We start from the raw sequence: 47,827 nt of genomic DNA on the forward strand, positions 1-47,827 counted from the left end.
GATCGGGTGAACTGCGGCCAGTGATAGGTATGCTCCAATATGGAGTGCGGCAGTTTCATTGCCGCACCCTGTCATCGCGAGAGCGCCCAGCACCCGCAGCAATCTCCTACTCAAGCGCGAGCCTCCTTGAGATTCGGATAATATAAGCATGCACAACTGGTTCCATTCCGTATCGCAAAGGAGTGCCAATGCGTGACCTGCTTGCCAACCCAGTGCTGACCCGTGAACTGTTTGGCCGGATTCGCGGGCGCAATGCGTGGCTGATTTTGACTAGCTATTTGACCATCATCGGCGCGATCACGCTGCTGATCTACGCCGTTTTCGCCAATTCAGCCAGTATGAATGACCCGAATACTGCGCGTTCGATCGGCAAAGCGATCTTCTTTACCGTGATGACGGCAGCCCTTGTGCAAGTTTGCTTTCTCTCGCCGTCGCTCACCGCCGGCGCCATCGTCGGCGAGAAAGAGCGGCAGACCTACGATCTCTTGCTAGCGTCGCTCTTGTCGCCAGTACAGATTGTGACTGGCAAGCTGGTGTCGGCGATTGCCTTTGCCCTGCTGTTGATCATGGCCTCGCTGCCGATCGCTGGGCTAGCCCTGATCTTCGGCGGTGTTACCGCCCAAGAGGTACTGATCGGGGTGGTGGGGCTGTTGGTGACAGCGGTGAGTTACGCGGCGATCGGGTTGTTTTGGTCAACCGTCATGCGCTCAACGTTGGGGGCAACGGTGATGGCGCAGGGGACGGTGATCGCAATTCTGTTGCTGGTGCCGTTTCTGTTTTTCGTGATTTCGTTGCTGATTGATGCCTTTAACGGCCAACCCACCCCACTTTACGTTTACACCATGGGCGCTTTTCTCTGCCTGCACCCGTTCATTGCGCTCGGCATCACCGCCGGCGCGCTTGAGACGGGCAGCAGCCCGTGGTTGTGGGAAGTGCCGTCATCAGCCGGCAATTTAACGGTGCCATCACCATGGCTCGTCTACGCCTCGATTGCGGTGATCATTGCGGCAGTGTGTTTGTGGTTGGCGATTCGCGGGGTGCAGCCCGACGAAACGGCAGGGTAATCCCCATCATTCGATCCCCTGCATCCAGTGCGCGATGATTGCGGCCACCTCATCCGGCTTTTCCATCGGCAGCATGTGGCCGGCCTCGACCTCAGCCAAGGTAACATGGGGCGCGACCCGGCGGAAACGGCGCCAGACCGAATCGGTGATCAGCTCGGAGCACGTACCGCGAATAATCAAGAGGGGTCGGCGCAAGCGGCGAAGATCGCGCCATGCATCGAGCGGCGATGAGGCAAAGATGTGCGACTCCCACAGTTTCGGCCATGCCAGCGTGTAGCCGTTACCGTGCGGCTTCAGGCCGCCGCTGAGATAACCTTCGAGCGCGGCAGAGGTAAAGTCGGCGAATACGCCGCGCCCTTGCCAACGCTGGCGGGCCTCGTCGATACTAGCGAAATGGTCGCGGCGGCGCAGCGCACCTTGAGCCAGTGGGAAGCGGTAGCCCTGACCGGCTTGGCGCAGCAGCCAAATCAACACCTGTAGGCGCCGGCGAAAGAAGACCGGATCAATCAGCGCCACCGCGCGAAACAACTCAGGCCGTTCAACCGCAGCGTAGAGGGTTAAAATCCCGCCGAGCGAATGGCCGATCCCGATCACCGGCTCGTGAGCGACTACCTGTAGATCGGCGATCAGATCTGCCGCCAGATCGCGCCATGTCCCCCTCGGTTGCGTATCGCCATCGACACGCAACGGACGTGGCCGGTAGCCGAGGATGCGCCCAAACGGCGCCAAACCGGCGGCGAGGGGGACATACGCCTCTGGCGGAAAGCCATTGGCTGGCGCGATATGGATGAGACGGGGGCCGTGGCCCCCGAGCTCGCGATGAGTGGCAGCGGTGTTAAGCGCGATCATCGATGTTAGCAATGCTGGTCAGCGCGATATCCTCAGTGCCGCTTAGTCATCACGCCGCCGCGGGCGCGGGCGATCGGCATCGCGGCGCGGCCCGCGCAATTCTTCGCGCAAACTGCGCGGCTCTTCCCGCTCGCCGCGCGGCTCCTCCCGACCACCACGCGATTCTTCGCGGGGACGGGGGCGGGACGCAGAGCCGGCGGCCTTCCGCTCTTCCGGCGTCTCACCGGTGAGCACCGCCCGCCGGCTGAGACTAATCTTGCCGGTGGTGCGGTCAATGTCGATCACCATCACATTAATCTCGTCACCGAGCGAGACCACATCTTCGACGTTCTCGACCCGCTTGTCGTCAAGCTCTGACACATGCACCATGCCGTCTTTGCCGGGCAAGATATTGACGAACGCACCGAACGGCTTGATGCTCACCACTTTGCCAAGGAAGATATCGCCCACCTTGGCCTCGCGGGTCAGGCCCTCGATCATACTGATCGCCCTCTTGGCCGCCTCGCCGTCGGGCGTGGTGATAAAGACGCGACCGTCGTCTTCGATATCGATCTGGGCACCAGTGGTATCGCAGATGTTGCGGATCGTCTTGCCGCCGGGGCCGATCAGCGCGCCGATCTTCTCGACCGGGATCTGGATGGTCATAATCCGCGGCGCGTAGATCGACAACTCAGGCCGCGGCGCGCTAATCACCGCACTCATCTTATCGAGAATAAAGAGCCGCCCGGCGCGGGCCTGCGCAAACGCCTGCCGCATAATCTCGTAGGTGATCCCGGTGGTCTTGATATCCATCTGCAACCCGGTGACACCCTTCGCGGTACCAGCCACCTTAAAGTCCATATCACCGAGAGCGTCTTCGAGGCCCTGAATATCGGTCAACACACGCCAGCGCCCATCTTCATCGGTAATCAAGCCCATCGCCACACCGGCCACGGGAGCCTTAATCGGCACGCCGGCTTCCATCAGGCTGAGCGACGAACCGCAGACCGACGCCATTGACGACGAACCATTCGACGAGAGCACCTCAGAGACGAGCCGGATCGTGTAGGGAAACTCCTCTTCGCTCGGCAGCACTGCGTACAGCGATCGCTCGGCGAGCGCGCCGTGGCCGATATCGCGGCGGCGCGGCGTACCGAGCCGGCGCACCTCGCCAGTGCTAAACGGCGGGAAGTTATAGTGGTGAATGTAGCGTTTGGTCGTTTCGATGCCGAGATCATCCACCTTCTGCTCATCGCCGGGCGAACCGAGCGTGGTAATCGTGAGCACCTGCGTCTGGCCGCGGGTAAAGACGGCTGACCCGTGGACGCGCGGCACTACGCCGACCTCGATGCTAATCGGGCGGATCTCATCGAGGGCGCGGCCATCAACGCGGATCCCTTCATCGAGGATCGCGTTGCGCACCTCATCCTTAAGCAGCCTCTCGAACGCCTTGCTGACCTCTTTGGTGCGGTTCGGAATCTCTTCCTCCGGCTCATCGGCGGTAAAGTGCGCGATCACCTCAGCCTTCAGCGCCTCAGTCTGCGCCTCGCGCTCCTGCTTAATCGGGCTGCGCACCGCTTGGCGCAAGCGATCACCCATCCACGCGCTAATCGCTTCTTCAAGCGAGGTGTCAACGACCGGCGGGGTGAAGGGGCGCTTAGGCTTGCCGCAAAGCTGCACCAACTGCTCTTGCAGATCGCAAATCTGCTTGCAAACGGTGTGGCCATCGATCACCGCCTGCAACATCTCATCTTCGGTCAACTCATGCGCGCCAGCCTCGACCATCAGCACCGCATCTTTGGTGCCGGCAACGACCAGATCGAGCCGGCTCTGCTCCATCTCGCCCATCTTGGGGTTAACGACCAACTGGCCGTTGAGATGAGCCATCTGCACCGCGCCGACCGGGCCAGCGAAAGGAATATCGCTGATCGACAACGCTGCCGAGGCGGCGATAATCGCCAGCGGGCCGGGGTCGTTCTCCATATCGATCGAGAAGGTGGTGATAATCACCTGCACTTCGTTATAGAACCCCTTGGGGAAGAGGGGGCGCAGCGGGCGGTCGGTCAACCGCGAGATGAGAATCGCAGTGGTAGTGGGGCGGCCTTCGCGTTTGAAGAAATTGCCGGGAATCTTACCTACGGCGTACATCTTCTCTTCGTAATCAACGGTGAGAGGGAAGAAATCGGTGCCTTCCCGCGCCTCTTTGGCGCACACAACGGTGGCCAGCAGCATCGTATCGCCATACCGCGCCACCACCGCGCCATCGGCCTGTTCGGCGAAACGACCGGCTTCAAGGGTCAAGGTACGGCCGGCGATCTCCGCGCTCACGGTGTAAATCTTCCGTTCTGTCATACTTCCTTACAACTCCTGCTTAACCGGGGCGCCGGTGCGCCCCTCTGAAACCATGGTGGCCGCACGACCGCGGCCGGGACGCGGAGTTCGGCACTGGCGTATACACGCGAGCGGCTCACGCGCATGCGCCAATCCCGAACCACCGCGCCAGACGACTGCAAGCAAAGAGCGCCGGGCGGCGAATGCCGCTGGCGCTCTCGTTGACCTTAGCTTACACTGACGGTTGCCCTATCATACTAGCGGCGCAGACCGAGGCGATTGATAACATTGCGGTAGCGTTCGCGATCCTTGGACTGCAGATAGTTGAGCAGCCGCCGCCGCCGCCCGACAAGCTTGAGCAGACCGCGCCGCGAGTGATGGTCATGGATATGGACGCGCAAATGCTCGATCAACTGGTTGATCCGCTCGGTCAAGAGCGCGACCTGAACTTCGGGCGAACCGGTATCAGTCTCGTGGATCTGATAGCCGTTGATAATTTGCGACTTTTCTTCTTTTTCAAGCGCCACGAGCAGTTCCTCCTCGTGTAATCGCGCGCGGGCTGGCGCAGCCCGGCGTTCCTGATATAAGCGTCGCCATTATAGCATAGATCGTTGCGTTTTGCCAACTTATGTCGCGCACACGAGAGCATCTACCTAGCAGATGATGGTAACCGCCCGCCACGCTGATTGCGCAACGGTATGATGGTATCCGCGCTCAGGAACCGGCCACGGGAAAATTTTTACCGCCGAGGGCGCAGGGGGGAAGCGCACGTCGCGGCGTTCCCGGCAGTGAGATGTGCGCTGGCTAAACGCCCGCCACGCCGGTTGCGTGGTGGCGGCGCTGGGCTATTAGCTGCTGAGCCAAAATCACTGAGACCGTTCGCAAGTCGCGGATCATGTCAGGCGACAGGTGGTGTTCATCCAAGAGCATACGTTCCATAAGTACTGTTCTCAGGGACGATCCTACCGCACCATAGCCGTAGGATCATTGTAGCGATAGCCGGTGCAACATGCAATAGGTCAGGTATTGTAAGCCATTGCTGCGACACTAACTCTTCAGAGTTACCCACCCCATCGCCGCAGTACTGGACTGAAAGTGCGGCTACGTTGCTAAGCATAGATTCGGTGCCTGTACGCTGGGTTATTGATTGTGGGAGCCACAACCAGACGGAAAATCATTGAGATGGAAGCTCACCGGGAGTCATCTCATCAAACCTTGACGCCAGTTGTATCTTGTTGTGGCTGTGTTCATACCTTCATCGCCGCGCTCGGCTCGTGAGTCAGCTCCTGCGCGCCGGGGACGATGGTATCCACGCTGAAGAACCGGCCAATGGCGAGATCCGTTCAGGTCTACCAGCACCTGCAACTGGCCCGCCCAATATTAGCGGTAGAATAACTCTTTACAGTAGAACCGTACACACCAGCAATCGGTATGTCACCCAGCCTGCAACACCACCGTTTCCACTTGCGGCGGTAAATGCACCAACACGAAATAGTTGGCCGGATAGAGATAATCCTCTCCTGATTCGTCAATCACCGGCAGCAATTGATGCGCCTCAGCAATCGGATCGGGCAGCACTTGGTACAACTTACGGCGCTCAAGCGCGGCTGGATAATCGGTATTTTCGATGCAGATCGCAAACGTGACCGGTTGGTTCATCATCCATGCACCTCTTCAATCCAGCAAGCACTTGATGTTAATCTCCTTGCGCCCGATCTCCGTCGCTTCATACTAGGGCAATTCAGCACGATGCACTGAACCGTCGGCTAACACAATCGTGGCGATCCTCTTGCGTTTACGCCAGCACGCAGCGCCATAGCGCTTCTGCAACCGCTCGCGTTCGCGAATGCCGGTGTTGCTCGCAATAGGTTCAATGTCATGAATGTCGCTGAGCAAGGTAAAGTGCCTGCGATGATTGGGTCAGGCGCAAGAGATCAACTCAAGCACGTCATCGGCGCTGCCGGCTACAGATAATGATACTGTATCAGGAAGGATCATGTCGAGCATGACCGCAATACAACACGGTGCACCGTACCCGCCGCCCGCCACGCCGGTTGCACGCCGGGGACAATGGTATAAGCTGCTGAACCGACCAAGAGTAGGGTTGTCACACCGGGTATGATAGTACAACAGACCGGTGACATCAAGGCGTTCTTGTGGTTTGGTTTACCGCAGAGGGCACGGAGGAGGCAGAAGAAATAGGCCTCCCTCCGCAGGATATGAACGGCTGCAGGAATAGCCACAAAAAGACGCAAAATACACAAATAAAACACCATACATGTTTGTGCCTTTTGCGTTTCTTTGGAGCTATTTCTGTACCGTATGGAGTGCGACAGTTTGACTGCCGCACTCCATATCTTTCCATACCGCTAAATCTCACGCGGCACACGCGGCAAGATGCCGGTCAACACTTCGTAACTGATTGTGCCCAGCCAGCCAGCGATTTCATCCACCCATATCGCATCATCACCCTGCCCCCCGATGATCGTCACCGTATCGCCGCGCTGTACTCCCGGAATATCAGTGACATCAACCATGATGTAGTCCATGCAGATGCGCCCGACGATGGGGGCGCGACGCCCGCTAATCAGCACCTCGCGCCACGGCGGCGACCGGCGGAGGCCGTCGGCGTAGCCAACCGGGATGGTGGCGATGCGCGCTAGGCGCGGGGTGACGTAGACGCCGCCGTACGAGATCGGTGTTCCGGCGGGGTGGGTGCGCACTTGGGCGACTTCGCTGTAGAAGCTGAGGGCCGGGCGCATGCCGGGCAAGAGCGGCGCATCCGGGCTGGGGGCGAGGCCGTAGCAGGCGAGACCGGGTCGCACCATGTCAAAGCGCGCGGCTGGGAAACGTAACGTGGCGGCGCTGTTGGCAGCATGGACGATTGGCGGACGTAAGCCAGCGCTGGTGATCTCGGTTAGGATGGCTTGAAAGCGGGCCAGTTGTTGGGCGGTTGGCGCAGGATCGGCTTCGTCGGCGCGGGCAAAGTGGGTGTAGAGACCAACCGGCTCGATGCCGGGGCGATCGTGGAGCCGGTGGAGAAACGGGCCTACTTCGGCAGGCGGTAGTCCCAGGCGGGCCATGCCGGTATCGGCTTTGATGTGAACCCGCGCAGGCCGGCCTAGTTCCGCCGCCGCGGCGCTGAGCGTCTGTGCGGTGTCATCGTCAAAGAGCGTGATCATCAGATCAAGCCGGATCGCGTCAGCAGCCTGCCACGGCGGGGTATAGCCTAACACCAGAATCGGCGCGTTGATGCCTTGGGCGCGTAACGTGCGCCCTTCGCCAAGCGTTGCGACAGCCAGCGCTTCCGCTCCGGCAGCTAACGCCGCCCGCGCTACCCGCGCAGCACCGTGACCATACCCATCGCCTTTGAGCACGACCATCAGCGGCACGCCGGCGTGAGCGCGGAGGGCGCGGACGTTATCGGCAATGGCCGATAAGTCGAGATGCACCCACGTCGGGCGGCCCGGATCGCCGATCCGCACGCTGCGCCATGCCGGTTCTTGCCGCACCAGCGAGCGTTCAGGCGGATGATCGGCGGCGAGCAGCGGCGCGATCACCTGTTCGAGCCGTTCACTGGCACCGCCCGACACCAGCACTAGATCGTCATTGCCCCGCTCGGCGGGAAGCACCGCCCGCGCCGCGTCATTGGTGTCCACGACGTGGATGCTCGCCGCTGGATTGGCAAGGCGCGCGGCGTGGGCCATTGTCGCCGCGCCGATTCCCTTAAGCACGAGGTAATCGGCGCTCTGCGCCGCCTGCGCGCCGATTTCGGTCAAGATCGGGGTCGGGTCAATAGCCGGCAGTTCAGTAGGCGTACCCAATACTGCAATCCGTCGCCGCGCCGGCAAAGCGGCCAGTGTTTGCAACGCGGCGCGCATCGCCAACGGCGTGGCATTGAAACTATCGTCGAGGATCGTCTCTCCTTGCGCCCCCGCCAAAGGCCGCAGGCGTCCTGCCGGCGCTTCGAGCTGGGCCAACGCCTGCTGAATCGCCTCCGGCGCCACACCACACACCCGGCCCATTGCTACCGCCGCCAGCGCCGCCGCCACACCGGGAGGGCCAAGCAGCGGGGTGGTGATCGCGAGTTCGCCTTCGCTGCTCTGGGCAATGAACGAGACGCCATCGCGCCGGTAATCAATCGCTGTCGCGCGCAGATCAATCCCGTTCGCGCCGGTGTAGCGGAACGGCTCGGCGGCAATGAGCAGTTGTGCGCCTTGCTCAGCTACCCATGCCGCCATTGCGGGATCGGCAGCTGGCGTGATCACGGCAAGACGGGGCGGAAAAGCAGCCGCAAGCGGGGCAAGATGCTCGCCGGCGAATTCGAGCACCGCATAGCGATCACCGTCGCGCAGGCGGGCGAGCGCAATCGGCAACCCCAACAGCGAATTGAAATTACGCCGGCTTTGAAAAGTAGCGGCCTGCCGGCTCAGCACAGCGGCAATCGCGCGCCGGGCAAGGGTCTTGCCGATCCCGCCGGTCACAGCAATCACAGTGGGCTGCAGCGCGCGCAAGCGGGCACTGGCCCAGCGCAGCAACAACGCCTGCGGATCGGGACAGACGATCACCGTCGCAGCGCCAGCATCGTGGGGAGGGCGGCTGCACAACACCCCCCGCGCACCGGCAGCAATCGCCGCCGGAATATAGTCGTGGCCATCGGCCCGCGCCGTGCGGAGAGCGATAAAACACTCGCCGGCATTGGTCAAACGCGAGTCGTAACTCCAATCGGTGAAGGTATCGGTACACGCCGGGCCGGCTAGCGCGCCGCCGGCGGCAATTAGATCGGCGAGATCAATGGGCATAGCGATGCTCCTGAGGCCAACGAATGCATGTGCCAATATTATTACAAGCCGCTCGCCCGTTTGCCCTTGCGAGCCGCCGCAGCGCAGCAATCCCCCCCCGAGCACGGGAAGGATACCCTGAGCGGTTGGTTCCGCTGAAGCGGGAGATTGCGAGGGCGCGTCTCCGCTTCGTTTATGGCTCAATCAACCTTTGCTATAATACCCGCTATGAGTAATTCATCCGCTACTGCAACTGCAACCCGCACCGGAGTCTCGTGGCTCTGGTTGGTGGTTGCCCTCTTTGCCCACACCGGCTGGGGCGCCTATCCGGTGTTAGCCCGCTATCTCCAGACAATAAGCCACTTGCCGAGTATGGCGATTCTCAGCCTCGGCAACGCGATCGCGCTGCTTGTCTACCTCCCTTTTGCCTACCGCCACGTTGATCGCAAGGTCTGGGTGACGCCGATCATTTGGCTGTTTGCGCTAGTGGTAAGCGTGCGCGCGATGACGAACCTGACTTCGGCGCGCTTTACGCTGGCGATCTATGTGCAACTGATCACGCTGCTCACGCCGTTGATCGTCGCTCTGATGAGCAAGCTCTTCTTCCGTGAGCGGCTGCCGCCATTTACGTTGCCCGCCATCGCGCTCTCGATCGTTGGCTCATTATTGATGATGAGCGGCGATGTCGCCAGCGGTACGGTCTTGCGCTTGACAGCAAGCGATCTGCTTGGCATTGCAATCGCCTTTGTCTCGGCGTGCGCACTGGCGCTCTATATGATACTGGTGCCGCGCGCAACCGGGGTGGGCAAGGTGCGGGCTGAAGCGATGTTGTTGATTCAACTGCTCACGCTGACGGTCACTTGCGGCGCGATGAGTGTGCTCTTGGGCGAGCCATGGCAGCGGTTTGGCGAGATTGGCCCGTACGATTGGGCGGTGTTTGCCGCGTTCGTTGTCTGTGTGTTGTTGGGCGCGAACCTCGGCCAGATTGTGGCCCTGCGCCAACTCGGTGCGCCGCTGGTGAGCAGCACGATGAGTTGGCGGCTGGTGAGTGCGCTGGCGTTGGCTGCCCTGCTGCTTGGCGAGCAGTTGCAGAGTATCTGGCAGGTGCTGGGGGCAGTGATTGTGTTGGTGACGATTACGGTCTATCTGCGCCGGCAGTATCGGGTGTGAGCGGGAAATAGGCCACGGATGTACACGTAGTTTTGGTATAGCAGAGAGCCGCTTATGACGACCACCATCCGCACTTTGTCGGTGACGCCGCTCGATATTCCGCTGCACAGTCCGTTCGGCATTGCCGGCGGCGCGCAAGAGGTGGCCCGCAATCTGTTGGTGATGGTCGAACTAGCGAACGGCATCCGCGGTTATGGGGAAGCGGCCCCCTTCCCGGCATTCAACGGCGAGACGCAGGCCGGCGCGCAGGCGGCGATTGAGTCGGTGCGTTCGGCAGTAGAGGGTGCTGACGTGCGCGAATGGCGGGCCCTTGCGTGCCGGTTGCGCGAGCAGATCGGCAGCTATGGCTCGGCCCGTTGCGCAATCGAGACGGCGGTACTCGATGCGCTCACTCGCCATTACGGGTTGCCGCTGTACGTCTTCTTTGGCGGCACCGGCCATACGCTCGAAACCGATATGACCATCACCACCGGCACGGTCGAAGCGGCGGCGCTGGCTACGCTCGATATTCTTGATCGAGGCATTCGCCAAATCAAGGTCAAGATTGGCGGCAGCGATTTGAGCCACGACTTAGCCCGCATCACGGCTATCCGCGCGATTGCTCCTGACGCACCGTTGATCCTCGATGGCAACGGCGGCTTGACTGCTGAGGCGATGCTCGAATTGCTCGGCGCGTTGCGCTTGCAGCAGATCGTGCCGGCTTTGGTTGAGCAGCCGGTGCCTGCCGATGATTGGGCCGGTATGCGCCAACTGGTGCAGTGGGGCGGCGTTCCCATCGCCGCCGATGAAACGGCTGCCAGCGCGCTGAATGTGTTGCGCATCGCTCACGAGCGAGCGGCGCATGTGATTAACATTAAACTGATGAAGACTGGTGTAGTCGAGGCGCTCGAAATTGCCGCCATTGCCCGCGCTGCCGGGTTAGGGCTGATGATCGGCGGCATGGTTGAGTCGATCCTCACCATGACCATGTCGGCCCACTTCGCCGCCGGTCTAGGCGGCTTCCGCTTCGTCGATCTTGACACGCCCTTCTTCCTTGCCGAGAATCCCTTTGAGGGCGGTTTTAGGCTGTGGGGTGGAACGATTGACCTCAGTCACATCACTGCCGGCCACGGCGTCGAACCGGCGAACCCGTAACGGGTACGTCTCTACAAATTTCCCCTATCTTTCATTGTGCAATTCTGCCATAGCGTTCACCACTGCCAAAGCGTATGCTTGATGTTACATTGACACATCGCATTGATGCCACCTGCGCGTCGCACCGTTGCGGCGGCGGGTGCTTATTGTTTCGGGAGCACGCATGGCAGCACGACTCTTGATTGCTGATGATGAATCGTTGATCCGGATGCACCTGCGTGAGACGTTGCTCGCGCTCGGTTATTTGATCGTTGGTGAAGCGGCGGACGGGCAGCAAGCGGTGGCAATGGCGCGCCAGATGCGGCCTGACTTGGTATTTCTCGATTACAAAATGCCGCATCTTGATGGCTTAGAAGCGGCAACCATCTTGTGCCACGAAGGGTTGGCGCCGGTGATCCTGCTCACAGCCTCGGCGTCGCGGGAATTGGCTGAACGAGCGCGGATGGCCGGCGTCTTTGGCTATTTGACAAAACCCTTCCGCGATGCTGAGTTGATGCCGTTGATTGAGGTGACGCTCGCACGCTGGCAGGTATATCAAGCGCGCCGCAATGAGGTCATCGCATTGCGCGACCGGCTCGAAACCCGCAAGGAGATTGAGCAGGCTAAGGGTGTGCTGATGGATCTGCACGGTCTCAGTGAAGCGGAAGCTTTCCGCCGCATTCAGCAACTGGCGATGCGCAATCGCAAGACGATGCGCGAAGTGGCGCAGGCGATTTTGCTGACCCGCCAGTTGGCAGGTGGATAGGGGCATTTACCGCAGAGAGCGCAGAAGACGCAGAGGAGGGTGGGGGCACAAGCGCGCTTGTATCCCTCCCCACCAAACCCTCTGCGGCTTTGCGTTTCCCAACCTCTGCGCCTTTGCTTCCTCTGCGCCTTCACCTCAATTGCGGTTTGGCAACAAATCCACAGGTCATGGTATCCTGAAGCCGGATCGATCCATTCAGGGAGGAGACCATGCCTGCTGCCTGCCACGCAGTCATTCTGGTTGCCGGCGCCTCTACCCGCACGCGGCCACTGACCGAACATCGTCCTAAGCCATTGATCCCGCTGCTCGGCCAGCCGCTGCTAGCCCATATCCTCGATGAACTGGTTGGGTTGGTGGAACGGGTGACGCTGGTGGTCGGCTATCGAGCCGATCAGATCATCGCCGCATTTGGCGATTCGTATCGCGGGATGGCGCTGCGCTACGTGCATCAAACCGTGATTAACGGTACGGCTGGCGCCTTGCTGGCCGCCGAACCGATTGAAGAACCGTTTTTGTTGCTTTATGGCGATAATTTGATTGACCGCACCGATGTCATTGGCGTGAGCCAGCACCGCTATGCTGTTGCCGGGTTGCGTGTCGCCGATCCGCGTTCGTTTGGCGTGCTCGATGTGCAAGATGGATTGGTGTACCGGATTATCGAGAAGCCGGCCAACCCGCCGGCAGATGCGCTCGCAAACCCCGGCATCTACCATCTTGACGAAGCAGTATTTCCGTTGTTACGCCAAATCATCCCTTCGCCACGCGGCGAACTCGAATTGACCGATTTGATCGCGTTGCTGGCCAATCAGCACCCAGTCGTCTGCCACATCTGCACCGGCCATTGGATTCCAGTCGGCACACCGTGGGAAGCCTTGCTAGCGGCGCGGTTTTTGCTGGCGCGGCTGGCGCAATCGCAGATTGCCCGCACGGCGCGGCTTGATCCGGAGGCGGATATCGAGGGGGTGGTGGTGATTGGCGAGGGCGCGGTGATCGGCCCGCAAGCGAAGATCGTCGGGCCAGCCGTGATCGGCCCGCGGGTGGTGGTCGGGCCGGGGGCATTGATCATCGCGTCGGCGATCGAAGCCGGAGCAACGATTGGCAGTGGGGCAATGATTGGCGGATCGGTGATCGGCAGCGAGGTGATGATTGGCGCTGGCGCGATGATCAGCCATTCGTGGATCGACGACCGGGCGCAAATTGGGCCGCATGCTGTGCTTGCCGCTCGTGAAGATACCAGTGTCCAACCAGTAGCAGTGGTCAACGGCGTGTTGACATTGACCGACATGCGCACCCGCGGCGCGATTGTCGCCGCCGGGGAGGTGGTTACGGCGGGGTAGACGACGCAGGCATCGTCCCCTACACCGGCTAGCCGAACATCTCACCGCCGTGCGGCGCTACCGGGTCGTGTCCGATCACGCCCCGCACGGGGTGCCCCCAAGTGGCCCGGAGCCGCTTGTCCGTGGGATTACGTCGTGTCCGATCACGCCCCGCACGGGGTACCCCTACACTGGTTGGCCGAAGACCTCACCGATAATCTCCTCGATCGGCGGCTCGGCGATGTTGACATCGGCCACCGGTAACTCGGCCAGCAGGCGAGCGCCGATTCGGGTGGTTTCGTGGCGGGCAACCTTCAATTCGACCTCAAGCCCATCGGCGCGTTGCACCTCGCCATAGCGGGCCAACGTCTCGACCGGCACCGGCTCGCTCAACACCAGATGAATGATCTTATGCGGCGCGACCTGCTCGACCATGCTCTGCAAGTTGCCATCGTAGAGCAAGCGTCCGTGATTAATCACAATCACCCGCCGGCAGAGGGCGGTGACGTCGGCCATATAGTGGCTGGTCAGCAACACCGTCGCGCCGTAGCGCCGGTTGTATTCGACGACAAACTCGCGCACGCGGGCCTGCATCGTCACATCGAGGCCGATGGTCGGCTCGTCGAGGAAGAGTACCTTGGGGCGGTGAAGCAAGGCTGCCGCCAATTCGCACTTCATCCGCTCACCTAAACTCAATTTGCGCACCTGCTTATTGAGCAAGTCACCGAGTTCAAGTAGGTCGATCAGCTCATTAAGGGTGCGCCGATACTCGTCAGCGGGCACCTCGAAGATCACCCGATTGACTTCAAAGGTCTCGATCGCCGGCAGATCCCACAGCAGTTGCTGCTTTTGGCCCATCACCAGCGTAATCTGCTTGAGAAACGCGGTCTGACGGTCAAAGGGCGTAAACCCCAGTACCCGCACCTCGCCGGCGGTCGGATGGAGCAGACCAGCCAGCACCTTCAGCGTCGTGGTCTTGCCGGCGCCATTGGGGCCAAGAAACCCGACCATCTCGCCAGAAGCGATCGTGAAGTCAAGCCCGTCCACCGCCTTTACCGTCTCGTACCGCCGGCGCACGAACGCGCGCAGCGAGCCGGCGAGACCAGCCTCTTTGCGATGGACTTGGTAGTATTTGCGCAGGCCGCGCACTTCTATCGACATAGGATACTTTACTTGCTAAACGCAGGGCGACTACAGCTTGCTTTGCTGGTAAGATTGTACTACTCTTTGCGAGCGCAGCAATCTCCTGCCCCCAGCTGTCATTGCGAGCCGCCGCAGGCGGCGAAGCCATCCCCCACGAGCACGGCAGGGATGCCCTGAGCGGTTGCTACCGCTGAAGGAGGAGATTGCTTCGTCGCGCGCCACCCAGCAGAGCTGGGCGCCGCCGCTCCCTCGCAATGACACCGGAACCTGTCATTGCGAGCGCAGCAAAGCCGCTCACCACCCCCGCGTCACGGCCAAAAACCGTTCCGCCACCCGCATCCAGTCGAAGCGGGCAACGTATTCGCGGCCAAACGCGCCATATCGCTGGCGCAGAGCCGGATCGGCCAGTAAGGTAGTTAATGCTGTAGTCAAGGCCGGCACATCACTGGGCGGCACCAAAAGACCCACCTCGCCGTGGGGCACTACTTCGGGGATAGCGGCGGCAGTGGTGGCGACGACTGGCAAGCCGGCGGCCATCGCTTCGAGAAAGACGATACCGAATCCCTCTTGTACGCTGGGCAAACAGAAGAGATCAGCGCGGTAGTACCACGCCTTCACTTTATCATCGTCGGGTACCGCGCCAAGCAAGCGGCAGGCCGATCCCAAGTTCAGTTCGGCGGCCAGCGCGCGCAGGGTATTGTGTTCCGGCCCATCGCCAATGATTACCAGTTCGGCGGCGGGCAAATGCTGCCGCACCTGCGCAAAAGCGCGGATCAGGTCGGCGATGTGCTTGCGCGGATATTGGCGAGCTACGCAGAGAATGGTCTGGCCGGCGCCACGAGGCGGCGGCAGCGGCCATGTCGCCAGATCGATCCCTTCCGGCACCAGCCGGATGCGCTCGGCTGGCACGCCGTAGTGGTGCTGGATGCTGCGCCGGCAATAGTCGCTGGTGGTGATGACCAATGGCGCGCGACGGGCATTGATCCGCTCTAGCCGCGAGAGCAGCCAGAGCAAGCGGCGCACATTGCCGCGCTCGTGTTGCAGCTCTTCGGCAATGACCCCCTTCACACTGCACACATACGGCGTGGTGACGCGCCCCGCCACCAATACGCCGTCGATATCTACACCAACAATCAAGTCGTAGGGCAAGGCGCGCAGGAGTGCAGGAACGTACAGATTAAACAATAGCCGGCGCAGGGTGAGGTTTGGCGGCCATGCCACCGGCGGGGCAATGCGGGCAATGTGATGGCCATGAGCGCGGAGGGCGCGGCCCAAGCCGCCGATGGCAGCGGCGGTGCCGCTGCCTTCAGCTACCTGCTGGAGCCACGAGTCGAGAAACGCGATGCGCATGGAGTCTCCGAATGCAAGAAAGATACCGTTTCTATCATAATCCAAAGTGGGGAAATTGTCTGATACAATACGGCCACTGTACGCGTTCGCCCCTCTCAACATCCCCTGCTAGAGTTGAGGAGCGGACAGAATGTATGAACTAAAATAGCCCGCTTATCGCTGGCCCTTCAGGGCTGGGCTAGGCTGACGAAGCCCGCTGCGCGGGCTGCTGGCCCTCACCTCCTCCCGCCTCACGGCAAGAGAGGGAGAGCCACTGGATAACGGGCAAGGTATTGCGGAAGCGGAATGCAGCAGCGTCCCACTCCCGCGTTCGTAGGAAAGGGGCTAGGGGTGAGGGGACACCGGCGAAGGACTGGCAGCCAGCAATGGTATGTTTGCCTTTGCACGCTGTTCGCGCCCTGTCCTCATGATGTGTACCCTCATGTCATTGCGAGGGCGCGCAGCGCCCGAAGCAATCTCCCGCTTTTGCGGGAAGAATGCCTGTACGGACTACATAGGACTCCCCTCTCCCACGTTAGTAGGAGAGGGGCTGGGGTTGAGAGGACACCGGCAATACAATCGCCCTTACATTGACAGAAACCATCCTATGCCAGCCAAATTCGCCGTCTTAATGCGCGCGGCATGGGCCGATGCGCTCGCCTACCGCGCCCAACTCTTCATCTGGGTTATCACCGGTATGCTACCGCTGATCATGCTGGCCGTCTGGCGCACGCTAGCCGGTGATGGCGTGATCGGCGGCTACGCCAGCGATGATTTCGTCGCCTATTTTGTCGGTGCGCTCTGCATTCGCCAACTGACCGGGGTCTGGATCATCTGGGATATGGAGCGCGACATCCGCTTGGGTGAACTATCGCCGCACCTCTTGCGCCCGGTGCATCCGCTCTGGCGCTATCTGGCAATGGCGCTGGCCGACAAACCGCTACGCCTGATCATGGTGGCACCGATCGCGCTGATCGCCGCTATGATCGCTCCCGGTGCCATCCCCCGGCCCGATCCGCTCAGTTTGGCCTTCTTGCCGCTCGCGATCGCACTGGCGTTTACGGTCTACTTCCTCAACCAGTGCTGCATCGGCGTACTCAGTTTTTGGTGGACACAGGTGCTGGCGTTGCAAGATTTTTGGTTTGGGGTGTACACCTTCAGCAGCGGCTACCTAATTCCGCTCGACCTGTTGCCGCCGCCGGTAACGGCAGTGTTGGCATGGCTGCCGTTCCGCGCCATGCTGGCCTTCCCGCTAGAGCTGCTGTTGGGCCGGCTCGAACCGGCGGCAATTGCGTGGGGGTTTGCGCACCAGATCGGGTGGACAGTGCTGTTGGGGTTGTTGCTGCGCTGGTTGTGGCGCGAAGGGGTGTCACGCTACAGTGCGGTAGGGGCGTAATTCACTTGAGTGAATAGCCTCGAAAAGACACAAAACACTCAAACTCCTCTTTGTTTTTGCGGCGTTTGCGGCTTTGCGCGGCTATTCCTTCTTGTACATTGGTGATGGGTGAAATAGCCACGAAGCGACACAAAACGCTCAAACTTCTCCTTGTTTTTGCGGCGTTTGCGGCTGTTCGTGGCTATTCCGCCTTGACGCGCCGCCCGCTTCGCGCTACCATGTCAACCGGTTAGATAGCCAAAGCGCCGACGAGGACGAGTAACCCGGTTCCGGCCACAGGGAGGGCACGCCGCGACTGAGAGCGTGTCTGGCGATGGGCCCGGTGAAAACCCCCTCCGAGCGGCTCCCGGAACACTATACGCTAGTATGGGAGCACGGGATTCGCCCGTTATCGCGACTAATGAGGCGTAACGCCATTGTTTGGCGTTGCGTAAACACAGGGTGGAACCACGAAGCAGCTCTTCGTCCCCGTGCGGACGGAGAGCTGTTTGAGTTATGACGCCTGCAAGGAGGAGTTGATATGCGTTCTTCCGCGCGCCGGCAACCGGCGCGACGCCGTGAGGCGAGCGGGTGCGCCGGCCAGTTGGCCCGGCTTGGGGTGGGGTTGGTGGTGATTGCCGCACTCTACTTGCTGCTGGCCCGTCCCCAACTCAGCACTGCACTCGGTCGCAGCATCGCCGACCTGCTCGCACCACCTGCTGCAACGGCCAACGCGCCGTTGCCCGACTTGATCGCTGCGTTGCCAGCTGGCGAAGTGACGGTCAGTGAAGCAGAGATCAACGGCTACCTCGCCGGGATCGACGCAGTGTTGCCGGTTGAAACCGCCAGTGTGCAGTTGGTCGCCGATCGCGCCATTGTAACGGTGCATGCTTATGGAATGACCAGTGTAGTCAGCACGAGCCTGACGGTGCGCGATGGCCGGGTGGCGGCAGTCGATCCGCAGATCGAGGGGCCGCTGGCGGCGCTGGTTTCGGTCAATGATCTGACCACTGCCCTCAACGAACGGCTCAATGCCGAGTTGCTCCGGCAGGGCCGCCAAATTGTCGCGGCGCGGATTGATAATGGTATGCTAACGATTGTGTTGAGGTAAAGGAGTTCAACCATGCCGGTCGATCCCAAGAGCGATCCGTACTACCGTCTGCGCCATTCGTTGGCCCACGTCATGGCGCAGGCTGTGCTTGAAATCTTTCCTGACGGTAAAGTGGCTATCGGGCCGCCGATTGAGAATGGCTTTTACTACGATTTTGACCTGCCCCGCCCGTTGACGCCGGAAGATCTGACCGAGATCGAACAGCGGATGAAGCGGATTATTGCCGGGAATCATCCGTTTATCTACCGCGAGGTCAGCGCCGAAGAGGCCCGCCAGCTCTTTGCCAATCAGCCCTACAAGCTCGAATTAATCGAGGGGCTGGCGAAGGGGTTGGACGAATATGGCGAGACCCATCACGGCGATACGGTCATCTCGACCTACCGCCAAGATACGTTCGAGGATCTCTGCCGCGGGCCGCACCTCAACCATACCGGCGAGATCAATCCCGAAGCGTTTAAGCTGATGAGCATCGCTGGCGCGTATTGGCGCGGCGATGAGAAGAATCGCCAGTTGCAGCGCATTTACGGCACTGGCTGGAACACCAAAGAAGAGCTGGAAGCCTATCTGCACCAGTTGGAAGAGGCGCGCAAGCGCGACCATCGCCGTCTGGGCAAGGAATTGGGCCTGTTCTTCTTCTCTGACGACATTGGCCCCGGTTTGCCCATCTTTACCCCCAAAGGCGAGATCATCCGGCACGAGATGGAAAAGTTCGTGCGCGAGGTGCAGACCCGCTACGGCTACCAGCACGTCTGGACGGGCAATGTGGTGAAGGAGCAGCTTTACCGCAAGTCGGGCCACTACGACAACTATCGCGACAGCATGTTCCCGCCGATGGTTGAAAGCGAGGATCTGGTCTTCCGGCTGAAGCCGATGAACTGCCCTAGCCACATGACCCTCTACAACCAACTGGGCGTGATCAGCTATCGTGATCTGCCGCTGCGCTTCGCCGAGTTTGCCACCCTCTACCGCTACGAAGATAGCGGGGCATTAAGCGGGCTGACGCGAGTGCGGGCCTTGACCCAAGACGATTGCCATATCTTTTGCCGGCCCGACCAGATTCAAGAGGAATTTAGCCTTGCCCTGCAAGTGATCCGCGAGGTGTTGGGAACTTACAAGTTCACCGATTACAAGGTGCGCTTGTCGCTGCGCGGCAAAGAGGGCAAGTACGTGCAAGACGACGAAAAGTGGGAGCAGGCGACCGCTGCCTTGCGCGCGGCGCTGGAAGCCAACGGCGTCGAGTATTTTGAAGCCGAGGGCGAAGCGGCCTTCTACGGCCCGAAAGCCGACTTCTTGGCCCGCGATGTATTGGGGCGCGAGTGGCAATTGAGCACGATCCAAGTCGATTTCATCCAGCCGGCCCACTTGGGTTGCGAGTACATCGGCGAAGACGACAAGCCACACACGCCGGTCGTCTTGCACCGCGCCGTCACCGGCACCACCGAGCGGTTTATGGGGGTCTTGATCGAGCACTACGGCGGCGCGTTCCCGCTCTGGCTGGCCCCAGTGCAGGCAGTCGTCATTCCGATTACCGACAAACAGATGGAGTACGCGCGCAAGGTGCGCCAGCGCCTCTTCGCTGCCGGCTTGCGGGTAGAGCTCGACGACAACCGCGATCGTATGCAAGGGAAGATCCGGCGGGCACAGTTGCAGAAGATACCTTATATGCTTATAATCGGCGCCAGAGAGGAAGCTGCTGATGCTGTCGCCGTCCGTACTCGCACCGGTGAGGATCTTGGCGCAATGCCGGTCGATGCCTTCTTGGCCCGCGCATTGGAAGAGATCCGCACCCGCAGGTAGGTCGCAGGCGTAAGAGCAAGCGAGTGATTCACCCCTCTCCCTACTTGTGGAGAGAGGTAAAGTGGGGAGCGAGCGATGCGCAAGTGGTTGAGAGCACCCGCTTCACCGACAGGTTCTACCCATCCTGACAAGTTGAGGAGCACGCCGATGACCGTTGAGAACGACGCGATCGCTGAGGTCGCGCGCCGCTTCGCCGAGTCGATCCACGCCGAACGTGCCGCCACGCTCGAGGCGCTAGCCTCCGAACGTGAAGCCGCCCAACGCCTCTTGGCCGCGTTGCGCCGCGAACACGAACGCCAAACCGCTTCGGCCACCGGCGCGTTTATCGCCGGTTTGCTCATCGGCGCTGCCGTCGGGGTCGCAGCGGTCGCGCTGCTCAACCCGCGCTCGGGCCGCGACCTTCGCCAGACGCTCGCTGCCCGCGCCAGCGTCACCCGCCAGTCATTCGCTGAACGATTGCGCACCGCGATCGCCGCCGGCCAGCGCGCCGCCGCCGAACGCGAACAAGAGCTGTGGCGCGAGTATCGCAAGCGGATCAACGAACCGCCATCGTCCGATCCATCAACGACGCCGTAAGGGCGATGCACGCGTCGCGCCCGCGTCGCGCCCGCGTCGCCCCATGAGGAGATTTATGGACGCCGAAATCATCGCGATCGGCTCAGAGCTACTGCTAGGCGTCACCATCGACACCAACAGCGCCTACCTTGCCCGCCAACTGGCCGCTGCCGGCGTGAATGTCTACCGCAAGACGGTGATCGGCGATAACGCCAAACGGATCGAGCAGGCGGTGCGCGAGGCACTCGACCGGGCCGATCTGGTTATCTGCACCGGCGGGCTTGGCCCGACCCTCGATGATGTGACCCGCGAAGCGGTGGCGGCGGCGTTCGATCGCCCGCTTGAGTTCCATCAAGAACTACTCGACCAGATCGCCGCGCGCTTTGCCGCGATGAACCGCCCGATGAGCGAGAGCAACCGGCGGCAGGCATACGTACCGGCAGGCGCGCGCGTGATCCCCAACCCGCGCGGCACCGCCCCAGCCTTTCTCGTCGAAGACGCACGCGGCACGGTGATCGTGTTGCCCGGCGTGCCGAGCGAAATGCGCTATCTGTTCGAGACGGCGGTGATTCCCTATTTGCGGGAGGAACGAGGCATCACCACCGTGATCCTTGTCCGCACCCTTCACGCGGTTGGCTTGGGCGAGAGTGTGATCGGCGAGCGGATTGCCGATCTCATGCAGCAGGCCAATCCGAGCGTCGGCATTTCGGCCAAGCGAGCGCGCTACGAATTGCGCATTGGCGCTCGCGCCGAAAGCCAAGCCGAAGCCGAAGCGCTGATCGCCCAAACCGAGGCGATTATCCGCGAGCGCCTCGGCCAATACCTGCTCGGCGCCGAAGAGTTGCCGGTGGTTGTGGCCCGCTTACTGCGCGAACGAAACCTCACGCTGGCACTGTACGAAGGGATCATCCAAGCGCCGGTGTTGCATGCCCTGCTCGCCACGCCGGAGATCGAGCAGCGGTTGCGCGGGGTCGAAATCCACCCGCTTGACCGGCCAGCCGACGAGCAAGCCGCGTCGGATTTAGCTGCTGCCGGCGCGTCTACGGTGGCCGACCACTGGCAGAGCGATCTAGCGTTGGGTGTACAACCGGCTAGCATACTTAATGAACAGGGCTTTACGGCGGTGGCCTTTGCGCTAGTGACGCCAAACGGCGAACGGCGCTTGACCCGCCCCTTCGACCTGCGCTCAGCCGAGGGCCGCGAGTTTATCGGCACGGCGGCGCTCGATCTATTGCGCCGCTATCTGGCCGAGGAGCCGGAGTAGTGTACGCACCGTTGCCTTCGCCAACCACATTACCGGCTGCTGTTGCGCTGATCTGGCGCGATCCGGCGTGGTGGCGCAAATGCTTGCTCCACGGTGCGCTGGCGATGACGATTATCGGCTTGCCGCTGGCCGTGGGCTTCATCATGGAGAGCTACGACAATACCCGGCGTGGCTTTCCCATTCCGCTGCCGCCGTGGCGTGATCGGACGCTGCGCGCCCTGACCGGCATTTGTGCCTTGTTGATCGATCTCGCCTTCTTTGTGTTGCCGCTCATGGTTGGCGGCTTGGCGCTGGGTTGCAGCGGCTTGGCGCTCGTGTTGGCGGCGCAGACCGCGCTGCTTGAGCCGATCACCGCCAGTATTGTGGCACTAATAGGATTGGTCTGGCTGTGCTTTTTGCTGATCGGCGTTGCACCGGTTGGCCGGCTCATCTTCGCCGAAGAGGGCCAGATCGAGCGCACCCTCAGCATCGAGACGGTGCGGCGCGCCTTGCAGCCGCCTTACCGGGTACACTTTTGGCGCGCGCGCTGGGCTAGTCTGGCGGCGTATCTGCCGGCAGCGATGATTGCCGCCCTGACTGGTTGGTTGATCACGACCAATGCTCCATTTTTGCTCATCATCCTTACCGGCTGGCTCTTGTGCAGCGCCGGCGTCTTCGCCCAACTGGCCGGCGCGCAACTGTACGTTGCCGCCGAACGGCAGGCCCAACGGGAGCTGCACGCATAACCGGCTCGATTATGGTACAGTAGGGTTGTTGTGCGAACGCGGTAGGTACACGCTGATCGGTCTTTCACTGAAGTGGGAGATTGCTTCGGGCGCTGGGCACCCTCGCAATGACAAAGGGAGCTGTGCGCCACCATCGCCGATGTCATTGTGAGCCGCGCTCCGCGCAGCGAAGCAATCCCCAATGGGAGCGATCGGCTCAGGCATTCTGGTATGCTGGCGGGAAGATTGGTGCGGGGACGCGAGCAGCCCACTGTGCTGACTATTCGCTTCCCCGCCTGTGAAGCACAAAGACGTAAACCGCGGCAGTTGATGGTGATGACCCTGCGCGCCCTGTGCGATAACAATACCGGAGCGCCTGCATGAATCTGACTCGCGCCTTTAGCTTTGTGTTCGATGACCCTGATTGGTGGCAAGTGATCGTCGTGGTCGGCCTGTTGCAACTGGTGCCAATTATCGGCCAGATTGCCGCATTGGGGTGTATCTTGTATACTGCCCGCGCCGTCGCTAACGGAAGCGACCGTCCACTCCCGCGGCTTAACCAGTTCGGCGCTGTCTTCAGTGAGGGATTGTACGGCGCGTTCATCTATATCGTCTACTACCTGCCCATGTTTTTGATCATGTGTCTCTTTATGTGCCTGATCGTGGGGGTGGTGGTTGCAACCGGCAATAATGAACCGCCGATCGGTATCTTGATCGGTTTGGTGCTTTGCCTGAATCTCCTGCTGGTGCCGTTGGTGCTGATTACCCAACCGTTGCTGATCGTGGGCAGCGGTCGCTACATACAGACCGGTTCTGCCGGCGCGGCATTGCAGTTGGGTGAGGTGTTTGCGCTGCTGCGGCGCAATCCGGCTGAGTGGCTGGTGCTATGGCTGCTCTCGATCTTGTGCAATTTCGTCGCTGGCCTTGGCGCCATCATCGTGTTCTTTGGCATATTATTCACAATCGCTTATGCCGCGCTCGTCTTCGGCCACCTACTAGGGCAAACCGTTCGTCAGGTTTCGTCACCGTCGTCGTTGTCGTAAGAGGAGGAGGCTATGGCGCTCCGTGATCTCATCGAACCGCGAGAACTCCTCTACCCCTCGAATCTGCTCACGATCAGCCGGTTGCTGCTCTTGCCGGCGACGATCTACTATATGCAGCGCACCGATCGGCGCGAACGGGCATTACTGTTGCTCGCGATTACAATGATTACCGACGCGCTCGATGGCCCGATTGCCCGCCGGCGCGGCGAAGTCTCGAAGCTAGGCCAGATTCTTGATCCGATTGCCGATAAGGCGCTGATCGATTCAGCCGCGGTGATGCTCTCACGCACCCGCGGGTTTCCGTGGTGGGCTACTGGGTTGCTTATCTTCCGCGATGTCGGGATTCTGCTGGCGGGCTTGATTGTGCTGCGCCGGAAGGCACAGATTACCACCGCCGAGAGCAGCGGTAAGCTCACGACGCTGGCCATGACGATCGTCGCCCTGCTCTATCTAGCCGGCGGCCCGCGGTGGGGCAAACCGGCGCTCTACGCGGCGTTGGTGCCGTTTAGCTTGTCGTTTGTGCAGTATGGATGGCGCTTTATCCAGATTATGCGCGACGAGCCGGGCGATGCTGAACGCAAAGACGCAATGTAACTCATTGCGCCTTTGCGTTTATCGTTAGCGCGCCACTTTCGTGGCGAACAGCTTGTGGAACTTGGCCACTTTGGGCGCAACCACAAATTGGCAGTAGGGCTGATAGGGGTTGCGAGCAAAGTACTCTTGATGATAGTCCTCGGCAGGGTAGAAGGTAGTGGCCGGCACGATCTCGGTCACGATCGGATCGCGAAATACTCGCTGCTCGCTCCATTCACGCACTAATTGCTCGGCAATCTGCCGCTGCTCGTCCGAATGGTAGAAGATCGCCGAGCGGTACTGTGTGCCGACATCAGCCCCCTGCCGGTTGAGCGTGGTCGGGTCGTGAATGCTGAAGAAGATTTCGAGCAGTTCGCGATAGCTGATTTGGCTGGGGTCAAAGCGAATTTGCACCGCTTCGGCGTGGCCGGTATTGCCATCGCACACCTGCCGGTAGGTCGGGTTGGGGACGTGGCCGCCAGTGTAGCCTGAGACCACATCTTGCACGCCGATCACCTGATCGTAGACCGCTTCGAGGCACCAGAAGCAACCGCCGGCCAGGGTGGCCGTTTCGAGAGTCATACCAGTCTCCTTCTCATGAAATGTGCTACTCTCTCTGTAGTCTACCGCAGGTTGGCGGTTGGTGGGAGGATTACAACGGATTGTACCGGTTCATCGCCACGATCAAGCCCTCGCCCAACACCACTTCAACCGCATCAGCGATGCGCGCCAGCAAATCAGGCAGCGCCGCCTCTTCTTCCGGCGTAAACCGGCTCAACACATAATCGGCGACGTTCATCTTGCCCGGCGGCTGGCCAATGCCCACCCGCAGCCGGGGGAATTCGGTCGTACCCAATTGGCCGACGATCGAGCGCATACCGTTATGGGTGCCGGCGCTGCCCCGCTCGCGCAGCCGCAGTTTGGCGAACGGCAGATCGAGATCGTCGTAGATCACCAGCAATTCGCGCGCCGGGTCGATTTTGTACCAATTGCGCAACGCCGACACCGCTTGCCCGCTCAGGTTCATATAGGTCTGCGGTTTGACCAGCGCCACCCGCTGCCCGCGAATGTTGACCTCGGCAATCTCGCTGTTGGCGCGCTGATTACGAAATGTTAGCCCATAGCGTTCGGCCAGCGTTTCGACGCTGCGAAAGCCGATATTATGCCGGGTGCGCGCATACCGCTCACCTGGATTGCCCAACCCAACAATTAACCACATCGCTCATCCCTCTTGTACGGGCACAGTGCCCCATCCAACCGGGCACAGCACGCTGTGCCCCTACAGGTTTTCGCCATCGCGCCATGGTAGAAGCGGTTACGCTGCCCGTCAACCCGCTTGACGAAATGCCGTTTCCGGCGAACATGGCTGCAATTGCTTTGATTCGATAAGGATGTGTTATGGCCGCTCCGACCCTCTCGCTGCCGTTGCCCACTCTCGCCGAGCAGTTTCTGCTCCGACGCGATATGACCTTTCTCAACCACGGCAGTTTTGGCGCTTGCCCGCGTCCGGTGTTCGACACCTTCCAACAATGGCAACGCACCCTCGAATCTCAACCGGTCGAGTTTCTCGGTCGCCGGTTGCCCGATTTGCTGCGCCAAGCGCGCGCCCAGTTGGCGGCGTTCATCGACGCGCCGGCAGAGGATCTGGTCTTTGTGCCGAATGTGACCTACGCGCTCAATATCGTTGCCCGCTCGATCGCGTTGCAACCGGGTGATGAGGTGTTGGGCATCACCCACGAGTACGGCGCGATTGAACGCACGTGGCGCTATGTGTGTTTGCAACGCGGCGCAACGTATGTCAACCAGCCGGTTGAGCTGCCGGTGGCGACGCCTGATGAGATTGTCGAACAGATCTGGCGGGGTGTGACGCCGCGCACCCGCGTGATATTGCTGAGCCATATCACGTCGCCGACCGCAATCATCATGCCGGTGGCCGACATCTGCCGGCGGGCGCGCGCCGCCGGGATCCTCAGCGTGATCGATGGCGCACATGCTCCCGGCCAGATCGATCTTAATCTCGCCGAGCTAGGGGCCGATTTTTACGGCGGCAATTGCCACAAATGGTTGTGCGCGCCGAAAGGGGCCGGCTTTCTCTACGTCCGTCCCGAACACCAAGCCAGCCTTGAGCCGCTGGTGGTGAGTTGGGGCTGGCAACCGCCCGATCCGCTGCAAGGCAGTTTTCTGGCTTACCCGGAAGGCTGCCCGCTCCAAGCCTACTACGAGTGGATGGGCACCGATGATCCATCGGCGTTTCTCGCTGTGCCGGTAGCGATCGATTTTCAGCGCCAACATCACTGGCCGGCAGTGCAGCAGGCGTGCCACGAGCTGTTGCAAGCCGCTTCCCAGCAGATACTGGCGCTGAGCGGCTTGCCGCCGCTGACTCCCGACAACGAAGGTTGGTGGGTGCAAATGCGCGCGCTGCCCTTGCCACCGTGCGATCCGGCGCAGGTGCAGGCCCGCCTGTGGCGCGAGTGGCGGGTCGAAGTGCCGTGTTTCAACTGGGAAGGCCGCCCGTTGATCCGGGTTTCGGTGCAGGCGTATAATGCCCCGGCAGATATTGAGCGGCTGGTGGCGGGGTTACGGGCGGTGTTGTGAATGTTTGGGGGAAGTTGACCCCACCCCTCGCCCCTCAACCGGCTGGGGGAGGGGAAGAGCCTGCTCCCTCCCCCAGCGGGGTTGAGGGGCGGACAGAACGTGTGATCGATCTCAACCGTTGATCGCTGTGCAATACCTCAACGCTCGGTACTACGCTCCTATCTCCCGCTGTCAGGTGGGAGAGGGGCTGAGGGTGAGGACCAGCAGCCCGCTGCGGGAGGAGAAGGACTTGCTCCCTCCCCCGCCGGAAGAGGGTAAGGTGGGCTAGTACCGCCGAGGATTGTCTAACCAACCGCACCCTTTCGCATACCTTGTGTGCAATGCAGTAACATGCAAACCTATGATCGAACTCGACCGTGTCACCTACACCTACCCCGGCGCCAGCGCGCCGATCTTGCGTGATCTGAGCGTGCAGATCGCCGATGGCGAATTTTTGCTCGTCTGCGGGCCGAGCGGCGCCGGCAAGAGCACCCTTTTGCGCCTGTTCAATGGTCTCGTTCCCCACTTTTACGGCGGGCGGCTCGGCGGACGGGTGCGGGTGTGGGGGCGCGATACACTAGCCTGCCAGCCGCGCGATCTGGCCGATCTGGTCGGTTTTGTGGTGCAAGACCCTGAAAGCCAGTTTGTCGTCGAGCGGGTCGAAGACGAGATCGTCTTCGCGATGGAGAATCTGGGGGTGCCGCCAGCGGTGATGCGCCGGCGGGTGGAAGAGGTGCTTGACCAGTTGGCAATTGCCCATCTGCGCCATCGCCACGTCGCCACCCTGAGCGGCGGCGAGCAGCAACGGGTGGCGATTGCCGCCGCACTCGCCGCCCAACCACGTGCGCTGGTGCTCGATGAACCAACCAGCCAGCTCGATCCGCACGGTGCAGAAGAGGTCTTGACCGCGCTGCAAAAACTCAATGCCGACCTCGGCATTACTATCGTGCTGTGCGAGCACCGGCTCGAACGGGTGGTACAATACGCTGACCGCATCCTCTACCTCGCGCCGGGTGGCAGGGTTGAAGTGGGTACGCCGCGCGAGGTGCTGGCGCGCATCGAGCTGCGCCCGCCGCTGCAACAATTGGGTGCAGCGTTAGGTTGGGAACCCCTGCCGCTGACGATCAAAGAGGGCCGGCGCTTTGTGCCGGTCGATCTACCCGCTTCATCACCATCTGTCCCCATATCGCCGGACAATCCGCCGTTAGCCCGCTTGCGCAACGTCACGGTGCAATACGGCCAGCACGAGGCGCTCTACCGGGTGAACCTCGATCTGCCGCGCGGCGCGTTAATTGCCTTGATGGGCCGCAATGGCAGCGGTAAGAGCACATTGCTCAAGACGCTGATCGGATTGGTGCGGCCCGTTGAAGGGAAGATCGAAGTGGAAGGTCGCGATATTGCCCCCATTCCGGTAGAAGAGTTAGCCCGCCGGGTGGCGTATGTGCCGCAAGACCCGCGCAGTATGCTCTTTCACGACACCCTGCGCGAAGAGGTGGTGTTTAGCTTGCGCGGGCGCGGGTTGCGGCCATCGCCCACCGCTATCGCTGATGCCTTGACGCGCTTTGGCATCAACCATCTGGCCGAGCGCTATCCGCGTGATCTCAGTGGCGGCGAAGCGCAGCGAGCGGCGTTGGCCGCCGGTTTGGCCGGCGATCCGCTGCTCATCTTGCTCGATGAACCGACCCGCGGCCTTGATTATCACGCCAAAGCCGGCTTGATCACCATGTTGCGCCGCTTGTGCGACGAAGGCCGCACGGTGGTGATGGCAACCCACGATGTCGAGCTAGCCGCCGCGTGTGCTGATCGGGTGGTGTTGCTCGGCGAAGGTGAGGTAGTGGTCGAAGGCCCGGCGACCGAATTGCTCGGCAACAGCCTGATCTTCTCATCACAGGTTGCCAAACTCTTCCCCGGTCGCGGCTGGCTGACCGTCGCGCAGGCCTTGGCTGGCTTGCGCGGGGAAGAGCGCAAATAGACACCGCTGTGGGTGCAGGGAGAGGAATAGCCACCAAGAGCCACAAAAGACGCAAAGCAAGCAAAGACGCAGAGCAGTCAAACGCAAAGGACGCAAGGATGGTTGGTATGGCGATCATCCTCCGCGTCTCGGTGGTAAAAAACGTACCCCCTCTCCCGCCGTCAGGTGGGAGAGGGGGGCCGGGGGTGAGGGCGCCGAGAAGAATAGCCCCAAAGACACACACACGATGCAAAAAATCGTATGGTTTCTTGTGCCTTTTGTGTCTTTTCTTGGCTATTCTACCCACGCAGCGGGCTTCCTACCCCAAGCCCAGCCCTTCAGGGTCGGGGTCCCTGCATAGCTGAGCCGGTTTGTTTCGCTATCGTGGGAGAGACAACCGGCGCCTCACTCTGCGGCTTGGCGTTCCACCCCTCTGCGTTCTCTGCGGCTTGGCGTTCCACCCCTCTGCGCCGCTACGCACCCACCATCGCCGTATTCGCCAACAGCGCCTTCACCCCGGCTTGCAGAGTAGCAAACGAGCGCATCCCATTCCACGTCGATCCGGTGTGGATCATCACCGCGGCCATATCGGGCCGGATGCCGCACAGCGCCACCTGCGCCCCCATCAAGCGCGCCCCGTCGCTCAGTTGGCGCAAGGCGCGGGCAAGGTCTTGATCAAAAACGGTCAGACCAGTGAGATCAACCAGTACCGTGCGCACATTGCGTTCGGCAATTTTCGGCAGAGTCAGGTCAATGAACGTCTGGCAACGGTCAGGATCAAACGCTCCGATCAGCGGCACGAGCAACACGGTTTCACTTAACGGGATGATCGGCAAGGTCAGCCGGCGCAACAACGCATCGCGCTGCTGCAACTCGGCCAGCGACCGCTCAAGTTCAGCGGTGCGTTCGGCCAGCGCCGCTCGTGACGTGAGCAACTCGGCTTGCTGCCGCTCCGAGCGGGTAACGTCACGCAGCAGCACCACGCTTGAGGTACCCTGTTCATCGCTGATCGCAACTTCCGAAGCCAGTATGATCTTGCCATCGGCCGCGCGCGCAAACCGGCGCCGGCCCCGCTCTTGATCCTCAGCCATCGTTTGCTCGTGAAAGCCACTCTCGGCCAGCACGTGCTCGAACGCCTGTCCATCTCCTGCGCAAGCGGGCATGATCCGCTGCGCCGCGCGATTAGCAAAGCGCACATGACGGTTGGCGTCGAGGATCAGCACACCGTCGGGCAGGTTCTCGACCGCGGCTTGCAACGCAATTTGCGAGGGACGAAAGACGCCGTAGCGAATAACGACCCAACCAAATACCACATGAAGCGGTAAGAGACTGACGTAGGTCAGTGTTACCATGCCTAATTCGCGAAAGACGAAACCTGTCACTAAGGTCAATGCCGCTCCCGCCGTTAACCAAAGTGCAAGGCTGCGCATTTTGGGATGCTGCACGGCAATCGTCACCAACATAACAATCGGGACAATCACGCAACCGATGATGTACAGTATCAGCGCAGACCAGAACAACGGCCCGCGCACAAAACTCAAGCGACCAATCTCTTCCCGAAAAACATCGCCGCCGACCAGACCGAAGCTGCCATACCAATCGATCGCGAGAAAGACCGCCATCACGACGTATGGCGCAATGGCGGCCCAACGCACCACTGGTTGGCGGTAGCGATGGGGCATAAAAACGATCATGATGAGCCAAACAAACAAGCCAAAAATAGCTGCCAACAACGAGATGAGCAGCCCGGAGAGCAGCCGGATCTCGGTGGAATTGCGGCTAGTATATCGTACGGCGCCGGCAATACTCAGCACCAGTGAACCAGATGTAAACAGTGTAAACAGCCGATTCGCGGTTGCTTGCCAATCTTGCAGCAAGACATACACAATACTGGCAGTGAGGATAATGATAGTGAACAAGCTGAAGAGCAGTTCCATGCGCGCATCCCCTTGCAGTGCATTGCATCGGAGTCGTCTTGCCGGCTGAAGGTGACGTGATCGTTGAATGATGTTGCTGCGCAGCAACAAGGGCTCATACGAGGAGTGTTGTTGTGTGTAATGACAATTATGACTGGTACCAAACGTCTTGTCAAAAAACCCGTGATTGACGCCCTCCTCCAACCTGTTCTGATGGCTCGGCTACTGTTGCGCAATCCTTACGTCAAAAGCTTGCTGACCTTTGGATTGATACCGGTTATCGGGTGGAATCGTACATCCCGCGATACACCCCATAAAACGCATACACTGCCCACACATAGTTGCGCGTTTCGCTAAAATCGATCGTTTCGACAAAGCGGTCAGGATCGGCGACCACATTGCCGCCGGCCCAGCGTTGCGCGTTGCCGAGGCCGCCGTTGTAGGCGGCCAATGCCCCGTGCAGGCTGCCGTTCATGTCTCGGATTCGGCGGCCGAGGTAGAACGCGCCGAAGCGAATGCTGAGGTAGGGCCGGTAGAGCTGGTCGAGCTGAAAGTCGTTGACGCCGAGGTTTTGAGCAATGCCGCGCCCGGTGTCGGGCATAATTTGGGCTAAGCCGCGCGCGCCAACCCACGAGGTCGCCGCCGGGTTGAAGAGGCTCTCTTGGCGGATGAGTGCGTAGAATAAGAGCGGATCGACGCCAAATGTGGCTGCTTCCCGCTGCACAAGTTCAGGGTACGGCGTCGGGAACCGCAGGCGGAGCAGCGCAGGCGGGGGCGGGTTCGCTGCCGGCGGCGCTATCCGCGCCAACCGTTCGGCGGCGAGCAGCGCCGGGTAGGTTGCTCCGGCCTGATAAGCATGCTGGGCCAGATCGAGCAAGCGCAGCGGTTCCTCGCCTGCTTGCCGCAACCCATCAAGCCATTCGCTATCGGCCTCGTTGTACAAGCCCACTTCCCGCAAGAGGCGCGCTCGTTCGGCCACGCTCGCCAGTGACGATTGACCCTCGCTCGCGCTCCAGCTTTGCACCCATTCAGCGAGCGCAACCCAATCGGCGGAATCGATCAGTGCGCTCATGGGGATCGGGCCGCTGGGAATCTCTCCCAACTCTTCAACGGCCCGCGCGGCGTAGTAGCTGTCTGGCGCCGCCACCGGCACTTGCCGGAAGTAATCTGCCGCCACCGGATCACCAAGCTGTTGCGCAGCTTTGCCGGCCCAGAACGCACCGAGCGCCTGCCCAATCCCTTGCCCGCCTTGGGCCAGCGCACGCCAGAGTTCGCTAGCGCCGGCCAGATCGCCGTTATCAAAGCGCGCCAACGCGACCCGGTGCAACGCGGTAACGCCGAGCAGCGTGGTTGGGTAGCGTTGCCCTAGTTCGAGCCGCACTTCGGTCGCAGTCGCACCGTCCCCCAAACGGTCGTACAACTGCGCCGCCCGGTCGAGCGCCACTGGCGCGCGCGGATCGTCGGGCCATTCCAGTGCGTATTGCCAATAGCGCACGGCAGCCTCGGCCACCATCCCGCTCTGGCCGTAGGTCTGGATCCAATCGAGCGCTGCTTGCCGCCCGGTGTCGCTGTTGGGGTTGCGATCGCGGGCCGCAGCCAAATCAGCTAGCGCGCCGGCAAAGTCACCTAAGGCGCGCCGGGCCAACCCACGCTGGCGCAATGCCTCGACTTCGTTCTGCCCAGCGGCGATCGCCAGATCAAGCATGGCGATCGCATCGTTCCACCGTTCTACGGCACGGTAGGCTTGGGCAGCGGCAAACGGATCAAGCACCGGGTCGTTGCCGGCGCGGAGGGCATCGGCGGCCAGCGCCGCGCTCGGCCCAGCATAGGTCGCAATCGCTTCGCGGCGAAAGGCGCTGGCTGTGGCCGGATCGCCCGCCTCGGCAGCCAGTTCCGCCGCTCGCGCCAAGATCCGGGCCCGGTAGTCAGGCTGCGTGGCGAAGGCGAGGATTTGGCGGGCATAGTCCACTCCATCCGCCGGACGGCCCTGTGTAGCGGCGAGGGCCATCGCTTGTTCGTACGCGGCAGCACGCTGGCCCGCCGCTATCTCACCGGTCGCAGCGCGCAAATAACTGACCTCCGCTTCCGCCCAGCGCTCTAACACGCGCAATTGGGCCGCCGCTCGTAGCGCCGCGTAGGGTGCGAGCGGTGTACCGAGCGCTTCGTATTGGGTATAAGCAGCTACCGCTTCGGCATGCATGCCAGCCGCCTCGTGGGCGCGGGCCGTGAGAAAGAGCGCCGGGGCATAGAGCGGCGTCGCCGGGTCGTCCAATAATGGGCGCACCAATTCCGCCGCCGACGTCCAATTGCCGCGATCACCGTACGAGCGGGCCAGCATCAGGCGGGCAAGCGGCGCTTCGTTAGCAGCGGGAAAGAGTTGCAACAACTGGCTGAGCAGGCTCGCCGCCGTATCATCATCACCAATCCCACGAGCAGCTAACGCGCGCTGCCAGAGTTCAGCCGCCGTGATCGGCAGCGGAGTTGGCGTGACCGGCAGGGAAGTGGGGGTGACAGGCGGTGATGGTTGCGCTACCGGCATCAAGCATCCCGCCAGCGACCAGCAGAGGAGGCAGATCAGCCACAACGCGGTGCGCCGCCGGGGCAACTGCGTGAGCGCCATACATGCTCCTTTCTTCACGAGAGCAGTATAGCATGGTGTGGTGGGGGTAGGCGGCGGCTTCCGTTGCGCTGCCATGAACGGCGCAATGGGTTGGAAATGGGGAGGCGGGAGATACTCCCTATCTCCCACCTCCCTATCCCAATCTTCCGCACGAGCGGGTTCAAGACAGACAGAACCAGCGTAGATGTAATTGATGGCTTTGTCATGCGCCGATGTACCCTCATCCCCAGCCCCTCTCCCGCGGCGCGGGAGAGGGGTGCTACTACATTCCACTCCCGCACTGCCGTAACCGCCATTCAGCGGCTCCCCCTCTCCCACCTGTCGGTGGGAGTGGGGGCCGGGGGGTGAGGGCCATCAGCCCGTGCAGCGGGCTTCGTAATGGCAGCCCGGCCCTTCAGGGCCGGGTTCCCTATCTATCGCGTCAAACCGGCTGCGCACCACCCTCACCCTTCATCGTCTCGATCAACGCCTGCGCTTCCGCTTCGCTCAAGGCTGGGGCAAATAGCCATCCTTGCCCGTGGCTGCACGCTAATTGTTTCAATTGCTCGAACTGTTCCGGGGTTTCGATCCCCTCAGCCACTACTTCCATATTAAGATTTTGCGCCAATTGAATGATCGTCTGCACAATGTCGCCTTGGCTCGATTTCGAGTCGAGCCGGTTGATAAACGAGCGATCAATCTTGAGCACATTCACCGGGAAGGTGTGAAGATAACTTAATGAAGAATAACCGGTGCCGAAATCATCAATACACAATTCAACCCCTAAATTGCGAATACCTTCGAGCAAATTAGTTAAACTGCCAAACTCAATAAAAGTATGCTCGGTGATTTCCAGTTTCAAATACTGCGGCGGCAAACCGGTTTGTTCGAGAATGCGCTGTAGCCGCTCGATGAGATCAGGCTGGGAAAAGATCCGTCCGCTCAAATTCACGCTAATCGATAAACGCGATTCGGTGGGATTCTGTTCGTGCCAGCGTTGCATCTGCCGACACGATTCTTCCAGCACCCACCATGTCATCGGTACAATGAGGCCGGTTTCTTCGGCCAGCGGCAAAAACTCACTGGGAACCAGCAAGCCGCGTTGCGGGTGTTGCCAGCGAATAAGCGCCTCAAACCCGACAATCGCGCCGGTGCGCAACAGCACGATCGGTTGGTAAAAGAGGCAGAATTCGTTGTGTTCGAGCGCGAGCCGCAAGTCTTGTTCGAGTTGCAATTTCGCCAGCGCTTCGGTATGCATCGAAGGATCAAAGCGCACGTAGCATGCTTTGCCGCGTAACTTGGCGTGGTACATCGCGGTGTCGGCATCGCGGATGAGATCGGCGGGTTGGGCATAACCGCTGCTGCTGTAGGCAATCCCGATGCTTGACGAAATAACGATCTTGTGGCCTTGCAAGTAGAGCGGCACTGACAAGGCGTGCTGGATGCGTTCGGCCACCTGCTCGGCTTGTTGTTCGTGATCGATCGGCTCGAGCAGAATAGTAAACTCATCACCGCCAAGGCGGGCCACCGTATCGTTCGGACGCACCGATTCTTGCAGCCGCACTGCCACCGCAACCAGCAACTGATCGCCAACTGCATGGCCAAGGCTGTCGTTAATGACTTTAAACCGGTCGAGATCGAGGAAGAGCACCGCAAAATGGCGCTGCGGCTCACGGCGCAGACGCACGATCGCGCGTTCGAGCCGGTCAGTGAAGAGCACGCGGTTGGGCAGACCGGTCAAGCTATCGTGCAGCGCATCGTGCTGAAGTTGCTGCTCAGCTTTTTTGCGATCGGTAATGTCAGTCTGTGAACCGGCAATCCGCATAACTTGGCCGTGTTGATCCCAAACTGCGAGGCCGCGGCAGAGCATCCAGCGGTATGAACCATCACGATGAAAGATTCGGTATTCGTGCTGAAAGTGCGACAACAGCCGGCGGAAGTGGGCCATCAGCCGCACCTCGAACAACTCGCGATCGTCTGGGTGAATGCGGTCGAACCACTCGCTCGGCGTATCACCAATCTCATCTTCGGCATAGCCAAGCATCTCTTTCCAACGCGGCGAGAAATAGATGGTACCAGCGACAACGTTCCAATCCCACAAACCATCGTTAGCGCCGCGCGCCGCCAGCGCATACCGCTCTTCGCTGAGGCGCAACGCTTCTTGGGAACGTTCGAGATCGGCAGTGCGTTCGGCGACCATCCGCTCAAGTTCGAGCCGGTAGCGCCGCTCGCGGTCGCGCAACCGCTTGCGTTCCAGACTGGCATTGATCCGCGCATTCAGCAGCACCAAGTTGTATGGTTTGAAGACATAATCATCAGCCCCATTACGGATACAGGTGACGATATGATCAATATCGATATCAGCCGAGACGACAATGACCGGCAGATCGTAGAGATCAGGGTCGCTTTTAATATGGTTCAACACCTGTATCCCATCCGTACCGGGCATCATAATATCGAGCAAGACTATATCAAAGGCATGCTGCCGCAGCATCTGCAACGCCGTTGGCCCATCTGGCGCCTCATCCACGGCATAACCAAGGGCGGTAAGCTCGCGCCGCAGCAAAAAGCGTAGCACTTCCTGATCATCAACGATCAGTATCCTGCCGGGTTGCGTCTCGGCAACACCCGGCAGGGGACGTTGGATGTGGTTCATAACCTGCTCATCGATCTAAGAAGTGCGGCTCAGGAGGGCATGCACCTTTTCCCGGAAACGGTCAAAATCGATCGGTTTGGTCTCGAAGTCATCGCAGCCGGCAGCCAACGAGCGCAGCCGATCTTCATGCAAAGCATAGGCCGTTAGGGCCAACACCGGAATGTGGCTCGTTCCCGGTTGAGACTTGATGCGATGGGTCGCCTGCCAGCCATTGAGCACCGGCAAACCCATATCCATAATGATCAAATCCGGTTTGGAGCTGCGGGCCAGCGCCACTCCTTGCGCACCATCTACCGCCAGTATCGGTTCATGTCCCATTAATTCTACAATACGCGCAATGAGATCGCGATTGTTAGCGTCGTCTTCTACGATCAGAATCTTAGCCATAGCCGTAGCGCCCCACCCCATAACATACTCCTTAGCCATACAATCCGTTTAGTTTGATGTAGGATTGGCGGCAGACGATGCCGGATTGCGTTACATCATCTGCCGGATGCGGACGACGATCTGTTCTAGATCCAATTCTGCCTTGCGCTGGATCGCATTCACAGTTTGGGCTAGCCGTTCGCGATCGTTGGCGGTCAGATCGCGGGCCGTCATGAAAATCACCGGGATACTCTGCCCTACGGGATCGGCTCGCAGATGCTCAAGCAGTTGTAGGCCATCCATTTTCGGCAACATATAATCGAGCAGGATCAAGCCCGGTGGACGGGTCAGCGCAGCCGTCAGACCGGTTTCACCATCAAACGCCACCTCAACCGGCCAGCCAGCCGCGTGCAGCGTGCGCGCCACGAGTTCGGCCAGCGCCTGATCATCCTCGACGATCAGAATGGGTGATGGTGTCCCTTCATCTTGGCGCTGGCAGTAACGTTTGACCTCCGTGAGCAATTTCTCTGGCTCAATCGGCTTAACCAGATATTCAGCCACTTCCAACGCCAAACCGCGGCGCGCCTGATCGTCAATCGTCAAGACCACGACCGGGATAGCAGCCACTTCAGGCATTTCGCGCAGCCGGGCTAATACTTCGATCCCATTCAAGTCAGGCAGTTTCAGATCGAGCACGATCAGATCGGGCAGTAGATCGGTTGCCAAGCGCAACCCTTCCGCGCCGGTCTCGGCTGTCACCACATAGACCTCATTGCCCGACGCTATCCGCCGGATCAGATCGCCAACCGTCGGATCATCATCAATTACTAGCACGATCGCATTGCTGACCGGCGCGGCAATATCAGCCGCCACCGGCGGCGGCTCACTTGCCTCCGCTGCTGAAGGCAGATCGGCTAAGCGCAGGGTTGGCGCGGGCAACACAGCACCCAGCTCAGTCGGTATCTCTATGGTGAAGACCGAACCTTTGCCAACGGTGCTCTGCACCGTAATCCGCCCACCAATTAGCTCGCACAGACGCTGGCTGAGCGCCAAGCCCAAGCCGGTGCCGCCGTACTTGCGGGTTGGCGAGTCATCAACTTGCGAGAAGGCTTTAAACAGCTTATCGAGTTTATCGGCGGGAATACCGATGCCGGTATCAGCAACCTCGAAGCGGAACCACATCTTGCCATCTTGCTCGTGGCGAGTGACGGTCAACTTCACTTCGCCATCTTCAGTAAACTTGGCCGCATTGCTAAGCAGATTAATCAACGCTTGCCGCACTTTGGTCGCATCGCTATTGAGCAACCCGATATTAGGCGGGCAATGGACTTGGAAGCGGTTGCGGTTTTTATCCATCTGAGGCAGCACCGCATTCACCGCGGTGAGCACCAGATCGGCCACATCCGCATACTCGGCGCTGATCGTCATCCGGCCAGCCTCAATCTTCGAGATGTCGAGAATATCGTTAATGAGGGATAACAGATGCACACCGGCGGCCCGGATGCGTCCCACGTCGTGAATCACGCTCTCGTAGATCCCCTTGTTCACGAGTTGTTCCATCAGTTGGCTATAGCCAATGATCGCCGTCAACGGCGTGCGCAGCTCGTGGCTCATGGTAGCGAGGAACGTGCTCTTGGCGCGTGAGGCGGCTTCGGCGGCATCACGGGCTTTGATCAACTCTTGTTCAACCCGGCGGCGCTCTTGAATCTCGGCTTTCAAACTCTCAGTCTGTTTGGCGATCTCAGCGTTGCGCATGCGCAGTTGGTGCATCATGGCATTAAAAGCGCGCCCCACCTCCGCCACTTCCCGCTCTGAGCGCACCGGCAACGGGTGGGTCAAATCGCCGCCGCCGATCCGTTCAGCGCCTTGGCGCAGCTCGCCGAGCACCCGGAAGACGAACCGGTTGAGCAGATAGTTTGTCACCAACAAGAGCAGGATGCCGAAGATGATCAAACTGCCCATGAAGGTAATGCCGGCCCGAGTTGACAGCTCAGTGGCTTCGGTTTCCGGTACTTCCGTGATTAGACGCCAAGGGGCACCGGGGACATTCAGGGCAACACCGAGAACTTCTTCGCCGAACAGATTCGTGTATAGTCGTTGCGTGCCATCAGGCGGGAATGTACGAAACTCTGGCCGGTTGCCAATGGTGGTAAAGTTCAACACGATCTGCGGATTGGTGTGAGCGATGATCGCACCCTGATCGTTCACGATGTAGGCGCTGCCGGTGCGGCCAAACCGGATTGTCGCGACCGTTTCCCACAGCAAGTTCATGCGCAAACGGCCGGCCACCACCCCGCCATCGTTGGCCGAGATGGCCATAATGATGTACGGATCGCTATCAGCAGTGATAAAGAGGGGGCCAAGGTAGCGTTGGCCGGCCCGCGCCTGCTGAAACCAATTGGCGAGCGGGATGGTCACTAAATCACCCAGCAAGGAACGGTCGCGCGACACTTCCGCCACCACCCGGCCATTGCGATCAACCCGCACGATCTCGATCCATGCCGGCACCCGGTTCAAAATCTCTGGTAACAGATCAGGCGAGCGTTCGACTTGCTCGACCGATAACGCACCAACCAGCGTCAAGGTATCTTCGATGCGTAGCAAAAAGTTATCGATCGTGCGCACCGCATTCTGAGCCGCCTCGCGCTGACGACCAGCCCAGCCCTCTTGTTCGATCGCCTCGATGAACAGGAAGACGCCATACGCTGCGACCAACAAGATTAAGGACAGCATCAGGATCAGAAAGAGCGTCAGCTTGGCCTGCAAGCTGGTATTGAGACGGTGCTTAAGAAAACGCAGTCAAATCCACCAATGTCGCACGCATCACCTCACCCTCGCTGCCAGTAATTGCTCCCACAATTGATGCCGGTACGCAGCCAGATCAGCCGGCGGTTCCAGCATATATTCCGCTTTCAACATGTCTTCCCCAATCGGAAAAAATCCATGGGTGATGTTGCAAAGCCGGATCGATCAACGGCATTGCTTGATCGTTCGCCGTCGCCACGTAGATCTCATTCGTAATCAGCGCGCACATTTCAGGCCGCAAAACAAAATTGATGAATTGGAAGGCAGCCGCTTTACGCTCGTTCCGCTCAGGCACAACGAGCGTATCAATCCACAGCATTGCCCCCTCTTCAGGAAGAACGAACGTTACCGCCGGATTGAGCGCTTGGCCCGCCAGCGCATCATACGACCAGCCGTACAACACGGGATAGGTACCGTTAGCCACCAGATCAGCGGCGTTGGGCAGAGTTAGATCCAGCGCCACCACGTTTGGCAATAATTTGCTCAAGCGTTCGGCAGCCTGATCGAACACGGCTGGATCGCTGACCGTGAAAGACTGGCCCATGGCCTTCAGCGCAATCATAAAGAGCTGGTCTTCTTCGAGCCACATCGCGATTTTGCCGGCCAAAGCCGGATCCCACAGATCGGCCCAGCGCGTAATCGGGCGATCAAGCAGATCGGGCCGTACGACCAACCCGCCTACGCCCCATTGGTAAACGACCGAATAACGGCTGCCCGGATCGTAGCTCAGATCGCGGAAATTGGCGCTGACATAACGAAAATTTGGGATCTGGCTGTAATCAATCGGCGCCAGCAATCCATCCGCGACCAACGTTGGCATCAAGGTATTCCCCATCACCACGACATCGTAGTCGCCAGTGCCGGCGCGCAATTGGTCGATAACATCGAACTGGCTCTCATAGACGACATATTCCACCGCAATCCCGGTCTCGGCGCTAAAGGCGTCGAGCAGGGCTTGCGGCATATAGCCTGCCCAACCGGCGATGACCAGCTTGTCTGGCGCCGGCATAGCCGGAGTCGGCGTGACCGCTGGTTCCGGATTGCATGCAGCGAGGATGAAGAGCAGGATGAGGTGCAAGGAGTGACGCATAGATTATGGTTGAGCAACGCGAAATACATTCCAAATTTCATCGTACCTTGCTTGCGTTGCCGGATCAAGGGGCATTTCCAATTCAGCTCGTTGCAAGGTGGCGAGCGAAGGGAAAATGATCTCGTTATTGCGAAACTCTGGCTTGACGAGAGGCCACGATGCTTCATTTGCGGTTGCCATCGCTAATTCATTCGTCACCAGAGCGCTGATATCCGGTCGCAAAAAGAAATCAATAAACTGTTCGGCGAGCGCCTGCTGCGTGCTAACGGCTGGAATCACAAAACTGTCAACCCAGAGAATCGTGCCTTCACCGGGAGTAATGTAGGCGATCCGGTCGCTTTGGCGCTGCGCATCGAGCGCGTCATACGCCCACCCTAACGCCACCGCATACTCGCCGGATACAAGATATTGCGCTGCCGAGGCGACTCCCTCTTCAACCCAACCCACCCGGCGGGCGAAATCCGGCGCCCGTTCGAGCGCGGTGGCCAAATGGGCGGGGTTGGTAGTATTGATGGAAAACCCCAGCGATTTCAAGAGCACACTCACCGCATCGCGCGGGATCGGCCAGAGCAAAATCTTGCCGTCAAGGGCTGGATCCCACAAATCAGACCAGCGCATGATTGGGCGTTCAAGCAGATCGGTGCGAATGAGCAGACCGGTGGAACCCCACTGGTAGACCACTGAATAGCGATTACCCGGATCGAACGCCAAATCGCGAAAATTGGCGCTCAGGTTGCGCGCGTTGGGAATGTCGGCGTAGTTAATGGGGACGATCGCGCCGTTGCTGACCAGATCAGGAATAAATTGGTAGCTGACTACCATCAAATCATACACGGTGCCCTGCGCAAGCGCTGCAATTGCGGCTTCGGTGGTATCATAACCAATATATTCCACTGTAATCCCGGTTTCGGCGCTGAAAGCGTCAAGCAACGTTTGTGGCATATAACCAGCCCAACCGGTAATGGTGAGCTTGCGTGGTTCCGGCGTGGGTGTTAATGCGGGCATCAAAGAACACGCTGAGAGAAGCAGTAAAAATATGGTTGCAATGGTTTAAATCCGCATTTTAACCCTATTTTAAGAACTATATCCTGATACGGAAAGTATACCATTTTGATATTACCAATCCATTTCCACTCGCAACTAATAAATGTTGACTGCGATGACAATTTATTCATCAGGCCGGGGTTGGGTTAGAGATAAATACTGGTGGGGTTGCCTACGCCACCATTTAGTATATTATAGTATATTATTGGACAAAACAACTATTCATCTACATTATCGATCTGCGCCCGCTGAACGCGCCGCTGTCATCGATAGACACGCTCTTCCACTCTGAGAAGACATCGAGCATAGTCGGGCCGGCTTCGCGGTAGTGTCATTGAAACGCTCAGACCATCCGGTGGTCACATCGGTGTACTGGTTGTGTTCTGGCAGGAGTGCGGCCAAGATACTACAACTGTTCTAATTGCTGTATATGAAGCTGCTATCCATCTTTGCGCAGTCATTTGACAAGTGGCGATCAAAGCTGTAGACAAACTCGCTGGCTAAGGATTCCTTGTTCGGAGCAGTGTTTGGCGCTCGCCCAGTTGCGTGGCACAGGCGGCGATCATTGTTTGCCGCTATTCCATATCGGAAGGAAAAGCCCATGTCAAACCGCGAAGAAATGATTACATTGCTGCGGCAGCATTATCCCCATCTAGCCGCCCAGTATAGAGTTAAGAAAGATAGGACTATTCGGCTCTTATGCTCGTGATCAGTCAGACGAAATGAGCGATGTTGACATCATTGTGGAGTTTGAACGTCCGCTAGGATTTCGATTTGTGGAATTGGCTGAACACCTAGAGCGCCTCTTAGGCCGGCGGGTCGATTTGCTGACGCCGACCGGCGTGCGCGGGATCTGGCTGCCATGGGTGGCGGAAGAGATTGAACGGAGCGTTATTGATTTCTAGTGGATCACTTTGACAAAGAGATAAGTGCCTGTATCAGGTTATGCTATCTCTCACTAAATTACATGGCGAGACGCCTATGCAAGCGTCTCGCCATGTGGTTATCCCTTCCGCAATCTAATCCGCATTATCGATCTGCGCCCGCTGCAACGCGCCGCTGTAATCGATATACACGCTCTTCCACTCTGAGAAGACATCGAGCATGGTCGGGCCGGCTTCGCGGTGACCGTTGCCGGTGGCTTTGACGCCGCCGAAAGGCAGGTGAATCTCGGCGCCGATGGTGGGCGCGTTAATGTAGACAATGCCGGCTTGCAGCGCCTGCATAGCGCGGAAGGCGGCGTTGATGTCGCGGGTGTAGATCGCTGAGCTGAGGCCGTAGGCCACATCGTTAGCCACCGCCACCGCTTCATCGAGGCTATCCACTTCGAGCACGCTCAGCACCGGCCCGAAGATCTCTTCGCGGGCGATGCGCATCTGCGGCGTAACGTTGGTAAAGACGGTCGGCGCAATGAAGTGGCCGTAGTCGTAATCGCCGCCGGTGAGGCGGTAGCCGCCGCACAGCAGCGTTGCCCCCTCTTGCCTGCCGATTTCGATGTAGTTGAGCACACGTTGCATCTGCTTCTCATTCACCAGCGGCCCCATCTCGGTAGCCGGATCGAGGCCGTTGCCGATCCGCAACGACTGGGCGCGCGCGACGATCCGATCCACCAGCTCTTTAGCCACGGCCCGGTGGACGATCAGGCGGCTGGTGGCGGTGCAGCGCTGGCCGGTGGTGCCAAACGCGGCCCACAACACCCCATCGAGCGCCAAGTCGAGATCGGCGTCGGGCATAACGATCAGCGGGTTCTTGCCACCCATCTCAAGGCTGACCCGCTTGATCCGGCGCGCGCCGAGCTCGTACACCAACCGGCCCGTCTCGGTGCTGCCGGTAAACGAAATCACCGGCACGTCAGGATGTTCGACCAGCGGTTGGCCGGCTTTGGGGCCATAGCCGGTGACAATGTTGACCACACCGGGAGGCAGGCCGGCTTCCATCAGGCACTGCACTAAATTGTAGGTGCTGACCGAAGCGTCTTCCCCCGGCTTGATTACGATCGTGTTGCCGCAAACAATGGCTGGGAGCATCTTCCATGACGCGATCGCCATAGGGAAGTTCCACGGCGTGATCAAACCTACCACGCCAATCGGCTGGCGAATGCTCATCTGAAACTTGTTGGGCAGTTCGGATGGAGTGGTGACACCGTGCATGCGGCGGCCCTCGCTGCCGGCGTACTGGGCCATACCGATCGCTTCGACAATATCGCCGCCGGCCTCGAACAACGGCTTGCCCATCTCGCGGGTCAGGTCACGGCTGTACTGCTCTTTGCGCGCTTGCAGCAGCTCGGCGGCGCGGAGCAGAATCTCGCCCCGCTTGGGCGCGGGCACTTTGCTCCACGTGGCAAACGCCGCCTTGGCGGCTTCAACCGCCGCGTGAACATCACGCTCATCGCTATCGGCGAACACCCCCACCACATCACGGGTATCGGCAGGATTACGGCGCTCGAAGGTCTTGCCGCTCTGGGCAGGCACAAACTCGCCGCCGATAAGATTGTGAAACATCCGCGGTGCGGACATCTTCGTCCTCCTTGTCTCAAGAACTGGTAACGCTCTGATTATAGCACGGGGCAACTTGTGGTATGCTGTAACGGATATTGGGCGAACAAGAGGGGAAACGGGCAATGGCAGAGTTAGAGATGCGGGTCGCGATTGCGAAAGTTCCCCGCGCCGGCGAAGTCGAGAGCGGTGACACCCTAGAGATGATCGAGCGTCCGGGGGGCGGGTTTTCGTTTGTGCTCGCCGATGGGCAGGGCAGCGGGCGCAGCGCCAAAACGCTGTCGCACCTGGTGGCCACCCGCGCAATTGCGCTGCTCAAAGATGGCGCTCGGGATGGAGCCGTTGCGCGCGCTGTCCACGATTACCTGTATACCTATCGGATGGGGCAGGCGGCGGCGACGCTCAATATCCTCTCAGTTGATTTTGCCGCGCACAAAATCTTGGTGACGCGCAATAATCCAGCGCCGTTTTTCGCCGTTACGCCACAGGGCTTGCGCAGCTTTAACGCGCCCTCGGCACCGATCGGTTTGCAACCGCTCATCCGGCCTCAGATCAGCGAATTGCCGGTAGCGGCCTATACGTATGTCGTCTTGTTTACCGATGGCCTGTTGCGGGCAGGTGAGCGGAACGGCGAAGATTTGGGGCTGCCGAATTACCTTGCGGCCTGGCCGGCGCGCGAGGGGCGCGATCCGCAGACGCTGGTTGATAGTGTGATGCAACAGGCGATCGAGCTTGACGATGGCCAACCGAGCGATGATATGAGCATCGTGGTGCTGGCGATCTTGCCGCGCAGCGATGCGCCGGGCTTGCGGCGGCTGATGGTAAGTGCGCCGATCATCGCCACCGGCCATTATGAACCGCCCGATGAGCCTGAGATTGAAGAATAATAGGGTGCGGCGGCAATGGATTGGCAGGATAATGAGCGGCGACAGCCACGGGTGAGCGCGCGCGAACGGGTGGCCGCGCTGCGCGCCCAACGGCAGCGGCGCTGGCGGCGCTTTTTGACGTTTGGCGGCTTGGCGCTGGCTGTACTGGTGACGGTGTGGGGCGTGGGATGGCTGTGGAACACCTTCGCCGCCAGTATGCGCCTGAGCGATCCGCGTCCGGTGACCGGCGGGTCAGCGCCGGCAAATACCGTCTTTCGCCAGCCATTCACCGTCTTGCTGCTCGGCGTTGATCAGCGTGACGATGGCGCTGAAGGGGTGCGCAGCGACACCCTGATCTTGGTTTATATCAATCCGAATGAACGCTGGGTCAGCCTGCTCTCGATCCCGCGCGATACGGTGGCCGTGATCCGCGGTCTCGGCGAGCAGAAGATCAATGCAGCATATAGTTATGGCTATCGCCATGCTGCCGATCTGTATGGGCGCGGGGTTGACCCGGCGGCGGCAGGGGCGGCGCTTGCCGCCGAGACGGTGGCCACCCTACTCAATCTGCCGGTCGATTATGTCGCCCAGATCGATTTTGCCGGCTTCGAGCGGCTGATCGATGCGATCGGCGGCGTGATCATCGAGGTGCCCTACCCCTTGCTCGATAGCAGTTTCCCGACCGCTGATTACGGATACGAGCGTATCTTCATTCCCGCCGGCTTGCAAGTGCTCGACGGTGCAACCGCGTTGCGCTACGCCCGCTCGCGCCATGGTTCGAGCGACTTTGACCGCGCTCGCCGACAGCAGGCAATTGTGCGCGCGGCCCTAGCGACGGTGCGCTCGCGCGGCCTGCTTGATCAGGCCAGTGCTGTCTCAGCTTTGCTGGCCGAAGCCCGGCGCAGCATCAAGACGACGTTACCGATTGACGATCCAGCTGCGTTGCGCGAGTTGATTGCGCTGGCCCAATCGCTCGATCCTGATCGGATTGCGACCTTCAGCATCAACCCGCGTGAGGTGGCAGTGGTGGCCGAAATCGGCTCAGACATCTACTGGAACCGGCGCGACTTGGCGGCGTTGGTCGAGCGGGTGCGGGCCGGGCCGCGACTCGATCGCGAACCAGCGACGGTGCAGGTGCTGAACGGGACGCCGGTGAACGGGTTGGCTGCACGGGTCAGCCGGGCGCTGGACAATGCTGGCTTCCGCACCTTGCCGCCCGCCAACGCCGAACGCCGTGAGACGACGATTATTATCGATTATGCCGGCAAACCGGCAGTACTCGCCCGGTTGGCCGCTCATTTGGGGTTACCGGCGACGCAGGTCTTTGCCACCCCGCCGGCTGATGCACCGCCCCAACCGCTGGGGGCCGATATTGTCTTGCTGTTGGGGCGCGATTACAATCCGGCGTGGGCCTTGGCGCCGTGATGGGTTTCACCCTCACCCCTAGCCCCTCTCTCGCTGGCACGGGAGAGGGGAGTGTAGAGCCGGACTTTGAGGCATTGCACAGCGATCAACGGTTGTACCCTATCAAACGTGCTGTCCGCCCCGCAACCCCAACCGCTGGGGTGCGATCTGGCTGCGCGGTTGGGGCGCACTGATATTCCGCGATATGGTGCCGGGATAGGGCATGCTATTCAGGGCAATTGATTATTGGGAGCCGCACAGCCGTGCGGCTCTACGGGGATATACAGAATGGTGGTATCGGAAACAATGCTGTGGTTGTTATTGGCGCTGGCTTTCGTTTTACCACCCATCGGCGCTATCATCCTGCGGCTGCTGCAAAACCGCATCGGCAACGCCGGGGTGGCGGCAGGAGCGGGCTTGCTGTTGCTCATTGCGGCGGTGGCGCTGCTGACCATTGCCCGTTCGGCGTTGCCGCCGTTGCAGATCGGCGATCTGACCTTGCTGCCGGCGTGGTCGCCGCCGGTCGCTGAGGCGGTTGACACCGGCGTAGCACCTGACTTGCCGACCGTCACCCCGCCGCCGTTGTTGCCAACCTTGCCCCCGCGGCCAACGCTGACCCCAACTATGACGGCGACACCGGAACCAACGGCAACGCCGGAGCCGACACCGACGCTGGAACCGACGCCGGAGCCAACGCCAACACTGGAGCCAACCCCGGAACCGACCCCAACGCCGGAACCAACTGCCGCTGGGCCGCGCCGCTATACGGTGCAAGCTGGCGACACGCTCCGCACAATTGCCGAACGGTTTGGGGTTACAATTGAAGCGATCTTGCAGGCGAATAATCTGACCCCGGCGCAAGGCGATAACCTGCGCGTCGGGCAAGAATTGGTGATTCCATGACCACGATTCGCACCGTTGAACGGCGCCCGCTGGTCGAGGCCGAGCCGGCGCCCTTGTTGCTGATGTTACACGGGTTTGGCAGCCATGAACGCGATCTGTTTGAGCTGGCCGATCTGATCGACGACCGGATGCACATTGTCAGCGCGCGCGCTCCCATTGCCTTGCCGTGGGGCGGGTTTGCGTGGTACGAACTGAGCGGCGCTCCGGGCCGGCTGATTCCCGATCCGGTGGGGCGGGCGCGAGCGGTTGAATTGCTGATCACGTTTGTCAGCGAACTGCCGGGCCGGATCGGCACCGATCCACGGTGCATCTATCTGTTTGGCTTTAGCCAAGGCGCGATCCTCAGTCTGGCGTTGGCATGGCGCATCCCCGAAAAGCTAGCCGGCGTGATCGCAGCCAACGGGTATCTCGATCCAGCCTTGGCAACTGATCCGCCAGCGGCGGGGTTGGCCCGATTGCCGATCTTGCAACTGCACGGAAGCTACGATGATGTTATCCCGGTCCAACAGGCCCGCGCCACCCGTGATCTGTTGGCTCAACACGCACCGCGCCACCGCTACCACGAAGATCCGGTCGGGCACAGCCTCCACCCGAACGGGTTGAACCTGATGCAGCGCTGGCTGGCCGAGCAGCTCGACGGCCTGCCGCCGCACGGTGATGGGTAACAGGCATACGCTTCGCTCGCTGGTTGTTATGGTGTGCCGCCGCAGGCGGCGACGCAATCCCCCGCGAGCACGGACGATGACCGTCAGGCATACCTTCCGCGCTCCTACTGTCATTGCGAGCCGCGCGCAGCGCGGCGACGCAATCCCCCGCGAGCACCGGAGACACCCGCTCAGGCATACACTTCGCTGAAGCGGGAGATTGCTTCGGTCGGGCGGCCCCGCGCAGCGCG

38 protein-coding genes are annotated in these 47,827 nt (G+C 60.4%); 20 read left to right on the plus strand and 18 right to left on the minus strand.

All coding sequences use genetic code 11. The features are described 5' to 3' along the window. Positions 1-188 precede the first annotated feature (188 nt). The gene (locus U9R61_RS09580) at positions 189-1,064 is read left to right on the plus strand and encodes an ABC transporter permease (protein WP_322488588.1); all 876 of its coding nucleotides are present in this window, start codon (positions 189-191) and stop codon (positions 1,062-1,064) included. Between the two features lie 6 nt (positions 1,065-1,070). On the opposite strand, the gene U9R61_RS09585 is transcribed toward U9R61_RS09580, so the two are convergent. From U9R61_RS09585 to alr, 6 genes are all read right to left on the minus strand, one after another. After that, complete coding sequence (locus U9R61_RS09585; RefSeq protein ID WP_322488589.1) at positions 1,071-1,913, minus strand: alpha/beta hydrolase; 843 nt, start codon at positions 1,911-1,913, stop codon at positions 1,071-1,073. Between the two features lie 42 nt (positions 1,914-1,955). Next, positions 1,956-4,244, minus strand: coding sequence for a polyribonucleotide nucleotidyltransferase (pnp, locus tag U9R61_RS09590; RefSeq protein ID WP_322488590.1), 2,289 nt, complete (start codon positions 4,242-4,244; stop codon positions 1,956-1,958). A 236-nt stretch (positions 4,245-4,480) separates the two neighbouring features. Further along, positions 4,481-4,750 (minus strand): 30S ribosomal protein S15, encoded by a 270-nt coding sequence (rpsO, locus tag U9R61_RS09595; protein WP_066791488.1) that lies wholly within the window; start codon positions 4,748-4,750, stop codon positions 4,481-4,483. A 907-nt stretch (positions 4,751-5,657) separates the two neighbouring features. Beyond that, on the minus strand, positions 5,658-5,885 hold the full coding sequence (locus U9R61_RS09600) for a hypothetical protein (protein ID WP_322488591.1): 228 nt from the start codon (positions 5,883-5,885) through the stop codon (positions 5,658-5,660). 69 nt (positions 5,886-5,954) lie between these two features. After that, the gene (locus U9R61_RS09605; protein ID WP_322488592.1) at positions 5,955-6,119 is read right to left on the minus strand and encodes a hypothetical protein; all 165 of its coding nucleotides are present in this window, start codon (positions 6,117-6,119) and stop codon (positions 5,955-5,957) included. Positions 6,120-6,592: 473 nt separating this feature from the next. Then, positions 6,593-9,025, minus strand: a complete 2,433-nt coding sequence (alr, locus tag U9R61_RS09610; RefSeq protein WP_322488593.1) for an alanine racemase — start codon at positions 9,023-9,025, stop codon at positions 6,593-6,595. A 207-nt stretch (positions 9,026-9,232) separates the two neighbouring features. Here alr and U9R61_RS09615 point away from each other — a divergent pair, with 207 nt between their 5' ends. The 4 genes from U9R61_RS09615 (at position 9,233) to U9R61_RS09630 (ending at position 13,390) form a co-directional block, all read left to right on the plus strand. Then, entirely contained in the window at positions 9,233-10,174 is a 942-nt protein-coding gene (locus U9R61_RS09615; protein ID WP_322488594.1) for a DMT family transporter, read from the plus strand. A gap of 54 nt (positions 10,175-10,228) precedes the next feature. Further along, complete coding sequence (locus U9R61_RS09620) at positions 10,229-11,308, plus strand: dipeptide epimerase (protein ID WP_322488595.1); 1,080 nt, start codon at positions 10,229-10,231, stop codon at positions 11,306-11,308. Between the two features lie 163 nt (positions 11,309-11,471). Further along, positions 11,472-12,053 (plus strand): ANTAR domain-containing response regulator, encoded by a 582-nt coding sequence (locus U9R61_RS09625; RefSeq protein ID WP_322488596.1) that lies wholly within the window; start codon positions 11,472-11,474, stop codon positions 12,051-12,053. Between the two features lie 209 nt (positions 12,054-12,262). Next, positions 12,263-13,390 carry a sugar phosphate nucleotidyltransferase gene (locus U9R61_RS09630; RefSeq protein WP_322488597.1) on the plus strand — a complete coding sequence of 376 codons (1,128 nt, stop codon included), beginning with the start codon at positions 12,263-12,265 and terminating at the stop codon, positions 13,388-13,390. Between the two features lie 165 nt (positions 13,391-13,555). Here U9R61_RS09630 and U9R61_RS09635 read toward each other — a convergent pair whose 3' ends face one another. Both U9R61_RS09635 and U9R61_RS09640 read right to left on the minus strand, forming a co-directional pair. Then, positions 13,556-14,530, minus strand: coding sequence for an ATP-binding cassette domain-containing protein (locus tag U9R61_RS09635; RefSeq protein ID WP_322488598.1), 975 nt, complete (start codon positions 14,528-14,530; stop codon positions 13,556-13,558). Positions 14,531-14,806: 276 nt separating this feature from the next. Then, on the minus strand, positions 14,807-15,862 hold the full coding sequence (locus U9R61_RS09640) for a glycosyltransferase family 4 protein (protein ID WP_322488599.1): 1,056 nt from the start codon (positions 15,860-15,862) through the stop codon (positions 14,807-14,809). A 586-nt stretch (positions 15,863-16,448) separates the two neighbouring features. On the opposite strand from U9R61_RS09640, the gene U9R61_RS09645 reads away from it, so the two are divergent. The 8 genes from U9R61_RS09645 to U9R61_RS09680 all read left to right on the plus strand — a co-directional run bounded on the left by U9R61_RS09645 (position 16,449) and on the right by U9R61_RS09680 (position 24,284). Beyond that, positions 16,449-17,237: an ABC transporter permease gene (locus tag U9R61_RS09645; RefSeq protein WP_322488600.1), complete on the plus strand. Its 789-nt coding sequence runs from the start codon at positions 16,449-16,451 to the stop codon at positions 17,235-17,237. A 520-nt stretch (positions 17,238-17,757) separates the two neighbouring features. Further along, positions 17,758-18,327 (plus strand): hypothetical protein, encoded by a 570-nt coding sequence (locus U9R61_RS09650; protein ID WP_322488601.1) that lies wholly within the window; start codon positions 17,758-17,760, stop codon positions 18,325-18,327. A 12-nt stretch (positions 18,328-18,339) separates the two neighbouring features. Further along, complete coding sequence (thrS, locus tag U9R61_RS09655) at positions 18,340-20,124, plus strand: threonine--tRNA ligase (protein WP_322488602.1); 1,785 nt, start codon at positions 18,340-18,342, stop codon at positions 20,122-20,124. Positions 20,125-20,271: 147 nt separating this feature from the next. Next, positions 20,272-20,700: a YtxH domain-containing protein gene (locus U9R61_RS09660; RefSeq protein WP_322488603.1), complete on the plus strand. Its 429-nt coding sequence runs from the start codon at positions 20,272-20,274 to the stop codon at positions 20,698-20,700. Between the two features lie 55 nt (positions 20,701-20,755). Continuing rightward, positions 20,756-21,943: a CinA family nicotinamide mononucleotide deamidase-related protein gene (locus U9R61_RS09665; protein WP_322488604.1), complete on the plus strand. Its 1,188-nt coding sequence runs from the start codon at positions 20,756-20,758 to the stop codon at positions 21,941-21,943. After that, positions 21,943-22,668, plus strand: a complete 726-nt coding sequence (locus U9R61_RS09670; protein WP_322488605.1) for a DUF4013 domain-containing protein — start codon at positions 21,943-21,945, stop codon at positions 22,666-22,668. The genes U9R61_RS09665 and U9R61_RS09670 overlap by 1 nt, the downstream gene beginning before the upstream one ends. 359 nt (positions 22,669-23,027) lie before the next feature. Continuing rightward, a complete protein-coding gene (locus U9R61_RS09675) occupies positions 23,028-23,690 on the plus strand; it encodes a DUF4013 domain-containing protein (protein WP_322488606.1) in 663 nt (220 codons plus the stop codon). Between the two features lie 12 nt (positions 23,691-23,702). Beyond that, positions 23,703-24,284, plus strand: coding sequence for a CDP-alcohol phosphatidyltransferase family protein (locus U9R61_RS09680; RefSeq protein WP_066791507.1), 582 nt, complete (start codon positions 23,703-23,705; stop codon positions 24,282-24,284). Between the two features lie 24 nt (positions 24,285-24,308). Here the strand turns inward: U9R61_RS09680 and msrA are convergent, their stop codons facing one another. Continuing rightward, the gene (gene msrA / locus U9R61_RS09685) at positions 24,309-24,845 is read right to left on the minus strand and encodes a peptide-methionine (S)-S-oxide reductase MsrA (RefSeq protein WP_322488607.1); all 537 of its coding nucleotides are present in this window, start codon (positions 24,843-24,845) and stop codon (positions 24,309-24,311) included. A gap of 70 nt (positions 24,846-24,915) precedes the next feature. Next, positions 24,916-25,482, minus strand: a complete 567-nt coding sequence (gene pth, locus U9R61_RS09690) for an aminoacyl-tRNA hydrolase (RefSeq protein WP_322488608.1) — start codon at positions 25,480-25,482, stop codon at positions 24,916-24,918. A gap of 179 nt (positions 25,483-25,661) precedes the next feature. Between pth and U9R61_RS09695 the strand changes: the two genes are divergently transcribed. Next, positions 25,662-26,858 (plus strand): aminotransferase class V-fold PLP-dependent enzyme, encoded by a 1,197-nt coding sequence (locus U9R61_RS09695; RefSeq protein WP_322488609.1) that lies wholly within the window; start codon positions 25,662-25,664, stop codon positions 26,856-26,858. A gap of 340 nt (positions 26,859-27,198) precedes the next feature. Then, positions 27,199-28,809 (plus strand): ABC transporter ATP-binding protein, encoded by a 1,611-nt coding sequence (locus U9R61_RS09700; RefSeq protein WP_322488610.1) that lies wholly within the window; start codon positions 27,199-27,201, stop codon positions 28,807-28,809. 452 nt (positions 28,810-29,261) lie between these two features. On the opposite strand, the gene U9R61_RS09705 is transcribed toward U9R61_RS09700, so the two are convergent. The 7 genes from U9R61_RS09705 to U9R61_RS09735 all read right to left on the minus strand — a co-directional run bounded on the left by U9R61_RS09705 (position 29,262) and on the right by U9R61_RS09735 (position 41,225). Next, entirely contained in the window at positions 29,262-30,725 is a 1,464-nt protein-coding gene (locus tag U9R61_RS09705; protein WP_322488611.1) for an STAS domain-containing protein, read from the minus strand. A 256-nt stretch (positions 30,726-30,981) separates the two neighbouring features. After that, positions 30,982-33,324 carry a transglycosylase SLT domain-containing protein gene (locus U9R61_RS09710; RefSeq protein ID WP_322488612.1) on the minus strand — a complete coding sequence of 781 codons (2,343 nt, stop codon included), beginning with the start codon at positions 33,322-33,324 and terminating at the stop codon, positions 30,982-30,984. A 421-nt stretch (positions 33,325-33,745) separates the two neighbouring features. Continuing rightward, positions 33,746-35,959 carry an EAL domain-containing protein gene (locus tag U9R61_RS09715; RefSeq protein WP_322488613.1) on the minus strand — a complete coding sequence of 738 codons (2,214 nt, stop codon included), beginning with the start codon at positions 35,957-35,959 and terminating at the stop codon, positions 33,746-33,748. Positions 35,960-35,974: 15 nt separating this feature from the next. Next, entirely contained in the window at positions 35,975-36,346 is a 372-nt protein-coding gene (locus tag U9R61_RS09720) for a response regulator (RefSeq protein WP_322488623.1), read from the minus strand. A 90-nt stretch (positions 36,347-36,436) separates the two neighbouring features. Beyond that, positions 36,437-39,058, minus strand: coding sequence for a response regulator (locus tag U9R61_RS09725; RefSeq protein ID WP_322488614.1), 2,622 nt, complete (start codon positions 39,056-39,058; stop codon positions 36,437-36,439). 148 nt (positions 39,059-39,206) lie between these two features. Beyond that, positions 39,207-40,220: a spermidine/putrescine ABC transporter substrate-binding protein gene (locus tag U9R61_RS09730; RefSeq protein WP_322488615.1), complete on the minus strand. Its 1,014-nt coding sequence runs from the start codon at positions 40,218-40,220 to the stop codon at positions 39,207-39,209. Positions 40,221-40,223: 3 nt separating this feature from the next. Beyond that, complete coding sequence (locus U9R61_RS09735) at positions 40,224-41,225, minus strand: spermidine/putrescine ABC transporter substrate-binding protein (RefSeq protein ID WP_322488616.1); 1,002 nt, start codon at positions 41,223-41,225, stop codon at positions 40,224-40,226. A 761-nt stretch (positions 41,226-41,986) separates the two neighbouring features. On the opposite strand from U9R61_RS09735, the gene U9R61_RS09740 reads away from it, so the two are divergent. After that, positions 41,987-42,169 (plus strand): nucleotidyltransferase family protein, encoded by a 183-nt coding sequence (locus U9R61_RS09740; RefSeq protein WP_322488617.1) that lies wholly within the window; start codon positions 41,987-41,989, stop codon positions 42,167-42,169. A 114-nt stretch (positions 42,170-42,283) separates the two neighbouring features. Here U9R61_RS09740 and U9R61_RS09745 read toward each other — a convergent pair whose 3' ends face one another. Next, complete coding sequence (locus U9R61_RS09745; protein WP_322488618.1) at positions 42,284-43,780, minus strand: aldehyde dehydrogenase family protein; 1,497 nt, start codon at positions 43,778-43,780, stop codon at positions 42,284-42,286. A gap of 104 nt (positions 43,781-43,884) precedes the next feature. Between U9R61_RS09745 and U9R61_RS09750 the strand changes: the two genes are divergently transcribed. From U9R61_RS09750 to U9R61_RS09765, 4 genes are all read left to right on the plus strand, one after another. Further along, entirely contained in the window at positions 43,885-44,646 is a 762-nt protein-coding gene (locus U9R61_RS09750; protein ID WP_322488619.1) for a PP2C family protein-serine/threonine phosphatase, read from the plus strand. A gap of 15 nt (positions 44,647-44,661) precedes the next feature. Further along, a complete protein-coding gene (locus U9R61_RS09755; RefSeq protein ID WP_322488620.1) occupies positions 44,662-46,050 on the plus strand; it encodes an LCP family protein in 1,389 nt (462 codons plus the stop codon). Between the two features lie 267 nt (positions 46,051-46,317). Further along, the gene (locus tag U9R61_RS09760) at positions 46,318-46,932 is read left to right on the plus strand and encodes a LysM peptidoglycan-binding domain-containing protein (protein ID WP_322488621.1); all 615 of its coding nucleotides are present in this window, start codon (positions 46,318-46,320) and stop codon (positions 46,930-46,932) included. Next, entirely contained in the window at positions 46,929-47,597 is a 669-nt protein-coding gene (locus U9R61_RS09765; protein ID WP_322488622.1) for a phospholipase, read from the plus strand. Before U9R61_RS09760 ends, U9R61_RS09765 begins: the two co-directional genes overlap by 4 nt. Positions 47,598-47,827 lie beyond the last annotated feature (230 nt).

This window comes from Chloroflexus sp., from assembly GCF_034431535.1.
GTDB lineage: Bacteria > Chloroflexota > Chloroflexia > Chloroflexales > Chloroflexaceae > Chloroflexus.

Bases quoted from the DNA above. Each gene is read 5' to 3' on its own strand.
- U9R61_RS09720 (WP_322488623.1), bottom strand. From the start codon at position 36,346: ATGGCTAAGATTCTGATCGTAGAAGACGACGCTAACAATCGCGATCTC.
- U9R61_RS09625 (WP_322488596.1), top strand. From the start codon at position 11,472: ATGGCAGCACGACTCTTGATTGCTGATGATGAATCGTTGATCCGGATG.
- U9R61_RS09620 (WP_322488595.1), top strand. From the start codon at position 10,229: ATGACGACCACCATCCGCACTTTGTCGGTGACGCCGCTCGATATTCCG.
- thrS (WP_322488602.1), top strand. From the start codon at position 18,340: ATGCCGGTCGATCCCAAGAGCGATCCGTACTACCGTCTGCGCCATTCG.
- U9R61_RS09750 (WP_322488619.1), top strand. From the start codon at position 43,885: ATGGCAGAGTTAGAGATGCGGGTCGCGATTGCGAAAGTTCCCCGCGCC.
- U9R61_RS09615 (WP_322488594.1), top strand. From the start codon at position 9,233: ATGAGTAATTCATCCGCTACTGCAACTGCAACCCGCACCGGAGTCTCG.
- U9R61_RS09600 (WP_322488591.1), bottom strand. From the start codon at position 5,885: ATGATGAACCAACCGGTCACGTTTGCGATCTGCATCGAAAATACCGAT.
- U9R61_RS09730 (WP_322488615.1), bottom strand. From the start codon at position 40,220: ATGCGTCACTCCTTGCACCTCATCCTGCTCTTCATCCTCGCTGCATGC.
- msrA (WP_322488607.1), bottom strand. From the start codon at position 24,845: ATGACTCTCGAAACGGCCACCCTGGCCGGCGGTTGCTTCTGGTGCCTC.
- U9R61_RS09680 (WP_066791507.1), top strand. From the start codon at position 23,703: ATGGCGCTCCGTGATCTCATCGAACCGCGAGAACTCCTCTACCCCTCG.
- U9R61_RS09630 (WP_322488597.1), top strand. From the start codon at position 12,263: ATGCCTGCTGCCTGCCACGCAGTCATTCTGGTTGCCGGCGCCTCTACC.
- pth (WP_322488608.1), bottom strand. From the start codon at position 25,482: ATGTGGTTAATTGTTGGGTTGGGCAATCCAGGTGAGCGGTATGCGCGC.
- U9R61_RS09580 (WP_322488588.1), top strand. From the start codon at position 189: ATGCGTGACCTGCTTGCCAACCCAGTGCTGACCCGTGAACTGTTTGGC.
- U9R61_RS09760 (WP_322488621.1), top strand. From the start codon at position 46,318: ATGGTGGTATCGGAAACAATGCTGTGGTTGTTATTGGCGCTGGCTTTC.
- U9R61_RS09705 (WP_322488611.1), bottom strand. From the start codon at position 30,725: ATGGAACTGCTCTTCAGCTTGTTCACTATCATTATCCTCACTGCCAGT.
- alr (WP_322488593.1), bottom strand. From the start codon at position 9,025: ATGCCCATTGATCTCGCCGATCTAATTGCCGCCGGCGGCGCGCTAGCC.
- U9R61_RS09585 (WP_322488589.1), bottom strand. From the start codon at position 1,913: ATGATCGCGCTTAACACCGCTGCCACTCATCGCGAGCTCGGGGGCCAC.
- U9R61_RS09700 (WP_322488610.1), top strand. From the start codon at position 27,199: ATGATCGAACTCGACCGTGTCACCTACACCTACCCCGGCGCCAGCGCG.
- U9R61_RS09675 (WP_322488606.1), top strand. From the start codon at position 23,028: ATGAATCTGACTCGCGCCTTTAGCTTTGTGTTCGATGACCCTGATTGG.
- U9R61_RS09710 (WP_322488612.1), bottom strand. From the start codon at position 33,324: ATGGCGCTCACGCAGTTGCCCCGGCGGCGCACCGCGTTGTGGCTGATC.
- U9R61_RS09735 (WP_322488616.1), bottom strand. From the start codon at position 41,225: ATGCCCGCATTAACACCCACGCCGGAACCACGCAAGCTCACCATTACC.
- U9R61_RS09745 (WP_322488618.1), bottom strand. From the start codon at position 43,780: ATGTCCGCACCGCGGATGTTTCACAATCTTATCGGCGGCGAGTTTGTG.
- U9R61_RS09645 (WP_322488600.1), top strand. From the start codon at position 16,449: ATGCCAGCCAAATTCGCCGTCTTAATGCGCGCGGCATGGGCCGATGCG.
- U9R61_RS09660 (WP_322488603.1), top strand. From the start codon at position 20,272: ATGACCGTTGAGAACGACGCGATCGCTGAGGTCGCGCGCCGCTTCGCC.
- U9R61_RS09640 (WP_322488599.1), bottom strand. From the start codon at position 15,862: ATGCGCATCGCGTTTCTCGACTCGTGGCTCCAGCAGGTAGCTGAAGGC.
- U9R61_RS09635 (WP_322488598.1), bottom strand. From the start codon at position 14,530: ATGTCGATAGAAGTGCGCGGCCTGCGCAAATACTACCAAGTCCATCGC.
- U9R61_RS09740 (WP_322488617.1), top strand. From the start codon at position 41,987: ATGAGCGATGTTGACATCATTGTGGAGTTTGAACGTCCGCTAGGATTT.
- U9R61_RS09715 (WP_322488613.1), bottom strand. From the start codon at position 35,959: ATGAACCACATCCAACGTCCCCTGCCGGGTGTTGCCGAGACGCAACCC.
- U9R61_RS09765 (WP_322488622.1), top strand. From the start codon at position 46,929: ATGACCACGATTCGCACCGTTGAACGGCGCCCGCTGGTCGAGGCCGAG.
- U9R61_RS09725 (WP_322488614.1), bottom strand. From the start codon at position 39,058: ATGCTGTCCTTAATCTTGTTGGTCGCAGCGTATGGCGTCTTCCTGTTC.
- U9R61_RS09755 (WP_322488620.1), top strand. From the start codon at position 44,662: ATGGATTGGCAGGATAATGAGCGGCGACAGCCACGGGTGAGCGCGCGC.
- U9R61_RS09665 (WP_322488604.1), top strand. From the start codon at position 20,756: ATGGACGCCGAAATCATCGCGATCGGCTCAGAGCTACTGCTAGGCGTC.
- U9R61_RS09695 (WP_322488609.1), top strand. From the start codon at position 25,662: ATGGCCGCTCCGACCCTCTCGCTGCCGTTGCCCACTCTCGCCGAGCAG.
- U9R61_RS09650 (WP_322488601.1), top strand. From the start codon at position 17,758: ATGCGTTCTTCCGCGCGCCGGCAACCGGCGCGACGCCGTGAGGCGAGC.
- pnp (WP_322488590.1), bottom strand. From the start codon at position 4,244: ATGACAGAACGGAAGATTTACACCGTGAGCGCGGAGATCGCCGGCCGT.